This is a genomic window from Enterobacter cloacae complex sp. P1B (genome assembly GCF_014982345.1).
In the GTDB taxonomy this organism is placed as follows: Bacteria; Pseudomonadota; Gammaproteobacteria; order Enterobacterales; family Enterobacteriaceae; genus Enterobacter; species Enterobacter bugandensis.
The window spans coordinates 53,264-110,934 of record NZ_JADCLF010000010.1 but is presented as its reverse complement, the minus strand read 5'-3'; the positions used below and the strand labels follow the sequence as shown (position 1 = coordinate 110,934).

General features: G+C 55.6%; 53 protein-coding genes, 2 tRNA genes and 1 pseudogene (2 of these 56 running past the window's edge). 29 read left to right on the top strand and 27 right to left on the bottom strand.

Annotated elements, in window-relative coordinates:
* On the top strand, positions 1-783 hold the 3' portion of the coding sequence (gene ldtA / locus INF77_RS11705) for a L,D-transpeptidase (RefSeq protein WP_063437794.1). Its footprint begins 114 nt before the window's first position; 783 of the gene's 897 nt are visible here — the last part of the coding sequence; its start codon lies off the left edge, out of view; it ends in the stop codon at positions 781-783.
* Positions 784-928: 145 nt separating this feature from the next.
* Here ldtA and INF77_RS11700 read toward each other — a convergent pair.
* Positions 929-1,004, bottom strand: a tRNA-Asn gene (locus INF77_RS11700).
* A gap of 320 nt (positions 1,005-1,324) precedes the next feature.
* Between INF77_RS11700 and nac the strand changes: the two genes are divergently transcribed.
* From nac to INF77_RS11685, 3 genes are all read left to right on the top strand, one after another.
* Entirely contained in the window at positions 1,325-2,242 is a 918-nt protein-coding gene (gene nac, locus INF77_RS11695; RefSeq protein WP_028013742.1) for a nitrogen assimilation transcriptional regulator NAC, read from the top strand.
* Positions 2,243-2,338: 96 nt separating this feature from the next.
* Entirely contained in the window at positions 2,339-3,289 is a 951-nt protein-coding gene (gene cbl / locus INF77_RS11690) for an HTH-type transcriptional regulator Cbl (protein ID WP_045260381.1), read from the top strand.
* Between the two features lie 161 nt (positions 3,290-3,450).
* Positions 3,451-4,737 (top strand): hypothetical protein, encoded by a 1,287-nt coding sequence (locus INF77_RS11685; protein ID WP_047367869.1) that lies wholly within the window; start codon positions 3,451-3,453, stop codon positions 4,735-4,737.
* A gap of 160 nt (positions 4,738-4,897) precedes the next feature.
* On the opposite strand, the gene INF77_RS11680 is transcribed toward INF77_RS11685, so the two are convergent.
* On the bottom strand, positions 4,898-5,818 hold the full coding sequence (locus INF77_RS11680; protein ID WP_048998855.1) for a LysR family transcriptional regulator: 921 nt from the start codon (positions 5,816-5,818) through the stop codon (positions 4,898-4,900).
* A 141-nt stretch (positions 5,819-5,959) separates the two neighbouring features.
* Here INF77_RS11680 and INF77_RS11675 point away from each other — a divergent pair, with 141 nt between their 5' ends.
* The 5 genes from INF77_RS11675 (at position 5,960) to INF77_RS11660 (ending at position 8,211) form a co-directional block, all read left to right on the top strand.
* Positions 5,960-6,349, top strand: a complete 390-nt coding sequence (locus tag INF77_RS11675) for a RidA family protein (protein ID WP_041909204.1) — start codon at positions 5,960-5,962, stop codon at positions 6,347-6,349.
* Between the two features lie 48 nt (positions 6,350-6,397).
* On the top strand, positions 6,398-6,955 hold the full coding sequence (locus INF77_RS23230; RefSeq protein WP_227413986.1) for a zinc-binding alcohol dehydrogenase family protein: 558 nt from the start codon (positions 6,398-6,400) through the stop codon (positions 6,953-6,955).
* Positions 6,886-7,344, top strand: a complete 459-nt coding sequence (locus tag INF77_RS23225) for a zinc-binding alcohol dehydrogenase family protein (RefSeq protein WP_248176058.1) — start codon at positions 6,886-6,888, stop codon at positions 7,342-7,344. The genes INF77_RS23230 and INF77_RS23225 overlap by 70 nt, the downstream gene beginning before the upstream one ends.
* A 276-nt stretch (positions 7,345-7,620) precedes the next feature.
* Positions 7,621-7,878, top strand: coding sequence for an antitoxin (locus tag INF77_RS11665; RefSeq protein ID WP_045260376.1), 258 nt, complete (start codon positions 7,621-7,623; stop codon positions 7,876-7,878).
* Complete coding sequence (locus INF77_RS11660) at positions 7,879-8,211, top strand: type II toxin-antitoxin system PemK/MazF family toxin (protein WP_028013735.1); 333 nt, start codon at positions 7,879-7,881, stop codon at positions 8,209-8,211.
* A 54-nt stretch (positions 8,212-8,265) separates the two neighbouring features.
* On the opposite strand, the gene INF77_RS11655 is transcribed toward INF77_RS11660, so the two are convergent.
* The 6 genes from INF77_RS11655 to INF77_RS11630 form a co-directional block, all read right to left on the bottom strand.
* A tRNA-Asn gene (locus INF77_RS11655) sits at positions 8,266-8,341 on the bottom strand.
* Between the two features lie 164 nt (positions 8,342-8,505).
* Entirely contained in the window at positions 8,506-10,695 is a 2,190-nt protein-coding gene (locus INF77_RS11650; protein WP_028013734.1) for a TonB-dependent siderophore receptor, read from the bottom strand.
* A 26-nt stretch (positions 10,696-10,721) separates the two neighbouring features.
* The gene (locus INF77_RS11645) at positions 10,722-12,047 is read right to left on the bottom strand and encodes a lysine N(6)-hydroxylase/L-ornithine N(5)-oxygenase family protein (RefSeq protein WP_193532651.1); all 1,326 of its coding nucleotides are present in this window, start codon (positions 12,045-12,047) and stop codon (positions 10,722-10,724) included.
* Positions 12,044-13,786, bottom strand: a complete 1,743-nt coding sequence (gene iucC, locus INF77_RS11640) for an aerobactin synthase IucC (protein ID WP_346729587.1) — start codon at positions 13,784-13,786, stop codon at positions 12,044-12,046. The genes INF77_RS11645 and iucC overlap by 4 nt, the downstream gene beginning before the upstream one ends.
* Positions 13,783-14,730, bottom strand: coding sequence for a GNAT family N-acetyltransferase (locus INF77_RS11635; RefSeq protein ID WP_193532650.1), 948 nt, complete (start codon positions 14,728-14,730; stop codon positions 13,783-13,785). Before INF77_RS11635 ends, iucC begins: the two co-directional genes overlap by 4 nt.
* A complete protein-coding gene (locus INF77_RS11630; protein ID WP_045629795.1) occupies positions 14,730-16,472 on the bottom strand; it encodes an IucA/IucC family siderophore biosynthesis protein in 1,743 nt (580 codons plus the stop codon). Before INF77_RS11630 ends, INF77_RS11635 begins: the two co-directional genes overlap by 1 nt.
* 138 nt (positions 16,473-16,610) lie before the next feature.
* Between INF77_RS11630 and INF77_RS11625 the strand changes: the two genes are divergently transcribed.
* Positions 16,611-17,822, top strand: a complete 1,212-nt coding sequence (locus INF77_RS11625) for an MFS transporter (RefSeq protein ID WP_193532649.1) — start codon at positions 16,611-16,613, stop codon at positions 17,820-17,822.
* Here INF77_RS11625 and mtfA read toward each other — a convergent pair.
* On the bottom strand, positions 17,819-18,616 hold the full coding sequence (gene mtfA, locus INF77_RS11620) for a DgsA anti-repressor MtfA (RefSeq protein WP_045260370.1): 798 nt from the start codon (positions 18,614-18,616) through the stop codon (positions 17,819-17,821). The two genes, INF77_RS11625 and mtfA, sit on opposite strands and share 4 nt — an antisense overlap.
* A gap of 189 nt (positions 18,617-18,805) precedes the next feature.
* On the opposite strand from mtfA, the gene INF77_RS11615 reads away from it, so the two are divergent.
* The 3 genes from INF77_RS11615 (at position 18,806) to INF77_RS11605 (ending at position 21,468) form a co-directional block, all read left to right on the top strand.
* Complete coding sequence (locus tag INF77_RS11615; RefSeq protein ID WP_072001212.1) at positions 18,806-18,952, top strand: DUF2256 domain-containing protein; 147 nt, start codon at positions 18,806-18,808, stop codon at positions 18,950-18,952.
* On the top strand, positions 18,949-20,478 hold the full coding sequence (locus INF77_RS11610) for a cryptochrome/photolyase family protein (protein WP_193532648.1): 1,530 nt from the start codon (positions 18,949-18,951) through the stop codon (positions 20,476-20,478). Before INF77_RS11615 ends, INF77_RS11610 begins: the two co-directional genes overlap by 4 nt.
* Before the next feature lie 90 nt (positions 20,479-20,568).
* On the top strand, positions 20,569-21,468 hold the full coding sequence (locus INF77_RS11605) for a LysR family transcriptional regulator (RefSeq protein ID WP_028013727.1): 900 nt from the start codon (positions 20,569-20,571) through the stop codon (positions 21,466-21,468).
* On the opposite strand, the gene INF77_RS11600 is transcribed toward INF77_RS11605, so the two are convergent.
* The 3 genes from INF77_RS11600 to INF77_RS11590 form a co-directional block, all read right to left on the bottom strand.
* Positions 21,443-22,231, bottom strand: coding sequence for a substrate-binding domain-containing protein (locus tag INF77_RS11600; RefSeq protein WP_193532647.1), 789 nt, complete (start codon positions 22,229-22,231; stop codon positions 21,443-21,445). The two genes, INF77_RS11605 and INF77_RS11600, sit on opposite strands and share 26 nt — an antisense overlap.
* Positions 22,228-23,541: an MFS transporter gene (locus INF77_RS11595; protein ID WP_192971736.1), complete on the bottom strand. Its 1,314-nt coding sequence runs from the start codon at positions 23,539-23,541 to the stop codon at positions 22,228-22,230. The genes INF77_RS11600 and INF77_RS11595 overlap by 4 nt, the downstream gene beginning before the upstream one ends.
* A 209-nt stretch (positions 23,542-23,750) precedes the next feature.
* Positions 23,751-24,446 carry an EAL domain-containing protein gene (locus INF77_RS11590; RefSeq protein ID WP_227413984.1) on the bottom strand — a complete coding sequence of 232 codons (696 nt, stop codon included), beginning with the start codon at positions 24,444-24,446 and terminating at the stop codon, positions 23,751-23,753.
* 962 nt (positions 24,447-25,408) lie between these two features.
* Between INF77_RS11590 and INF77_RS11585 the strand changes: the two genes are divergently transcribed.
* From INF77_RS11585 to INF77_RS11560, 6 genes are all read left to right on the top strand, one after another.
* Positions 25,409-26,227: a winged helix-turn-helix domain-containing protein gene (locus INF77_RS11585; protein WP_157859378.1), complete on the top strand. Its 819-nt coding sequence runs from the start codon at positions 25,409-25,411 to the stop codon at positions 26,225-26,227.
* Positions 26,228-26,645: 418 nt separating this feature from the next.
* Positions 26,646-27,182, top strand: coding sequence for a fimbrial protein (locus INF77_RS11580; protein ID WP_047367856.1), 537 nt, complete (start codon positions 26,646-26,648; stop codon positions 27,180-27,182).
* Between the two features lie 120 nt (positions 27,183-27,302).
* Complete coding sequence (locus tag INF77_RS11575; protein ID WP_193532645.1) at positions 27,303-28,064, top strand: fimbria/pilus periplasmic chaperone; 762 nt, start codon at positions 27,303-27,305, stop codon at positions 28,062-28,064.
* Positions 28,048-30,603 carry a fimbrial outer membrane usher protein gene (locus tag INF77_RS11570; protein ID WP_370529646.1) on the top strand — a complete coding sequence of 852 codons (2,556 nt, stop codon included), beginning with the start codon at positions 28,048-28,050 and terminating at the stop codon, positions 30,601-30,603. Before INF77_RS11575 ends, INF77_RS11570 begins: the two co-directional genes overlap by 17 nt.
* Before the next feature lies 1 nt (position 30,604).
* Entirely contained in the window at positions 30,605-31,936 is a 1,332-nt protein-coding gene (gene stbD / locus INF77_RS11565; protein WP_136343493.1) for a fimbrial usher protein StbD, read from the top strand.
* Between the two features lie 22 nt (positions 31,937-31,958).
* Complete coding sequence (locus INF77_RS11560; protein ID WP_227413983.1) at positions 31,959-32,627, top strand: fimbria/pilus periplasmic chaperone; 669 nt, start codon at positions 31,959-31,961, stop codon at positions 32,625-32,627.
* 153 nt (positions 32,628-32,780) lie between these two features.
* Here INF77_RS11560 and fumA read toward each other — a convergent pair whose 3' ends face one another.
* Together fumA and INF77_RS11550 are read right to left on the bottom strand one after the other, a co-directional pair.
* On the bottom strand, positions 32,781-34,430 hold the full coding sequence (fumA, locus tag INF77_RS11555) for a class I fumarate hydratase FumA (RefSeq protein ID WP_193532642.1): 1,650 nt from the start codon (positions 34,428-34,430) through the stop codon (positions 32,781-32,783).
* A 53-nt stretch (positions 34,431-34,483) separates the two neighbouring features.
* Positions 34,484-35,992, bottom strand: a complete 1,509-nt coding sequence (locus INF77_RS11550; RefSeq protein WP_193532641.1) for an anion permease — start codon at positions 35,990-35,992, stop codon at positions 34,484-34,486.
* Between the two features lie 609 nt (positions 35,993-36,601).
* On the opposite strand from INF77_RS11550, the gene INF77_RS11545 reads away from it, so the two are divergent.
* Positions 36,602-39,382: a flavocytochrome c gene (locus tag INF77_RS11545; protein ID WP_193532691.1), complete on the top strand. Its 2,781-nt coding sequence runs from the start codon at positions 36,602-36,604 to the stop codon at positions 39,380-39,382.
* A 58-nt stretch (positions 39,383-39,440) separates the two neighbouring features.
* Positions 39,441-40,403: an FAD:protein FMN transferase gene (locus INF77_RS11540; protein WP_193532690.1), complete on the top strand. Its 963-nt coding sequence runs from the start codon at positions 39,441-39,443 to the stop codon at positions 40,401-40,403.
* Here INF77_RS11540 and dcuR read toward each other — a convergent pair.
* On the bottom strand, positions 40,384-41,103 hold the full coding sequence (gene dcuR, locus INF77_RS11535; RefSeq protein WP_028013719.1) for a two-component system response regulator DcuR: 720 nt from the start codon (positions 41,101-41,103) through the stop codon (positions 40,384-40,386). The two genes, INF77_RS11540 and dcuR, sit on opposite strands and share 20 nt — an antisense overlap.
* Positions 41,100-42,716, bottom strand: coding sequence for a sensor histidine kinase (locus tag INF77_RS11530; RefSeq protein WP_193532689.1), 1,617 nt, complete (start codon positions 42,714-42,716; stop codon positions 41,100-41,102). Before INF77_RS11530 ends, dcuR begins: the two co-directional genes overlap by 4 nt.
* A gap of 165 nt (positions 42,717-42,881) precedes the next feature.
* Between INF77_RS11530 and INF77_RS11525 the strand changes: the two genes are divergently transcribed.
* Entirely contained in the window at positions 42,882-43,745 is an 864-nt protein-coding gene (locus INF77_RS11525) for an N-acetylmuramic acid 6-phosphate etherase (protein WP_193532688.1), read from the top strand.
* Positions 43,746-43,802: 57 nt separating this feature from the next.
* On the opposite strand, the gene ompC is transcribed toward INF77_RS11525, so the two are convergent.
* Entirely contained in the window at positions 43,803-44,969 is a 1,167-nt protein-coding gene (gene ompC, locus INF77_RS11520; RefSeq protein ID WP_047367847.1) for a porin OmpC, read from the bottom strand.
* Between the two features lie 285 nt (positions 44,970-45,254).
* On the opposite strand from ompC, the gene INF77_RS11515 reads away from it, so the two are divergent.
* The 3 genes from INF77_RS11515 (at position 45,255) to INF77_RS11505 (ending at position 47,905) form a co-directional block, all read left to right on the top strand.
* Positions 45,255-45,956, top strand: a complete 702-nt coding sequence (locus INF77_RS11515; RefSeq protein ID WP_045260359.1) for a phosphohydrolase — start codon at positions 45,255-45,257, stop codon at positions 45,954-45,956.
* A 61-nt stretch (positions 45,957-46,017) separates the two neighbouring features.
* Positions 46,018-47,433, top strand: a complete 1,416-nt coding sequence (locus INF77_RS11510; RefSeq protein ID WP_041909349.1) for a DNA cytosine methyltransferase — start codon at positions 46,018-46,020, stop codon at positions 47,431-47,433.
* Positions 47,414-47,905 (top strand): very short patch repair endonuclease, encoded by a 492-nt coding sequence (locus INF77_RS11505; RefSeq protein WP_193532687.1) that lies wholly within the window; start codon positions 47,414-47,416, stop codon positions 47,903-47,905. Before INF77_RS11510 ends, INF77_RS11505 begins: the two co-directional genes overlap by 20 nt.
* Here the strand turns inward: INF77_RS11505 and yedA are convergent.
* A complete protein-coding gene (gene yedA, locus INF77_RS11500) occupies positions 47,877-48,791 on the bottom strand; it encodes a drug/metabolite exporter YedA (protein ID WP_028013712.1) in 915 nt (304 codons plus the stop codon). The two genes, INF77_RS11505 and yedA, sit on opposite strands and share 29 nt — an antisense overlap.
* Before the next feature lie 178 nt (positions 48,792-48,969).
* On the opposite strand from yedA, the gene INF77_RS11495 reads away from it, so the two are divergent.
* The 3 genes from INF77_RS11495 to dgcQ all read left to right on the top strand — a co-directional run bounded on the left by INF77_RS11495 (position 48,970) and on the right by dgcQ (position 51,916).
* Positions 48,970-49,881, top strand: a complete 912-nt coding sequence (locus INF77_RS11495; protein WP_049136358.1) for a DUF808 domain-containing protein — start codon at positions 48,970-48,972, stop codon at positions 49,879-49,881.
* Positions 49,882-49,959: 78 nt separating this feature from the next.
* Positions 49,960-50,142 carry a YodC family protein gene (locus tag INF77_RS11490; RefSeq protein WP_028013710.1) on the top strand — a complete coding sequence of 61 codons (183 nt, stop codon included), beginning with the start codon at positions 49,960-49,962 and terminating at the stop codon, positions 50,140-50,142.
* Positions 50,143-50,215: 73 nt separating this feature from the next.
* On the top strand, positions 50,216-51,916 hold the full coding sequence (gene dgcQ / locus INF77_RS11485) for a cellulose biosynthesis regulator diguanylate cyclase DgcQ (protein WP_063437729.1): 1,701 nt from the start codon (positions 50,216-50,218) through the stop codon (positions 51,914-51,916).
* On the opposite strand, the gene INF77_RS11480 is transcribed toward dgcQ, so the two are convergent.
* Positions 51,901-52,701 carry a mannosyl-3-phosphoglycerate phosphatase-related protein gene (locus tag INF77_RS11480; protein ID WP_063437728.1) on the bottom strand — a complete coding sequence of 267 codons (801 nt, stop codon included), beginning with the start codon at positions 52,699-52,701 and terminating at the stop codon, positions 51,901-51,903. The two genes, dgcQ and INF77_RS11480, sit on opposite strands and share 16 nt — an antisense overlap.
* Before the next feature lie 301 nt (positions 52,702-53,002).
* The gene (yodD, locus tag INF77_RS11475; protein WP_028013707.1) at positions 53,003-53,230 is read right to left on the bottom strand and encodes a YodD family peroxide/acid resistance protein; all 228 of its coding nucleotides are present in this window, start codon (positions 53,228-53,230) and stop codon (positions 53,003-53,005) included.
* A 128-nt stretch (positions 53,231-53,358) separates the two neighbouring features.
* Between yodD and dsrB the strand changes: the two genes are divergently transcribed.
* The gene (gene dsrB / locus INF77_RS11470; protein WP_013097741.1) at positions 53,359-53,547 is read left to right on the top strand and encodes a protein DsrB; all 189 of its coding nucleotides are present in this window, start codon (positions 53,359-53,361) and stop codon (positions 53,545-53,547) included.
* A gap of 102 nt (positions 53,548-53,649) precedes the next feature.
* Here dsrB and rcsA read toward each other — a convergent pair whose 3' ends face one another.
* From rcsA to fliM, 7 genes and pseudogenes are all read right to left on the bottom strand, one after another.
* Positions 53,650-54,273, bottom strand: a complete 624-nt coding sequence (gene rcsA / locus INF77_RS11465; protein ID WP_013097740.1) for a transcriptional regulator RcsA — start codon at positions 54,271-54,273, stop codon at positions 53,650-53,652.
* 287 nt (positions 54,274-54,560) lie between these two features.
* Positions 54,561-55,353: pseudogene (gene fliR / locus INF77_RS11460) on the bottom strand (flagellar biosynthetic protein FliR); the annotation flags it as partial.
* Between the two features lie 7 nt (positions 55,354-55,360).
* Complete coding sequence (gene fliQ, locus INF77_RS11455) at positions 55,361-55,630, bottom strand: flagellar biosynthesis protein FliQ (RefSeq protein WP_008500315.1); 270 nt, start codon at positions 55,628-55,630, stop codon at positions 55,361-55,363.
* Positions 55,631-55,639: 9 nt separating this feature from the next.
* Positions 55,640-56,377, bottom strand: a complete 738-nt coding sequence (fliP, locus tag INF77_RS11450; RefSeq protein ID WP_028013705.1) for a flagellar type III secretion system pore protein FliP — start codon at positions 56,375-56,377, stop codon at positions 55,640-55,642.
* Entirely contained in the window at positions 56,377-56,751 is a 375-nt protein-coding gene (gene fliO, locus INF77_RS11445) for a flagellar biosynthetic protein FliO (protein ID WP_045260352.1), read from the bottom strand. The genes fliP and fliO overlap by 1 nt, the downstream gene beginning before the upstream one ends.
* A 2-nt stretch (positions 56,752-56,753) precedes the next feature.
* The gene (gene fliN / locus INF77_RS11440) at positions 56,754-57,167 is read right to left on the bottom strand and encodes a flagellar motor switch protein FliN (RefSeq protein WP_003859592.1); all 414 of its coding nucleotides are present in this window, start codon (positions 57,165-57,167) and stop codon (positions 56,754-56,756) included.
* Positions 57,164-57,671 carry the 3' portion of a flagellar motor switch protein FliM gene (gene fliM, locus INF77_RS11435; RefSeq protein WP_028013703.1) on the bottom strand. It continues 497 nt past the right edge of the window, so the window shows 508 of its 1,005 coding nt (coding positions 498-1,005); its start codon lies off the right edge, out of view; it ends in the stop codon at positions 57,164-57,166. The genes fliN and fliM overlap by 4 nt, the downstream gene beginning before the upstream one ends.

Sequence of the window (57,671 nt, the reverse complement as noted above, 5' to 3'; positions counted from 1 at the left end):
ATCACCGTTCCCGAGCGCAATACGTTACCGCTTGAGGCCTTTGCTGCACAGCACGGGCTGGGGCTCAGCAATATGCTGGAAGCGAACCCGGGCGTGGATCCTTTTTTGCCCAAATCCGGCACCCGGCTGATCATTCCTCAGCAGCTGATTTTACCCGACACCGTGCGCGAGGGGATTGTCGTTAACGTGGCGGAAATGCGTCTTTACTATTACCCGCCGGGCAGCAATACCGTTGAAGTATTGCCCATCGGCATTGGTCAGGCCGGTCGCGAAACCCCGCGTAACTGGGTCACGGCGGTTGAGCGCAAGCAGGAGGGCCCCACCTGGTCACCTACGCCGAACACGCGTCGTGCCTATGCGGCAGAGGGGAAAACGCTGCCCGCCTTCGTGCCCGCCGGTCCGGATAACCCGATGGGGCTGTATGCGATATATATCGGCAGGCTATATGCCATACACGGCACAAACTCCAATTTCGGCATTGGGCTGCGGGTGAGCCAGGGTTGTATTCGTCTGCGTAACAACGACATCAAATACCTGTTTGATAATGTCCCCGTCGGTACCCGCGTACAGCTTATCGATCGGCCCGTTAAGGTGACCACGGAGCCGGACGGCAGCCGCTGGGTGGAGGTTCACGAACCGCTGTCGCGTAACCGGGCGGAATTTGAATCGAGCCGGAAAGTGCCTCTGCCCATCTCCGCCGCACAGCAGACACAGTTGATAAACGAGGGGGCGGGCGCTGAACTGGAACGGCGGTCGGGGATGCCGGTTAAAATCGGCATGTAAGGGCATAGTGCGGGCTGGTGCCCTCACCCCAACCCTCTCCCACGGGAGAGGGGGAACACACTAAAAACGGCAACCCAGTTGCCGTTTTGCATTTACCTTGCGCAGAAAAGCAAAAAGCCTGCTTTAAAAGCAGGCTTTTCAAATTTGGCTCCTCTGACTGGACTCGAACCAGTGACATACGGATTAACAGTCCGCCGTTCTACCGACTGAACTACAGAGGAATCGTGTGAACGGGGCGCATATTATCGACCTGCGTTCGCCTTGTCAAAGGGTGGATCAACGCCTTTTGATCGTTTGCTGACAAAATCGGCAAAATGATGTTTTTGACAGCGGAATGCACCGTAATGGTGCGGATATACCTCTAATGGGGCAGATCGTAAACTGCTGTTTCAGTAATAAATCACCCCTCCATAATTAGGTTTCCTTATTTTCAGGCGGTTAGCGAACAATTCAGACCGCACGGTAAAAGTGGCATTCATATTGCAAAACCTGTTCAACAACGACAGCCGGTTCCGGCAATGCATTTCGAACAGGGGGCAAAATGAACTTAAGACGACTGAAATACTTCGTAAAAATCGTCGATATCGGCAGCCTGACTCAAGCGGCAGAAGTGCTGCACATCGCGCAGCCTGCGCTGAGCCAGCAGGTGGCTACTCTGGAAGGCGAGATGGATCAGCAGTTACTGATCCGCACCAAGCGCGGCGTCACGCCAACGGAAGCAGGCAAGATCCTGTATACCCATGCCCGCACTATCCTGCGTCAGTGTGAACAGGCGCAGCTGGCGGTGAACAACGTGGGCCAGACCCTGAGCGGGCACGTTTCTATCGGGCTGGCGCCGGGAACGGCGGCGTCCTCTATCACCATGCCGCTTCTGCAGGCCGTGCGTGCCGAGCTGCCGGAAGTGCTGGTCTATCTGCATGAAAACAGTGGCTCTGTACTGAATGACAAGCTGCTCAACGGCCAGCTGGACATGGCGGTGCTTTACGATCGCTCCCCGGTTGCCGGGATCACCAGCCAGCCGCTGCTGAAAGAAGATCTCTACCTCGTGGGTACCCGCGACTGTCCGGGCCAGAGCGTCGATCTTACCGCCGTGGCAGAGATGAACCTCTATCTGCCGCGCGACTACAGCGCCGTGCGCGTGCGCGTGGACGAAGCGTTCTCCCTGCGCCGCCTGACGGCCAAAATCATCGGCGAAATCGACTCAATCTCCACGCTTACCGCGGCCATTGCCAGCGGAATGGGCGTCACCGTACTGCCGGAATCCGCCGCGCGCTCGCTGTGCGGTGCGGCAAACGGCTGGATGGCGCGGATCACCACGCCTTCGATGAGCCTGCCGCTGTCGCTGAATATGTCCGCTCGCGGCTCGCTTTCGCCGCAGGCGCAGGCGGTAAAAGAGATTTTAATGTCGCTGGTCAGCAAGCCGTCGCTTGAGAACCGTGAACTCCAGCTCGTGAGCTGATATTCCAGAAAAGCATAAGATGCTGGTTTTTATTATTTGTTCTGCAGCTCGGCTGACTCTAACAATAGAGCTATGTCAGATGCGCCGGAGTGAATCGTGAATTTCCAGCAACTTAAAATTATCCGTGAGGCGGCCAGGCGGGACTACAACCTGACCGAGGTCGCCAATATGCTTTATACCTCTCAGTCCGGCGTCAGCCGCCATATCCGCGAGCTGGAAGAGGAGCTGGGCATAGAGATTTTTATCCGCCGCGGCAAGCGGCTGCTCGGCATGACGGAGCCGGGTAAAGCATTGCTCACCATCGCGGAGCGGATCCTCAACGAGGCCAGCAACGTGCGTCGCCTGGCGGATCTCTTCACCAACGATGCCTCGGGCGTGCTCACCATCGCCACCACCCACACCCAGGCGCGCTACAGCCTGCCGCCGGTGATCAAAGCCTTCCGCGAACTTTTCCCTGACGTCCGTCTGGAGCTTATCCAGGGCACGCCGCAGGAAATTGAAGGGCTGCTGCAAAACGGTGGGGCAGATATCGGCATCGCCAGCGAGCGCCTGAGCAACGACCCGCTGCTGGTGGCCTTTCCCTGGTTCCGCTGGTACCACAGCCTGTTACTCCCGCTCGATCATCCGTTGAATCAGGTTTCACCGCTGACGCTGGAAGCGATCGCGAAATGGCCGCTGATTACGTATCGCCAGGGCATAACCGGACGCTCGCGCATAGACGAGGCCTTCAACCGTAAAGGATTAACGCCGGACATCGTGCTGAGCGCGCAGGATTCTGACGTGATTAAAACCTACGTCGAGCTGGGTCTGGGCATTGGCCTGGTGGCGGAACAGTCCAGCGGCGAACGCGAAGACGGGAACCTGGTGCGCCTGGATACGCGGCATCTCTTTGACGCCAATACAGTGTGGCTGGGCCTGAAGCGCGGGCAGCTGCAGCGCAACTATGTGTGGCGCTTTATCGAGCTGTGCAATGCCGGGCTGTCGGTGGACGAGATCAAACGCCAGGTAATGGAGCCGGAAGAAGTGGCGATTGATTATCAAATTTAATAATCCAACTTAGACAAGCAGTCTGTTATCGTTTATGCCCGGTGCGTTAGTATCGCGGCATAAATTTTATGAAGTATGCATGCAGGAATAAATACTGAATATTGATAGCAAAAGCTTAGGCGTGTTAAAAATGGAGGCTAGGTCGATGCCGGGAGGGCACAATGGCAAATGTTATTCATGATTTTATTTATGATATCTGCCACTCAGGAAATCTTGAGGCAGCTGTTCAACAATATGCACTCTATTACCACTATCTGGACGATTATACCTTCATTTTTGCAGCGGAGAAAGGTGCGACTCCGGGCTTATCGGTTAACAGGAACTTCAGCAGTGGTTCTGCTGTGCGTAGCTTATTCAAAACGCCGCATGTGTTTATTCTTACACCAGACATATTCAGAGAAATGTTTATCTCTGGTAACCGCGTTACATTTCCCATCGACTATTCTATCTCGCTCGATACGCAGGTATTAAGTTATCTTAAGCCTTTCTTTGAAGGGCAAAGATCGCGACTTCCCGATGATTTTGAAGAAATTTTTGACTTCATCGCCAGAGAGGAAGTCAATGTTGATCCTTTGCTGTATGAACTCGAAAATCTTTGTAATTTTAGCGATCTCAATAAACAGGAAAAAATCTTCGAACGCATTCGAGCTTATGAGATGTTACGCAACCTGGATGTTGCGGCTTGGCAGCAGCATAGGCAGTTAAAATTTAATGTGTCTGAACAGGAAATTATAGCTAAAACGCAGCAATATATGGCACGTAAAAATTATGAGTTTATAAATAAGTCGCTAATGGAAGAGCTGGCTCGTGACTATAATCGCTTATATGTATATGTGTTAAAAATGTGCGCGATTCACCTGCGGAACCCAAAAACAAGTGCTAAGCAGGTGCAGGAAAAATTACTCGAACTGCTAGAATTTACTCACAATGAAGCCCATTTCTTTGGCATTAGAGAGATTTTGCTCGCTAAGCGTTTTTTTGAAAATGGTTCTAAGGAAGCCTTTTTTCACAAAGTGAACCGTAATACGGCGGGATTTTGGGAGTACGTTAGAGGTATGGCCTGGGATCTACGCCATCAGCGCTTTCTCGAATTTGTTATTACCTTAAATATTGATAAAAACGCGGCATTCTTTTTTCCCGCAATCTTAACCTGTGATAAAAAATTCATTGAAGTTCTGGATGCTCATAGCGTCAAAGTCATCGTTTTTAATAACAAAACTAAAGAAATTCTTCCATTTTATGATATTGATTTTATTGAAGAGATAGCGTCATGCGGTGAGCGAGTCAAAGAACGATTAACTTTGCTCTCTACCGAAGAATACCAGTTACAACGTCGCCAGTATCAGGAAGGGCCAGACTACCTTCAATCGTTGGTTAAAACACTCGAAGCCGAACTTGAGGGCATTTGCGGTATTGCCTGTGAAAAGAATCCGCTTGGTAACTATTAGTGGATCACAGATGCAAAAAGCCGGCTTCAAAAGAAGGCTTTTCAAAAATGGCTCCTCTGAATGGGTTCGACTTTGCCAGTAACAGACAAATAAATATTTCCCTTTCTGTCAAAACCGCCTGAATGACCACCAATCGGCGGTGATGAGCGAATAGATATAGTCACTTAATGGTAGAAGTAGGGACATGCTGCTGCATCAACTCAACGATCCAGTCAATAAAAACGCGCAGTTTAGCGTTGACGTGGCGGTTAGGCGGGAATGCCAGGTACAGGGGCATTGGAGCAATACGCCAGCGTTCAAATAGCGGAATCAAGGCACCGCGAGCCTGATGTGCTGCCGCCATATAGACCGGCAGCGCAATCACGCCCAATCCCGCTAGCCCAGCTTCGAGGTAAGCATTGCCATCATCCACAGCAAGCACATAGTTGCCCGTAATTTCAATACGTTCACTCTCACCGTGCAGCACCAGAGGATCAATCTTACCGGTGCGTGAGGACAAGAATCCCACGATGCGATGGTCCGTGTTTTCCAGCTCTCGCGGATGCGCGGGGGCGCCGAGGCGTTCCACATAACTCGGTGCAACGTAAACACCGATTTGCAAATCGCCGACATGGCGTGCGATCAGGGACTGGTCGTTGATTTCGCCACCCCGCAGGACGCAATCCACGTTGTCGCCAATCAGATCCACCACCCGGTCACTTACGCCCATGTCAAACTGGATATCAGGGTAGCGCGCGTGAAAAGCCGGTAGCGCGGGCACCAGCACAAGGCGGGCGAGAGGAGTGGGCACATCCACCCTTAACCGTCCCCTGGGCGTCATCGCCGCACTGGACAGGCTGTTTTCTGCATCTTCCATGTCCGCCAGCAGGCGGATAACGCGCTCGTAGTAGACCGCGCCATCGGGAGTGACGCCGAGCCTGCGGGTGGTGCGATGGAGCAGCTTGACGCGCAGGCGCGCTTCCAGCTGCTGAATAAGCTGCGTCACCGTCGTTTTGCTCATATGGAGCGTTTGGGCAGCCTTTGTGAAGCTGCCTGCCTCCACCACGCGAGCAAAGGCGCGCATCGCATCAAAACGATCCATCCCTTGTCCTCTCTTTTCACCGATTGTTTGGATATTACAAACAATGATGAACAAAGTCGCCTGTTTATCCCTCTGCTTCAGCAGCTGTAAAGTCTCTTTACGTTCACCGGGCAGAGTTCGCCCCATTACAAAGGTACAAATATGACAACACGCGAAGCCGTTTTTCCCTTCGGACGCCAGGCGCTCTATGAGCGAAATCGCTATTCACCGGCCATCAAATCTAATGGCTTCTTGTTTGTTTCGGGGCAGGTGGGTAGCCGGGAAGATGGTTCGCCTGAAGAGGATATAAAAGCGCAGATCCGTCTGGCGTTTGATAACCTTAATGCTGTTCTCACGGCTGCGGGCTGCACGTTCGATGACGTGGTTGACGTTACCCTTTTTGTTGTCGATCCCGAGTCAAACCTCGACGCAATCTGGAGTGTCCTGCCAGAATACTGGGGGGAGGCACCTTACCCAACCTTGACCGGGATCGGCGTGACGTGGCTGTACGGATTCCAGTTTGAGATAAAGGTGATTGCCAGGCTACCCTGAGCGTTACGGATCTTTCCGACGGTCAAAAGGCAAGTCAGAGGAAAATTTATGAAGGCAGCGGTTTATGACGTGGAAGGCGCTCCCGGCGTCCTGCAGTATGTCGATGTTCCGGATCCGGTCGCAGGGCCTGACGATGTGCTGATTTCTGTCGAGGCTATCTCAATTGAAGGGGGAGATCTGATCAACCGTCGTTCAACTCCGCCGCCTTTTCCTTCATGGATTGTTGGCTACGCGGCCGCGGGGACGGTGGTTGCCGTCGGGTCGAAAGTCCGTAGCCGCAAGGTTGGAGACAGAGTGACTGCTTTTAGCATGCAGGGATCGCATGCGGAACGTTGGGCTGTGCCTGCGGAACGAACGTGGCTTATAGCAGACGGAGTGGATGCAGCAGAAGCGGCGGTGGTACCGATCTCCTTTGGAACCGCATATCACTGCCTCTTCACACGAGGCAAGCTCCGGCACGGAGAAACCGTTCTGATTCAGGCAGCAGCGGGTGGCGTGGGGCTTGCGGCCGTTCAGCTTGCGCGACGGTCATCGCCGTGGCAAGCGGAACGCAGCGAAAAAACCGGTTGCTGGAACTGGGGGCCGATCATGTTGTGGATCGTGTAGAGAATAACGTCGTGGAGAGTGTCCGACAGGTCACCCGCGGCACCGGTGTTAACCTCGTTATCGATCCGGTAGGGACGACGTTGCCTGCGTCGCTTTCTGCACTCGCGCCGGAAGGGCGTCTCGTCTTCGTCGGTAATGCGGGCGGCGGCGGCCTGACTGTCGACCTGTGGCCGCCCATGCAGGCTAACCAGACGCTCATGGGGGTATTCATGGGGCCTCTTTTTGAAAGGCCTGAGATTCGGGCAAGCGTGGACGAGATGTTGCAGGCCATAGCGGCAGGGCGCATCAGGGTTGTCATTGACCGCATCTTCCCCCTGGCTAACGCCGCCGCGGCCCATGAATACGCCGAGACAGCGAAACCGCTTGGCCGCATCGTTATGAAGCCATGAGGGGGTTGACCTTAGCCTGGCCCCCACAATGCTCCCGATGCGGAAGCCGCCTCGCATTTCGTTTATCCGATCCGCCATAATCCTTTGAACCGCAAAAACAGTTTTCTATTATCTGCCTTCTTAGTGACGCACTTTGTTCCCACCTGTACTGCCCTTTGATGGATAACAGCTCTCTGCCCACTTAATTACGAAAAGGAAATCCCCATTAATCTGATGAATAATTGCGCACCCTCTGCCATGAATGTTATATTAAAATATAATATTTGGAGGTGCGCTATGTATAAAACCCGTCTGAAAAAGGTCGGCGGATCCATCATGCTGGCGGTTCCTCCCGCCGTGCTGAAAACGCTGGAGCTGTCGACGGACAGCGAAGTCGGCATGACCATTAATAATGGCTGCCTGATTATTGAACCCCAGAAGCGGCCTCACTATTCGCTTGAGGAGCTGCTGGCGCAGTGCGATCCGCACGCTGAAATGAGCGAAGAGGATGGGGATTGGATTGATGCGCCTGCAGTAGGGAAGGAGCTCCTGTAAATGGACAGAGGGGAAATCTGGCTTGTTTCACTGGACCCGATTGCTGGCCATGAGCAAAGTGGAAAACGTCCGGTTCTCATCGTATCGAAGGCATCGTTTAACAAGCTGACCCGGCTACCGGTGGTGGTTCCCGTTACCAGCGGCGGAAACTTTGCACGTACAGCGGGTTTCACCGTTTCACTGGAAGGGGCGGGGACAAAAACAATGGGCGTTATTCGCTGCGACCAGCCCAGAACTATTGATATGGCGGCCCGGAACGGCATGCGGCTGGAACGCATACCTGATGCTGTTGTAAATGAAGTGCTTGCCAGGCTGGATGCAATTCTGAGTTAGCATCAGAGACGCAGAAAAGCAAAAAGCCTGCTTTAAAAGCAGGCTTTTCAAAATTGGCTCCTCTGACTGGACTCGAACCAGTGACATACGGATTAACAGTCCGCCGTTCTACCGACTGAACTACAGAGGAATCGTGTGAACGGGGCGAATATTATCGACCTGTGTTCACCTTGTCAAAGGGGGAAAGTAAACTTTTCGTTTGTTTGCCGACTATTTCAGCAAATCGCTGATTTTATAGCAAATTCGCGTTGAAATTACACAACGAAATGCGCCGCCCGCAGGCGGCGCGGAGGATCAGAACAGCACGGAGTAGTTCAGACCAAACGTACGTCCGCGGCCTTTATAGGTGTACAGGCCCGGTGCACCGTAGGTTGGGCTATACAGCCCCGGCGCGCGCTGGCCCCAGGCGGTGGTGTAGTCTTTGTCCAGCAGGTTTTCCACGCTGAAGCTGACTTTCCCCACCGGCAGGGCGTAGCTGCCCAGGAAATCGACCGTGTTATAGCCATCGATCTTCTTGCCGTCAGCGTCGGACACGTCAAAGGTCTGCGTGCTCTGCACGCGCAGGGTCCAGTCGCCCGGCGCCCAGTTCACCCATGCGCTCGCTTTCGACGGGCTGGCGCTGTCGACCGTCAGCTTCTCCCACTTCCCGTTTTCACGGGTTTCAGACTTGATGGCGTTAAAGTTCGCGCCGGTGCTCCAGTCGCTGTCGGTGAAGAAATAGTCCACCTGGCCTTCAATCCCGTAGATACGACGCTTATCGTCTTCCAGGTTGATGGTCATATCCGTCTTGTTGATGGTGATGGTTTTATCCGAGAGCGAGTAATACGCCGCGACCTGCGTGCGCAGGTTGTCACCGGTGAAGCGCCAGCCCAGCTCGTAGGCGTTGACCTTGATGCCGTCCAGCGTTGAGTCGTTGACGTTCACGCTGTTCAGCAGGCGATAGTGGCCGTTGCTGAGTTGGTAGGTGCCGGAGCCGTAGTACTTCGCCAGGTCAGGAATTTCAAAGCCCTGGGAGAAGTTAAACCACAGCTGCTGCTGTTCGGTCAGACGACCGAGGATCCCGGCGTTAAACAGGAAGTTGTTGTAATCGGTTTTCCCGCCCGGCACCGCGTCGGCGGAGGTGGCTTTCCCGGTGGCGATGGCTTGCTGCTGGGCGTAGCCAACAAAATCATCCACCTTGTTTTCGGTGTACTGGTAGCGCACGCCGCCGCTCAGGGTGATGGCGTCAATGTCATAGCTCGCCTGCAGGAACGGAGCGAGGTTGGTGATGCTGTAGCCCGGATAACGGCCCACGTTGTAGGCGTTGTCCAGTTCCATGCCGCCGCTCGCCGCCGCTTTGCTCAGGTCAAAGAACTGCTGGTTGGCATCGAACGTTTCGTGGTCGGCATCGACACCCCAGGTCAGCGTCAAATCGTCCACCGGCTTGCTGTTCAGTGTCAGCTTGCCGCCGTAAAAATCGGTTTTCTGCTGCGACGCGCCGATGCTGCTCACCACGCCTTTGGTCAGGGTCGGGAACGGGTAGTAGGTCAGGCTCTCGTCACGGTAGTAAATCTGCGCGACCAGATCCTGGCCCCAGAAATCAGTATTGGAGTACTGCAGGTTAATCAGATGGCGCTCGGTGCCCGGCACGCGGTCAGAGTCGAGATTATCCTTGTTGTACGCGGTGGCATCGCCCGTTACCGCCGAGAAGTTCTTCCCGAGATACAGCCCATGCTTGCCGTCGGACTCGCTCTTGTAGTACTGGGTAGTGAGCTGCAGCTGCTGGTGATCGTCGATGTTGAGGGTGCCTGTTCCCATCACATCAATACGGTCGGAATACTGGAGGCCGGTCTGGGTGTTATCGATGATCACCTCGTCGCCGTTGCCGTCATACCAGCCGCCGTAGCGCTGATACGACACCGACAGACGGCCGGAGGCGTTGTCGTTGCCGCCGCTGACCGCAGCCGACACGTTCTCATCGTGGTCGTTGTGGCTGTTAAACCCGCTTTTTGCTCCGGTCTGGAACTCAACTTCGGTCTCCGGCTGGCCCTTTTTGGTGACGATGTTCACCAGGCCGCCGGTGCTGCCGCCGCCGTACAGTGACGTGGCGCCGGAGATGACTTCTATGCGGTCAATGTTGAACGGGTCGATGGAGTCGAGCTGGCGGCTGTCGCTGCGGGACGAGTTCAGGCGCACGCCGTCCACCATCACCATCATGGAGCGGCCTCGCAGGTTCATGCCGTAGTTGGTACGCCCCTGGCTGCTGACATCCATACCCGGGATCAGCTGCGCCAGCACTTCTTTAATCTCTTTCCCGCCCTGAACCTGCTGCTCGATCTCAGAGCGTTCAATGACCCAGGTGGTCTGCGCCATCTCGGCCACGCTGCGGTGCGCGCGGCTGGCAGAGACCACGATATTTTCTTCCTTTTGTTCTTCCGCCCACGCAGAGGTAGAAAGCATTGCAAGCAAGCAAGGATTTAAAACCCAAAGATGAGAACGTTTCATTGTTATGTTGATCCTGATTGTGTGTGTCAGTACTCAGTGGTTTTTGCTAACGATTTAAAAACCTGGCTGCTCTCCGGGCTGGTGGTGCTCCGCCAGTGGATAACGCCAGGGGTGGTGGCCAGTTCAAACGGCTCGTCGGCATGTGCGCGATTCAGAATTCGCGCCGCGCGCCAGGCCATCAGGCTGAGCTGGGGTTCGGCAATGCCGAGACGGTGCATCCCGGCGTTCACGGCGAACAGGCGGTTGCTCTGCGGACCGTCCCATTCGAGGGTGAAATCGTTGTTAATGCAGAACGCTTCGTCCGCATCCAGATGCAGGCGGTGAGACAGCGGCGCGAGGAACGCGGGCTGCACGGCGCGGTAGCCGGTGGCAAAAATCACCACGTCGCTCTCCAGCTGCTCGTGGCCGCCGTCGAGGTGATGCTGAATGCTCAGGCGCTGACCGTTTTCCTGGCGCGTCAGGGTTGTCACCGAGCGGGACGGCATCAGGTGCGCCCAGGGTTTTTCACGCAGCACTTCGAAGCGGTGGTACATGGCGCGGTAAATCGCCAGCAGTGACTCGGTGGTGATGCCGTCGGAGGTCATCTTCTGCTCGTGCAGCATCTGACGACGCGCCTCTTCACCGAGCGTGGAGAAGCTGTCCACGTACTCCGGCGTGAAATACTCGTTAGCAAAGGCGGCTTCATCCAGTGCGTTGTAGTTATTGCGGCGCGAGACCCAATTCAGGCTCAGCGGCTGGCCCCATTCGCCGCGGAAAATATTCAGGAACAGGTCGGCGCCGCTCTGGCCGCCGCCGACAACGGTGACGCGCTTGCCGGCGAGATCCGGCGTGCGCAGCATCATCTCGCTGGCGTGGAAGCAGGTATCGTCCTGCGCCGTGACGCAGTCAGGCAGGTTGATCTGTTTGCCAATCCCCACACAGACGTGGCGCGCCAGGAAGCGGTCGCGCTGGGTCACCACCTCAAACAGGCCGTTTTTCTCATCAAAGCTCACCTGCTGCACCTGCTGGCTGAAGGCGAGATTGGTGAGGTTGTCCGCCGCCCAGCACAGGTAGTCGGCAAACTCTTCGCGGGAAACCGTGCGCTGCTCGGTGGTCAGGAAGCGGTAGAACTTTTTGCGCTGCACCAGGTAGTTCAGAAAGCTGTGGCGGTTGGTCGGCTCCACGGCGCTGACCAGATCCTTCAGGAAACTGGTCTGCATGTGGCAGTCCGGCACCATCATGCCCGGGTGCCATGAGAAGTGCGGTTTACGCTCAAGGAACAGCGAGCTAAAGCCGTCCAGACCTTCTGCGAGGGCGGCGACGCTGAGGTTAAACGGGCCAATACCAATGCCGATGAAATCATAGGTTTTCATTGCGCGGACTCCCGGGAGGCCAGAAAAAGAGGGTTATCAAGATCGGTGACGTAGTTCGGCAGCATGCGGCTGCCGCCGTCGTGTTCGGAGAAGGTCAGTTTGACCGGGTTAAGGATCACCCGAATAATCTGCGGCTTAAACAGATCGAATTTCGCAAAGCGCTCCGCAAGCTCCGGGTGCGCGGCCATATAGCGGTGCAGCACCCCGGCGAGGATCTGATAGAAGCGGTTTTCGCTCACGCCGCTTTGCAGGGTCAGGCGCGAAATAAAGCGCAGCACCGTCACAAAGTTGCCGGTTTGCAGGTCGTGGATGATGTAATCCGCGCTCAGGCGCGCCGTCACCGCTTTTACCTGCTCCGGCAGGCTCTGCGCCTGCGGGAAATCCTCGTCCACCAGGCGCATATCGCCCTGGAAATCCTTCAGCAGGATGCGCTGCGGGACGTAGTCCTTCATCACCAGCGTCACGTTCTGGCCGTGGGCAATCAGCGCCACGCCGTAGCGGCAGAGCAGGTGGTAGAACGGGATCACCGTTGCCTCGAACAGCTTTTCCAGCCACGCGTCGGCGCTTAACCCCGAGCGCGTGATCCACGCGTCGATCAGCGGGCGCCCGGCGTTGTCGGTTTCCATTAGCGCCGCCATCAGCACCGCCTGTTCGCCGTCCTGCAGATAGCAGGATGGGTTCTCGCGCCAGATCACGCCCAGCATCTCCTGGTAGCGGTAGGGCGCTTTCGGCAGCGCCGCGTAGCCCGGATGCGACAGATACCCGGCGGCGGGTTCGCCAAGCACCTGCGCGCCAGAGCGGATCAGCGTGGCGTCAGCGGCGAACTGCTGCTGCAGCCAGCGCGAGGCCAGAGGACCGGCGGCAATGTACTTGCCCGGAATGCCGCGATAGCAGGAGGTGTTGTAGATGGTCAGCGGCAGCTTGATGTCATACGGCGCGCGACGGCTGGCGTTGGTGAGCGTGCGCAGGGACTGCTGGGCCAGATACTCATCGCCAAACTCGCCCAGCTCTACCATTTCACCGCGCGCCAGCTGCGCAAGGAAATGAATGGCAATTTTTTGCTGCCACTGCCACGGGTGCAGCGGCACGGGCAGCCAGCCGTCGTCGAGACCCAGCGCTTGCCAGCAAGCGTCAAACCGGGCGCGCTCGGCATCATCCATGGTGCTGGCCAGCAGAGCGTGAATGTCGCAATCGGCGTCGCTGCTCCAGACCAGATGTTCACGCTGGACGGCGACCCAGTGCAGGCGGAAGCGCCCGCGGTATTCCGGCGCGTACTGGCGCAGCGCGTCCAGACCCCAGCCGCGGCGGCCTTTGTTGAAAATAAACTTCGGGTGGCCGCTCATCAGACACTGTAATTCGTCCGGGTCGAGGTGGATCAGCGCGTCCGCGTCCAGCGCTTCACGCGCCTGCAGCAGCTGCATGTCGCCGCGCAGCGTGGCGTAGAGGTCTTCCATGTGCTCCGCCGTTTGCGCGTCGCTCATCTCCAGCACCGTCGCCAGCTGCAGCAGCGCGCTTTCCGCTTCCACGGCGGCGCCGCTGGCGATGGTCAGGCTGTCCGGGTCGATGTGCAGCCAGCCCCAGATCCCGCGCGCGGCGCGAAACTGCCAGGACTCGGCGCCCATAGCGATGCGCCAGCCGTCCGATGAAACCGGCTCAGCGCGCAGGGTGCGTTCGTATTCCAGCTCCGCGAGGATCTTCGCCACCATCTCGCGGTTCACTTTCTGCCAGAGCGCGTTCACAGTCCCACCTCGCTGAAGAAGCGGTGACGCTGGCTCATGATGAGGCGCGAGCGCTTGTGCGGGAAGTCGAACTCTTTCACCGTGTCGAAACCGGCGGAGGCCAGATGGCGGAACAGGCGCTGGTTGTCGAAGCGCGGCTCGGCCACGATGCGCGCGGTGCGCGGTTCATCGAGATACAGATAGTGGCTCAGGCCGCGCAGCCAGCTGCGGATGTACTGCGCGCCGCGCCAGTTTTCTTCGCCCACCAGCATGTGCAGCCCGCGGTCAAACGGCTGCCAGCGGTAGTGGCGGCCAATGCGGTCTTCTGCCGCCCAGTAGAGTTCAAAATAGCCAAACGGCTGGTCGTCGAAGCAGCCGATAACCGGGTAGCAGTAGGTCGAGTCAAGCTGGCGGCGCAGGTAGTTTTCCTGCTCGGCCTGCGGGCCCGCCATCTCCCAGAAGGCGTTCACGCGCGGGTTATTCATCCATTGAGTGAAACGCTCGCCGTCCATCGCCACGTCCGCCACGCGGAAGCTCAAAGTGCGCTTGATTTGCGGATCGTAACGGCGATATACCTCGCCCTGCGGGCGACGAGGACGCAGCGGGAAGTACAGCTGGCGGCTCTCATCAAACTGCATCCCGCCGCTTGCCTGCGGACGTTCGCCTTTCAGCCACAGCGGCAGCTGCCAGAAGGTTTCTCGCGCCAGATAATCCCCGTGGGCCTGGCTAAACAGCGCCTGCGCCTGGGGTTCATCCTGCCAGTCCGCCCACGGCAGGGTAATGCCGGTCAGGGCCGGCGCGGCAACAAACAGCTGATCGAGGGCTTCCACCAGCCAGCCGGCCGGGATCCCGGTCAGACGCTCCAGCACCGCGCTGCCGTCAAGACCCAGCGTCAGCGGCAGGTTTTGTTCCGTTGCGGTGCAGCGAAAGCCGTAGCCGGAATGGACGATATTCGCGATGGCCATCACGCCTTCTCCTTGTAAAACGGGTTGCTAAAGTCGAAATAGATCACCGCCGGATCGACGATGGTGTTCTCATTGCGATCGTGCAGGTAGCAGAAGAAGTTGCCTTTGCAGTTCCAGGTCGGGCTGTCGAGCACGTAGTCGAGGCAGCGGGTCTGCTTCGCCGTCGTGCGCAGCCCGGCCAGCGCGTCACGCACGCGGGACATCAGGTGCTCTTCGCTGTCGAAACCGGCGGCGGCGAGAGCGGCGGTGACCGCAAGGGTGGAGTTCAGCAGCAGGTAATAAGGGAAGTAGCGCAGCAGCTGGCTTTCACCGAAGCGGTTTTCCACGTCGGTTTCGCCCGCCTCTTTCAGCCACGCGTCGGCCCCTTCGGTCCAGGCGCTGCCCTGGCAGTCGCGGTAGATCAGCCCGACGGGGAAATCCTGCTGCATCTCAACGAGGATATTTTGCTGGTGCGCCAGCAGCACCAGACCGTAGTCCGCCTCGGCGCTGAACAGCGGAAGCAACACGCGGTCGCAGTAGGCGTCCAGCCAGCAGCGGGCGGCCTGGGCGAGCGGTAAATCCAGACGCTGGCTAAGACGGCGTACCGCAGCGGCCAGCAGGCTGTCGCCGCCGTCAGGCGCGGCCTGCGTCAGGCTGACCAGCACGTTGGTCTGGGTGTCTGGCGTATCGAACAGCAGGTTAACGCGCAGGGCCATCAGGCTCTCTTCCTGAACGACGCCGCTTTCATCACGCAGTCCTGCCCAGCCGTCTTCCTGCATCACGCGCATGGTCGGGTAGCGGGCCTGTAAATCTTGCCAGCGTTCTGTTTTCGCCAGCCGCGCCAGGCGCATACCGCGCTTAACCTCTTTGACCGACAGCGTGCGCACGGAGTTGGTCAGGCGCACGCTGAGGGAGAATTTAATCATGTCGCTGTTGGTTTCGCTGTACAACGAGCGTGAGGAGCTGGTGGGCAGCCACTGTGCGCCCGCTTCACCCAGGTCCTGTAATGAACCGTTTGCCGCCAGACGCTGACACCAGTCCTGCTCCAGCAGATAGTCGGCCTGCCACGGATGCATCGGCAGCAGCCAGCGGGTGTCGGTGAAGTGGCCGAGCAGATCGGGCGCGCTCTGGGCGGCGAAGCGCAGCAGACGCTCGCGCAGGGAGACGTTCAGGCTGTCGCCGGCAACGAGCGTGCTCTCAACGGCAAACCAGCGCAGCGGGAAGCGGGAGCCGAAATCCGGCAGATACCGGCGCGCCTCGGTTTCGTTGAACGGCTCGTGGGATTTTGGCGCAGGGTGAAACGCGTGGCCCACCAGCAGCGCCTGTTCCGCTTCGGCAAACGTCAGGGGCTTGTCGCGCAACGTTGCCCAGCCGTGGCGCAAATCAATCGCCTGCCAGGTATGGGTATGGCTTTCCAGCGCGCGCTGTTTAAAACGCGTCAGCGTATCGGCATCCAGTGAGCCTTTTACTGAGGGTTTTTCGAGAATTAAATCAATCAGTTGAGTGAAAGTGACGGCGTCACCACTGTCGCTATCGCTCTGAATAAGCGTTGCCGGGAAACGGTACTGATGGTGCTGGGTTGGGGAAAAATAGCGTACCGGAACCCGAAGGGCCTGGGAGGAAGAGAGCGGAATATGAATGTGCGCTAACTCATCCGCTGCGGCTGCGGGGAGATAGCGCCAGTCCTTCGTTTCGCGTAACAGGGCGTTTAAAAAACACTGGGCTGCAACGTCTGTACCGGCAGAGCGGGGCAGAGCACGCATAGATGTACCTCATTCCATGACTGATAATAATTCTCGTTATGATATTCATTCTGTTTACAGTGGCAACTATTTTTGCAATATTTGTTTTCATTAACTTCATAATTTCCACACATTTATTGACACTATGTTCACATTCTCATGCGCGCTGATTCTGAAACGTTGACCGAAAACATCACCACCAAAGCCAACTGGCCCCTGGCGCTCTGCGCGGGCCTGCTGGGCATCGGGCAAAACGGGTTGCTGGTCATGCTTCCGCAGCTGGTGACCCTGACCGGACTTTCACTCTCGGTCTGGGCCGGGCTGCTGATGTTCGGCTCCATGCTTTTTTTACCCGCGTCCCCCTGGTGGGGACGCCAGAGCGAGCGCCGCGGCTGTAAGGTCGTTATGGTGGCCTCCCTCAGCGGCTATCTCGCCAGCTTTGGCGTCATGGCGCTGGTGGTGTGGGCGATGGCGGCAGGGAGGCTGGAAAGCACCTGGGGGCTGGCGGGGCTGATCCTCTCGCGTCTGCTGTATGGCCTGACGGTGTCGGGCATGGTGCCTGCCGCGCAGACGTGGGCCATTCAGCGTGCGGGCCTGGATAAACGCATGGCGGCGCTGGCAACCATCAGTTCCGGCCTCAGCTGCGGCCGCCTGCTGGGGCCTCCGCTGGCGGCGCTGATGCTCAGCGTTAACCCGGTCGCGCCGCTCTGGCTGATGGCGATCGCGCCGTTAATCGCTCTGCTGCTGGTGCTGCGCGAGGTGGCGGATCCGCCGTTGCCGCCGGTGGCACACCAGGCGACCCGTCTGCAGATGTCCATGCTGCCGTTCCTGCTGCTGGCGATGCTGCTGGCGGCGCTGGTGAGTCTGATGCAGCTCGGCCTGTCACCGCACCTCAGCCCCTTGCTGGACGGCAACGCCCGGGATATCAGCCATCATGTTGCGCTCCTGCTGAGCCTGGCCGCGCTGGCTACGCTCGCGGCGCAGTTCCTGGTGGTTCGTCCGCAGCATTTCAGCCCGCTGACCCTGCTTTGCATGGCGGCGGTGCTGATGGTGGCTGGGCTGGCGCTAATGTGTATCGCCGAACTGGCGCTGTTCTATGTGGGGATTGCTATCACTTCGCTCGGCGCGGCAATGGCAACGCCGGGCTATCAGCTGCTGCTGAACGATCGCCTGACCACGGGGAAGGGGGCGGGCGCTATTGCGACCAGCCACACGCTGGGCTATGGCGTCAGCGCGCTGCTGGTGCCCGTTGTGACGCGCTTTTTCGGCGAACACTATTTAACGACGGCGGCCTTTGGCGTGGCGGCGCTGTTTTTAGCGCTGAGCATCGGGGTACGGTTAACCGAGCGTACCCCTGTCGAAAAAAATTAATGGACGTGGTGGGATGAAGGGCCGCCAGCGCCCTCATTTTGCCGCAGGCGCTGGAGCGGATCCTGCTGATAAAACTGGCTGAAACGCTGCCACAGCGCCGGGAAACGGGGCGCGAAGAGTTCGGGGGCGCTGAAGAAGTACTCCGAGAGCACTGCAAAGCACTCGGCGGGGTCAGTTGCCGCATAGGCATCAATGCTGGCCGCGCTTTCGCCCACCAGGTCTATCTCATCCTGGATGTTATCCATTGCCGCATGCAGGTCGTGCTCCCATCCTGCGACTTCACGTAGCGGAATAAAAGGCACGCCGCTGGCGCGATCGCCGTTGCGGGTATCAAGCTTATGCGCCACCTCGTGAATAATCAGATTAAAGCCTGAGGCGTCGAACGAGTCCTGAATGTCGAGCCAGTTGAGGATAATTGGCCCCTGCTGCCAGCTTTGTCCGGACTGCACCACCCGCTGGTTGTGTACCAGCCCGATATCATCCTCCCACTCGTCATCGACGACGAACGGTGCAGGATAAATCAGCACTTCATGAAAACCGTCCAGCCACTCAATACCGAGCTCCAGCACCGGCAGGCAGAAAAGCAGGGCGATGCGGGCGTTTTTCAGCGGATCAAGCTCGAACCCCTGTAGCGGCACCAGGCGTTTTTGCTGCAAAAAACGATCCGCCATCTGAACCAGCTTCGATTGTTCATCCGGCTTAAGATTCGCCAGAACAGGGATCGCCAGCGCGTCATCCCACGGCAGCGCCATATCCCGGCCAGCCTCATTCGTTTTCCAGGGCCACTTAATCATCGCTTTGCTCGCAAACTCGTCACTTGAACACAAAGGGGAACGTTATCATTGCAACACTTACAGCCCGAATAAACTATCATTTCGTACGTAGCGGTGGGTAGCGCTTTGCAGGCATCACCTTCATTTTGTGACGTCTGTCGTAGCCTTTATCCTCAGGTGGGGTGAATAAATCAGTACGGTATTGAAAAGATGAGCGATTTCAAAGGCAACAAGCAGGACCTGCCCAGTCGGCTGTGTGTGCACTGCCAGCGGCCGATGACGTGGCGCAAAAAATGGGCGAAATGCTGGGATGAGGTCAAATACTGTTCCGAGCGTTGTCGCAGGAGCCATCGTTGACCGAGCTGCGTCTGATCCTGGGCGATCAGCTTAATCCGCATCACAGCTGGTTTGATACCTGCAGTCCGAACGTCATTTCCGTGATGCTGGAGCTGCGGGCGGAAACCGCATACGTGCTGCATCATGCCCAGAAAGTTATCGCTATCTTCGCGGCCATGCGCGCGTTTGCCTCTGCGTTGAAAGAGAAGGGGCATCGGGTAAGGTATGTCCGACTCTCTGACGGTTCAAACCGCGGCGCGCTGGAAGAGAATCTCAACGCGCTTGTTACGCATTACAGCGCCGGCAGGGTGTTGTGGCAGGAGCCCGACGAATGGCGTCTTGATGCGCAGCTGCAGGCGTGGGCGAAAACAGCGTCCTTCGAAACAGCCTGCGTCAGCAGCGAGCATTTTTTCACCCCCCGGGACGCGGTAAGCGCGTTTTTTGCGTCGCGTAAAAGCTGGCGAATGGAATACTTTTATCGGGAAATGCGCCGTCGGCACGGGATTCTCTTGACCTCTGAAGGCGAGCCGGAAGGGGGGAAGTGGAATTATGATGCTGAAAACCGCAGGCGCTGGTCCGGCGAGCCGCCCGCGCCGGGTGACTCGCGCCCCCGCCACGATCGTTCAGCCTTGTGGGCAGAGATCCAACGCTGCGGCGTAAAGACCTTCGGCGAACCGCAGGCCGACAATTTTCGCTGGCCGCTCAACCGTTCGGAAGCCAAAGCCAGTCTGGATGCGTTTATTTCTCACGTGCTCCCGCAGTTTGGAAACTGGCAGGATGCGATGCACGCGGAGGAACCTTTTCTTTTTCATTCGTTAATTTCTTTTGCGCTGAATACCAAAATGCTTAATCCCCGGGAAGTGGTGGCCGCCGCCCAGCAGGCATGGCGTTCTGGCCACGCGCCGCTGCCTGCCGTTGAAGGGTTTATCCGACAAATTCTCGGCTGGCGGGAGTACGTGCGCGGGATCTACTGGTCGCAAATGCCGGGCTATCGCGAGCTGAATGCCCTGGAGCAGCACGCCCCGCTGCCGGACTGGTTCTGGACGGGCAAAACGCAGATGCGCTGCCTGGCGCATGCCGTTGGGCAATCGCTTACCGAGGCTTACGCCCACCATATCCAGCGCCTGATGGTGATCGGGAACTTTAGTCTGCTCAGCGGCCTGTCGCCGCAGGCGGTTCATGAGTGGTATCTGGGGGTCTATATTGATGCGTTTGAATGGGTGGAGCTGCCCAATACTCTCGGCATGAGCCAGTTTGGCGATGGCGGGTTACTGGCCAGTAAGCCCTATGTCTCAAGCGCATCCTACATTCATAAGATGAGTAATTACTGCCAGGGGTGTCGGTATCAGCACAACCAGCGCACCGGAGAGCTGGCGTGCCCGTTCAATGCCCTCTACTGGGATTTCTTTGCGCGCAACCGGGCGCGCCTCGGTAACAATCCCCGCCTGGGCATTGTCTATAAACAGCTTGCGGATATGAAGGAAGAGGAACGGCAGGCGATTGCTGATCAGGCCGGGCGCATTCGCCTCAATCTCAACGACCTCTGACCTATTTCAACACCGCGTCGGTTGCGGAAGGTCAATAAGACGCTATTATTTTTGACTTTGTTGCTTTCCCTGACAGGACATCCAGACGCTATGCCCGTGAATTTCGACCTTAACGATCTCTATGCCTTCAGGGCGTTAGTGGAATACGGTAACTTCCGTGTCGCCGCTGAATCAATCTGCATATCCCAGTCGGCGCTGAGCCGCAGGATCGAAAAGCTGGAAGCCGCGCTGGGAACCAGGCTGTTTGACCGAACCACCCGCCGCGTCGCCCTGACGTTATACGGGCAAAACTTTGCTGAACGCTCAGCACAGCTGCTCGACAACGTAGAATCAATGCTGGCGGATGTCGATAAGGCCAGTGAAGAGCGGACGGGGCTGATTACGGTCGCCGCGGTACCTTCCGCCGCCTGTTATTTTATGCCTGATGTGATCCGTCGCTTTCAGTCCCGCTTTCCGCGCGTTCGCATTAAGCTCATCGACAGCAGCGCGGGGAATGTGATTGACGCCGTGGCCCGAAGCCAGGCGGATTTTGGCATCTGCTTTGCGGGAAACTTGCCGTCTGAAATTGAATTTTTCCCGCTGGTAGAGGATGTCTACGTTGTGGCGTGCAGAAAGGACCACCCGCTGGCGCAGAAGAGCCACCTGACCTGGCAGGCGTTTTACCAGCAGGACTATATCTCCCTTGATAAAACGTCGGGGAACCGCAACCTGCTGGATCGGATGCTGGGGGATATCATTCCCGAGCGCCCCAGCGTCTGCGAAACGCGCCACGTCACCACGATGCTCGGTATGGTAGAGGCGGGGATCGGCATTGCCGCCGTTCCCGCCATGTCGATGCCGACCTCAGAGTACACGCCGCTGACGCATCTGCCGCTGGTGGCGCCGGAAGTTAAACGTACCGTGGGGCTTATCCGGCGCCGGGGGCGCATCCAGTCTTATATCGCGGCTGAACTGGAAAAAGAGATCACCGAGCGGTATCGCCGGACGTAACGGGGATCATCCCCGTCTTCTCGATGACGGCGCGTGAGGGCGGTGAGGCGAGATAGGTCAGCAGCGCTTTCCCCTCGTCAGGATGTTCAGCGTGACGGGTGACCGCGCCTGCGAAGCGCGTGATGTACTGCAGATTATCCGGGATTTTACCGATAAAAGTGACGCCCTGAACCGGCAGCAGCTCGCTCACCTGCTGGAAGCCCACGGCGTATTTCCCTTTTGCCACTTCCGAAGCAACCGGAATGCGTTCGACCATCGTTGCTTTAGCCGCCGCCGCCTTTTCAATCCCTAGTTTCTTGAACAACGTCTGGCTGACATACCTGCCGCTGGCGCTGTCTGAGTAGGCGATGGAGCTGGCCTGAAGCAGCGCGTTACGTAGCGTCGCCTCGCTGCTGATATCAGGGACATCCGCCCCTTTTTTCACCACCATTCCGACGGGAGAGTCCGCAAGTTCCGTTCGCGAACCCGGCTGGGTCTGGCTGGTTTTTTCGAGCTTCGCCAGCGCATCGCCCACCATAATCACCACGTCGGCTTTCTCGCCGCGCGCGAGCCGGTTTGGGATCGCCTGCGGCGTAGCGCCCATTGACGGACCGGGAATAATCACGATGGTATCGCCGGTCTGGCGTTCATATTCCGGTGCCAGCTTTTCAAGGGCGGCTTTGAAACCGCCTGAAATCATCACTTTCACCTCCTGAGCGCAGGCATTGGCGCTCAGGAACGTCAGCATCAGCGCGGTAACGGTATAACGAGAAGTGCGAGTCATGCGGCCTCCTGCGACTTAACGGTGTTTTGCACCGAAACCGCGCGACGACGGTAAAGGTAGAGGGTTGCCAGCAGGGCACACACCGCGGCGAAGCTCATCCAGTAGCCCGGCGAGGCTTTGTCACCGGTGTATTCAATCAGCGCGGTGGACATCACCGGGGTAAAGCCGCCGAAGACCGCCGTTGCGAGGCTGTAAGCCAGAGAGAACCCTGCCACGCGGACTTCAGCGGGCATAATTTCCGTCAGCGCCGGGATCATCGCACCGTTATACAGCCCGTACAGGAAGGAGAGCCACAGCAGCACGCTCAGCATCATGGAGAAGCTTGGCGCATCAGCCAGCAGCGTCAGGGCCGGGTAGCTGCTGGCCAGCGCCAGCAGGGTCATGGCAATCAGCACCGGTTTACGCCCGAAGCGGTCCGACAGGGCGCCGCCCACCGGCAGCCAGATGAAGTTAGAGATCGCCACCAGCAGCGTGACCAGCAGGCTGTCCGAGGCGCTCAGCATCAGCACTTTTTTGCCGAAGGTTGGCGCGTAGACGGTGATCAGGTAGAACGCGGTGGTGGTCATCGCCACCATCAGCATGCCCGCGACCACCACCTGCCAGTTGCCAAGCAGCGTTTTAAAGACCTGACGCATCTCCAGATGATGGCGGCGCGCGCTGAACTCTTCCGTCTCCTCCAGCTTGCGGCGCAGGAAAAAGATAAACGGCACGATTAAACAGCCGAACAGGAACGGGATGCGCCAGCCCCATTCACGAATGGCGCTCTCTTCCATCAGCGCGTTCAGGGCAAAGCCCATCGCCGCGGCGACCATAATGGCAACCTGCTGACTGCCGGACTGCCAGCTGGTATAGAACCCTTTGCGGCCCGGCGTGGCGATTTCAGCGAGATAGACCGAGACGCCTCCAAGCTCCGCACCGGCGGAAAAGCCCTGCAGCAGACGGCCCGTCAGTACCAGCAATGGTGCCCAAAGCCCGATGCTTTGATAGGACGGGATCAGCACGATCAGGAAGGTGCCTGCCGCCATGATGGAAAGCGTCACGATCAGCCCTTTGCGGCGACCCACCTTGTCAATATAAGCCCCCAGCACAATGGCCCCGACTGGACGCATCAAGAAGCCCGCGCCGAAGACGGCAAAGGTCATCATCAGCGACGCAAATTCACTGCTCGCCGGGAAGAACGTGTGGGCGATGTAGGTGGCGTAGAAGCCGAAAAGAAAGAAATCGAATTGTTCAAGAAAGTTGCCGGACGTCACGCGAAGTATCGCGCCCGCCTTAGAGCGTACGGTTGCAGGTGAGGTTGAGGAAAACATGGTTATCTCCAGTTTATTGTTGACGTTTTACGCGTCTGTTTCTGAAAACTGGATCAGTGAGGGAAAATTAATAAGCGCAAATTACACATAAGCTGATGCGTGACATGCATCAATCCTTAATGGTGTAGCTGGATGACTATAATTTACAATAAGTTAACATCTATTTAATTATATGGTTACGATAGGAGGGCGGCATTTTGCTATTACGGTTATGTGACATTGCGCATTTGTCTCTGGACGGTTTGAACCGACGGGGCCTGCACCGCATGGATTTTTTTCTCCGGCCAGTAAAATCCCTGCGCCAGATCGGCCCCCGCCAGCAATGCCGCTCTGACGTCTCCCTGACTCTCAACCCCTTCCGCAAGGACGAACGTTCCGAAACGTCGTGCTTCAGCGATCAGGTGCGCTAAACCCGCGCTATCGTTGCGATACTGCTGGAATGCAGCGCAGTCGAGTTTCACCCCATCGAATTCCAGCCCGCTATCGGCAAGCGTACTGCCATAGTCGCTGAGATAATCATCGAGCCAGACCTCCATACCGGCATGCCGAAGCCGCCGGAGATTTTTATCCAGTAATGCGAGCCTGGTCGCATCAAGACGGGCGATTGCCATTGGGTCCTGAAGCTCAACGACCCCCGGTAAAGGGCCTTGCAGAAGCGCCGCGGTCCCCTCTTCGCTGGCGAGAATGGCTGTGGTGAGGTTAACAAAGAGCTTTACGGTGATTTTTTGACTTTCAAGCATCCTGAGCTGCCACGTTCTCAACTGCAGGAGTTGGGCGGATGAGCACTGTTCAAACCACTCTGTAATATTGACCTCAGTGGGAGGCTCAGACAGCACTTCATATCCACAGAGTTGCCTCGTAGTGAGTGACATTATGGGCTGCAGTCGAATAGTAAAACGTTTCATGACGACGTGAGTGTGCGATTTTATAGGTGATAAATTCTATATCCCTTCCTTTATTTAATGGTGTTAATCTTTGTGAACAGTGTAAAAATAGTTTTTTATACTGGTCTGGATGCCTTTTATCGGCCTGTTTAATGTTTTTCTGCGTCTGTTTATCCCTTGTTCATCATTTGTTGTTTTTGGGTTAAGTTAGTCAGTCTGCTCAGTAGTGTAATTAAAAAAGTCAGAAAGAATTGTAAATATTTAACCGGCCATCAAAGTACAATTGCGCTATTTTTAATCGCCTTAATCACAGGAGCCAAAACGTAAGAACGGAAGGTAATATTGTGGGTATACAGGCGATCTTTTCTTATATCCGGCTGATTTTTCGACAGGTTTGTTGAGGCGAATGAGCGATGTGAGGTCTGAGCTGTATTTGTGAACTGATTTTTAAGGATAAATCTCACCTAAATTTGATTTAGATCAATTTTAAACTGTATTTTCAGTTTTTTCTCACCTTAAAGATGATTCTTGCGATGTATCAAAATAACCACCGCAATGTTTAACTTGTTGAATATTAATGAATTTTACTTTCAGGGTTATAGTGTTGAGTACACGTTCAGCGTTCAGATATGCCCCTTTCTTAATTTAATAATTCTGATTATTCCTGAATATTCCTGATTGCTGAAATAGAGTCGGGTAAGGCGATTAAAATTTATTAATATTTTTCAAGATTAAAATATTAAATTTTTGTTGTTTTTAGTAAATGATGCGATAACTTGTCTATGATACAGTACAAAATTCTGACTATGGGGCCTGCACTGTGTAATGTATCCTGGACTTCGCAAAAAAAATAAACTTAACAAGATGAAAATATTAAAAATGATCTGCGTCACGTGCCCAAGCGAGGTAACGCGTCAGGAGCCATTTCGCGCATGCCCGGAGGAAAACTTACTTAATAAGAGTTTATGCATATGAAATTTATAATGAATAAGCAGATAATATTTGACTCAGATATGAGTACGCTGGGCCTCGAAGGTTCTCAGGATGAGTTGATTCAAATCTCGAACCCTACGAAGAGACTTTTATTGTTGCTTATTGCCCATAAGGGAGAGGCAATAAAAAGGGAAGTAATATTTAAGAAAGTCTGGGACGACTATGGCATGGTTTCCAGCAACAATAATCTTAACCAGTGCGTAAGTAAGTTACGTAAGATTATGAAGAATCTTGGCATGGACGAGGAGGTGATTGTCACCGTACCCAAAATAGGCTTTATGCTCCATCAGCACGTTGACATCGAAAAATGCTCAGAGCCGGTTGACGTCATCATGGGGGCCCCTTCAGAAACCGAAACCGCTTATATTGCCAACGGACGTTTACTAAAAGGCAAAACTGCCGAAAGCAGCGCGGGCGAAGTATCACGCTGGCGTACGATGAAAACAGGAATAGTAAATCAGCTGGTGCTTTTTTTCGCTGTTGTGGCGCTGGGCGGGGCTGCAGGATTCTGGGTTGCCAGTAAGCCCGTTGAACGTAATGAGATTTACATGGGAAATGCTGGCTCCTGTAAGGTCATGATGTCTGAACAGGCGCTGGACAGTATAACCAATCCTGACGTAAAGAAGGTTGTGATGGATTTAGCGGTAAAGCTTAACCCCGTCTGTAAGAGTAATGAGTATGTCCTGATCATCAAAAGCAGTACGTTCAAAACGTATTCTTCCAATCTCTCGCGTCTCTATTTTATGCGTTGCGGCATGTTGAGTGACGGCAAAGAAGAGATATGCTGGGGGTTATTGCCACCACGTTGAGTGCATTATCCTTTATTTTCCCGGTATTCGCCGGGAATTTAATCTTCCCTCCCGATCACCGGTTTAATTCTCCCAGAGAATCAACATCCTTTTCTCATTCAAAATCTTGAGAAAAGCATAATTTCTTTTTTTTCTCCCTCGCTGGCGCATAAGTAATCACTGCAATTATGACGCGACTGGCATAAAAAACTTAATCTCACATTAAATTACCTCATCTGTAGAGTTATAATCTTAAGATTTGCGATTTAATGGTTAATTATTTTTGTAATAGGGATTTTCGTATAGATTTGTTCCTGCAGCTCATCGGGCAGGGTTTACGCGTTCGCCTTTATTTGGCGTTCAATTTCATATGACCGGTTTGTCTGTAAAAAAGGAAGTTTTCATTATCGGTTCAATTGATAAAACAGGAATAAGCGTTATGAACAAGAAAAATATTATTGCGTTAGTTCTGGGGGCGTCACTGGTCTCTGGTGGGGCTTTTGCTGCGTCTGACAACACCATCACCTTCCAGGGGGAGGTGACGGATGAAACCTGTTCAGTTGCCGTAAACGGTAACAGCGCCTCTCCGGTGGTTTTATTGCCAACGGTCAGCGCCTCCGATCTTGCCGCCAGCGGTGATACCGTGGGATCGGTCACGTTTGATATCGGGGTAAGCGGCTGCACGGGCAACGCCAGTGGGGAAACGAAAATCTCGACGGTGTTTGTCGGTAATCAGGTGACGTCTAACGGCAACCTTGGCAACACCGGCACCGCGAAGAACGTTGAAGTCCAGATCCTGGATACCGCCAATGCCGTTGTGAACCTGAGCAATGGCTTTACCGGTAATGGCGACCTCAAGCTGGCCGCGAACCAGACGGACGCCTCCGCTACCTATACCGCGCAGTATTACGCCAACGCAGCGGCGACGGCGGGTACGGTAGAGGCCACGCTGCAATATGCCGTTTCCTATCAGTAACAGGCCGCACTGGAACTAACGTGTGCACGTTTTGCAGGATGCAAACGTGCACATTCCACTCAGCGCATTGCAGTCAGGGTCTCGCCACACCAGGTTCATTCGACCCGGGAGTTGTTAATAATGATAAGCGCACATCTTCAGCGTATCGCTCAGTACCTGACTTATTTGATATGTGTACTGATGCTGGCAAACACCGCATCCGCAAGCGTCACGATACTGGGCAGCCGGATTATTTATCCTGCCGGGGCCTCGTCCGTTGACGTCCAGCTCAAGAATAATGATGACATTCCTTACGTGATTCAAACCTGGTTTGACGAAGGTAATGTTAACGCGACTCCAGCTGAGGGCGCGAAAATCCCTTTTCTGACGACCCCTCCCGTGTTTCGAATCCAGGCGAAAGCGGGACAAGTTATCCGCGTGACCCATACCGGCGCGCGCGATTTACCGCAGGATCGGGAATCCCTGTACTGGTTCAATGCGCTCCAGGTCCCACCCTCGAATCTCGAGAGTGAAAAAGGGCAGAACAGAATGCTGGTCATGCTACGCACCCGGGTAAAAGTGATTTACCGGCCAGCCGGCATTGGCTCCCCAAAAAATCAGCTGAACGGGCTGCGGGTCAACACCACTTTCGATGCGCAAAAGGGATATGGGATTTCGATAGAGAACCCGCAGCCGTGGTATGCGTCATTAACCCTCATTGAGGCTGAGGCGGGGGGGGAAAAGCATACCCTCACTGCTGATACGGTAGCGCCTTTCGATCGTCAAACGTTTTGGTTTAACAACTGGAAAACCAAAACCGTGGGAAACGGTACGGTCAGGGTATGGCTTGTTAACGATCAGGGAGCACGGATCAATGGGCAATACCCTGTCTCGTACCCCTGAATTTCGTCGCAATCTGCTGGCGCTGTGTATCTCGTTGAACTGCACGGGGCTGGTGGAGGCGAAAGAATATGTTTTTGACTCTTCACTGCTGCAGGGTTCGTCCTGGGGCATGGATCTGGAGCAGTTTAACCGGCATCAGGTCGCACCTGGACGTTATCTGGTGGATGTATACGTCAACAATACGCTGGTGAAAAGCGAAGAAAAGATCGTCTTCCGCGCTAAAGCAGATGGCCGCGATCCTGAACCGTGTCTGGGCAAATCGCTCATGCAGGCCGCAAAACTGAAAGCAGCAGACCGCGATGAGGGGACAGCGTGTCGCCTTTTGAGTGAGTGGGCTGAACATGCAACCTGGCTGTTTGACCAGGCCTCACTGCGCCTTCAGCTGGCTATCCCGATGACGGAACTCCAGCGTACGCCTCGCGGCTATATTCCGCTAAGTGAATGGGACGCGGGTATGGCGGCGATCTTTTTGCGGCATAACACCCGCTACACGTTCACGGAAAATACAGACACTCGCTACCGCTATCACTATTTATGGAGCGGCATCAATGCCGGAACCAACCTTGGGCTGTGGCAGGTTCGACATCAGGGAAACCTGCGCTATGCGGACAGCAGCATAAGTGGAAGCGATTCGAGTTATAACGCCGTTCGAACCTGGGTACAGCGTCCCATCGAACCGATCGATAGCGTGCTGGCGCTGGGGGATAACTATACCGACAGCAGCCTCTTTGGCAGCCTCTCGTTCAATGGGGTGAAACTGGCAACCGATGAACGCATGTGGCCGCAGGGGAAGAGGGGCTATGCTCCGGAAGTCAGGGGCGTTGCATCCAGCAGCGCACACGTGGTGATTAAGCAGCTAAATAACGTCATTTATGAAACCAACGTTCCGCCTGGACCATTCGTTATCAATGACTTATACAACACCCGCAGTCAGGGGGATCTTGAGGTTGAGGTCATTGAGGCCAGCGGAAAAACATCCCGTTTTACCGTGCCTTATTCCGCTGTGCCTGATTCCGTGCGTCCGGGCAACTGGCAATACGGTCTCTCATTCGGACGCGTTCGTCAGTACTACAGTATTGAAAACACCTTCATGGAAGGCGTGTTACAGCGAGGACTGAGCAATGAAGTCACCAGCAACCTCGGCCTGCGCGTGGCAAAGGACTACACGGCTTTTCTGGCAGGGGGCGTACTGGCGACTGAAATTGGTGCAATTGGTCTGAATGCCACCTGGTCTGATGCCCTGGTTGAAAATGATGACCGGCAGCAGGGATGGCGTGCTGAAATCAGCTACAGCAAAACGTTTACGGCAGGCACTAACCTCGTGCTTGCCGCATACCGCTATTCGACGAGTGGTTATCGCGATCTGGAGGATGTGCTGGGCGTTCGCCGCCAGCAGAAAAGCGGTACGGAGTACTATTCAGACACCCTGCATCAGCGCAATCGACTGACGGCGACGGTCAGCCAGCCGATGGGAAGCTGGGGGGTACTTAATTTGAGTGCCAGCACGGCGGATTACTATAGCAATCAGTCGCGTATGACCCAGCTGCAGCTGGGCTACAGCAATCAGTGGCGACGAATTAGCTATGGGATGAACGTAGCCAGACAACGGACGAGCTGGGACTACGGACGCTTTTATACCAGTACCCGCGAGCCGGTTGATGACAGTTCAAAGGAGAAATACACCGAAAATACCGTCTCCTTCAACGTGTCGGTCCCCCTGGACTGGGGCAGCAACCTGGCGTCGGTGGCTTACAACTACAACCAGTCGCGCGCCAGCCGCTCCTCGACCGTATCGCTAACCGGCACGGCAGGGGACGGTCGTGACAGATCGTACTCCGTGTACGGCGGATATGAACGTTATCGGGATGGGAGCAGCGGTAACGCCACGACGTTTGGTGGAAACGTCCAGGAAAATACCCGCGTGGGGTCCATACAGGCCAGCTATGACCAGGGGGATAACTACCGGCAGGCAGGGCTTGGTGCATCCGGAACACTGGTGCTACATCCGGGAGGATTAACGCTCGGGCCGTATACCAGCGACACGTTCGCACTGGTACACGCCGATGGTGCCCAGGGTGCGCGCGTGCAGAACGGACAGGGGGCGACTATTGACGCGTTTGGCTACGCCATTCTGCCGTCGCTTTCCCCTTACCGTAGCAACAACGTCAGCCTCGACTCGCGCACTATGATGGCGGATGCCGAACTGAAAGGTGGAAGTCAGCGCGTCGTGCCCTATGCGGGGGCAGTGGTCCGGGTGGACTTTGCCACGCTGAAAGGCAAAGCCGTTCTCATTACTCTCAGTACCCGTGACGGAGAACTACCGCCAATGGGGGCGGAGGTGCGGGATACCGAGGGAACATTGATTGGCATGGTGGGGCAGGGGGGCCAAATTTATGCCCGCGTCCCGGAAGCCTCCGGTGTGTTGCGCGTGAAATGGGGCAAAGAGCGCGACCAGCGCTGCCGTGTGCCGTATCAAATTACCGGGCGAAACGCAGAGCCGTTGGTTTACCTGAGCCAGATATGTGAAAAGGAAAATTAAAATGCAGGACAGGTTAAAACATTTTCTGGTGCTGGGGCTGTTTTTGCTGATAAGCCAGCCCGGGTGGGCAAACTGCATCAGGGTGACCAGCACGTCATCACTCTCCAGCATGGCCATCGCGGCTGGGTATACTGCCGCCGACTGGTCGGGTGCATGTGATACCTGCCATGGCAATATTGGGCTGCCGGCGGTAATCAGTATCAACAGCGGCACTAACTTTCAGCCGTCGGGAACGTTGCTTGCCAGCGCGGTGGGCAATTTTTTAACGGCAGCGACTAATAAAACCTATGCCAGTAATCAAATTCTGTTCCGCTGCGCCCTGTCTGACGCCGGAAGTTTATATGAAATGTATGCCACCAACGGCGATAACGCCTATACCGGCATGTATGCCTCCGCTGAAATTGAGGGTGCGTATTATGATGTCGCAAAAAACGTCGCGGTAAGAATGACCAATCTCAGCACCGGGGAATATTACAGCCGCTACTGGAAGCAAAGACAAATCACCTCGGCAGACTGGTATCAGGATGGAACCTATATTTACATTCCAGCCAGCGCATTCAGCAATGTGCTGTATGAAATGTATAAGATTTCATCCACCACCTATTATCTTAACGCCAGCAATTACTATAAAGATGCCTATACCCAACCGCGAGGCTATATAGCCTTTAAAGGCCCCGGGCTGGCATCAAATTCAATCGTGGTGGGCCAGGATAGCGCGATTTATTATTATGGCTGGTATACAAACTGGCCCGGCGCATGGAGTACCTACAATGCCGTGACCTACGTCCGTGGTGCACTATGTCAGGTTAAAGACTATCCCGCCGTTGTGCTTTTACCCACCGTCAGCTCCGCCGCGTTGCAGGCCGGAGGTACCAGTCAGGCTCCGTTCTCGGTCAGCCTCGAGTGCGAGTCAGGCGCGGTTTCCGGTACCGCCACGTCCACGGCAAGCAAGGCAAACGTGGCCATGGGCTTTTTAGTCAACCAGCCCGTTGCTGTCAGTGCTGCACAAGGGCTGGGGCTGGTGACCAGTGGTGGGGGTCTAACCTGGCTACTGGATTCGCATTACGGTAACAGCGGCGTGGCTTCTGGCGTGGGTATAAAAATCCTTAACCGGAGTGGGACGGCAATCAATTTGTTACCCGACAGAAGCATAACCGGCACGGGAAACTCGCGCGGCTGGTATGCGTATCAGGATCTTACCAGCCTGACGTCGACGGGGGCGGTAAACACCTATACCGGTGATTTTACCGCATCATTAGAGGCCCTCAGTGGGCAAACTGTGACGCCAGGTACGGTTAATGCGCAATTACAAGTCGTTGTTAATTTCCAGTAGGCTTGCTCTGGCAGGCTTGCTGATGACGTGCCTCATCGCTGAGGCCTATGCCGTGGTTAACGTCGATCGGACTCGTGTGATTTTCAGCGCAGGTGAAATGGCTCAGTCGCTGAATCTCTCTAACGATGGTGAAACGCCAGCCATAATTCAGGTCTGGACGGACACGGGCGATCCGCTGGTGCCGCCGGACAAAGTCAGCACGCCGATTGTGTCTACTCCTCCGGTTTTCAAAATGTTGCCGAAGGAGATTCGTTCCTTGCGTTTGCTGCTTACGGCACGTCAGGGGCTGCCGAACGATCGGGAAAGCGTCTTTTGGCTGAATATTTTCCAGATCCAGCCTGAGAGTGAGCGGACCCGGCAGAACGCGCAAAAGTTAATTCTGCCGTTACGCTTAAGGATGAAGGTCTTTATTCGTCCTGCCGACATCGGCGATCCTGATGCTCTTCAGTATCAGACGCTTCAGTTCAGCGCTCAGGATACGCGGTTAATCATTACTAACCCGACGCCCTGGAATATCAGCCTCAACGTGGAAATACCCGGGCACAGGCCGCTGACCAATATTATGGTTTCGCCACGGGCGGAAAAGGTGATTTTGCCTGATAAGCCACTCTTGCCGGGAGAAACGGTAGCCTATCGTGTGATTACCGACGACGGTAATTATCTCAATTATCAGGCCGTTGTTCGACAATAGCATGCGGCGTTAGCATATATTGAAAAACTAAAATGAAGAAAAAGCGTTTGTATGGTGTGTATGGAGAATAAGAAAACTATTCTCCATACAGGGCAGCGACAGCAGGAGTTAATTAACGAGTTGCTGTCGCTGCTGCTGGCGATATGGAAAATCTCAGCGCTGTGAACAGCCTTTGCACTGCTTGTTCTGGATCTGCTGGAAGAAGTCGTTGCCTTTGTCATCCACCAGAATAAACGCCGGGAAGTTCTCCACCTCAATTTTCCAGATCGCTTCCATACCCAACTCAGGATAGGCCACACACTCCAGGCTCTTGATGCTGTTTTGCGCCAGCACCGCCGCCGGGCCGCCGATGCTGCCCAGGTAGAAGCCGCCGTGCTTATGGCAGGCGTCGGTCACCTGCTGGCTGCGGTTGCCTTTCGCGAGCATGATCATGCTCGCGCCGTGGGATTGAAGCAGGTCGACATACGAGTCCATGCGCCCCGCCGTGGTCGGGCCGAGTGAGCCAGACGCGTAGCCTTCCGGGGTTTTTGCCGGACCCGCATAGTAAATCGGATGATCTTTGACGTACTGCGGCAGCGCTTCGCCGTTATCCAGCAGCTCTTTAAGCTTCGCATGGGCAATGTCGCGCGCCACGATAATGGTGCCGTTCAGCGACAGGCGGGTAGAGACCGGGTGCGCGGAAAGCTGCGCCAGGATCTCGTTCATCGGCTTGTTCAGGTTGATGCTCACCACATCGCCTTCGCCCTGCTGACGCAGGGATTCAGGAATATACTGACCCGGGTTGTGCTCAAGCTTCTCAATCCAGATCCCGTCGCGGTTGATCTTCGCCTTGATGTTGCGGTCAGCGGAGCAGGAGACCCCCATGCCGATTGGGCAGGAGGCACCGTGGCGTGGCAGGCGGATCACGCGGATATCGTGGGCGAAGTATTTCCCGCCAAACTGCGCGCCTAGGCCGAGATTCTGTGCTTCCTGGAGCAGTTCCTGTTCGAGCTGAACGTCGCGGAACGCCTGGCCGTGCTCGTTGCCTTCGGTTGGCAGCGCGTCGTAGTAGCGGGTGGAGGCGAGCTTCACGGTTTTCAGCGTGGCTTCCGCTGAGGTGCCGCCGATAACAAACGCGATATGGTACGGCGGGCAGGCTGCGGTCCCCAGGGTATGCATCTTCTCAACCAGGTAGTTTTTCAGCTTCGCCGGGGTAATCAGCGCTTTGGTTTCCTGGTAGAGATAGGTTTTGTTGGCAGAGCCGCCGCCCTTCGCCATGCACAGGAATTTATACTCGTCACCGTCGACGCTGTAGAGGTCAATCTGTGCGGGCAGGTTAGTGCCGGTATTCACCTCTTTATACATATCCAGCGCCGCATTTTGCGAGTAGCGCAGGTTGTCTTCAATATAGGTGTTATACACGCCCTGGCTCAGGGCCGCTTCGTCACCGCCGCCGGTCCAGACGCGCTGGCCTTTCTTACCCATAATGATTACCGTGCCGGTATCCTGGCAGGTTGGCAGCACGCCCTTGGCGGCGATTTCCGAGTTGCGCAGGAACTGCAGGGCCACGTACTTATCGTTCTCGCTGGCTTCCGGGTCGTTAAGAATGGCGGCAACCTGCTTCTGGTGGGAAGGACGCAGCATAAATGCGGCGTCGTGGAAGGCCTGCTGCGCCAGCAGGGTCAGGGCTTCGGGCTCCACCTTCAGCACTTCCTGGCCGTCGAATTCGGCAACGGAGACATGCTCGTTGGTCAGCAGGTAGTATTCGGTGTCGTCATGCGAAAGAGGGAAGGGGTTCTGATAAAAAAACGGTTTATTCGACATAGTATTGCTCCACAAAAATAAAACCGCCGAAGGAGAAGTCCGGCGGTCAGGAATCAGAACATCATGGACATCCACGGATAGCCAATCAGCAGCAGGGCCGCCAGGAAGATGGCACCAAAGATGGTGCCGAGGCGCCAGTAGTCTTTGGTTGGCAGGTAGCCGCTACCGTAGTAAATCGGGCTTGGGCCAGTACCGTACGGGGTGATGATCCCCATCACGCCCAGCGAGGTCACCATCAGCAGAACGAACACTTCCATATTCATGCCCGGAATGGTGGAGGCGATGGTCAGCATCGCTGGCAGCAGCGCCGTGGTGTGCGCGGTGGTGCTGGCAAACAGGTAGTGCAGCAGGTAGAACGCCAGCAGCAGGACGATGGTCGCCACGCCCGGAGAGATACCGCTCATCAGCAGGCCGCCTTCTTTACCTAACCAGCTGATAAAGCCGGTAGAGGAGAGGCCATCCGCCAGCGCCACCAGGGTGGCGAACCAGACGAAGGTGTTCCACGCCGCTTTGTTGCCGGTGATATCGTTCCACTCCAGCACGCCGGCCCACAGCATCAGGCCGACGATGAGCAGGGCCGCCATCGCGGGTTCAATCCACGCGGCGGCGAAGATCCACATCAGCAGCGCGCAGCATACGAACACCAACAGAAGGATCTCATTGCGCGACAGTTTGCCCAGTTTTTCCAGTTCACGGGTCGCCCACAGCGGCACTTCGTTGTTCACCTTCACTTCTGGCGGGTAGAACCAGTAGGCCAGCAGCGGCATGGTCAGGATCAGCAGGATGCCCAGCGGCAGGAAGGCCAGGAACCAGGTCCCCCAGGAGATGTCGATCCCAACCGTACTTTTCACCAGCGCCAGGGCCAGCAGGTTCGGCGCAAGGGCGGAGAGGAACATTGAGCTGGTGATACAGGCCGCGGTGATCGCCACCCACATCAGGTACGAACCTATCTTACGCGCGCTTGGGTCGTTGGGTTTTGAACCGTACAGCGGCGGCAGGTTAGCGATGATCGGGTAGATGGTCCCACCGCTGCGCGCGGTGTTGGACGGTGTGAACGGTGCCAGCAGCAGGTCCGCAAACGTAATCGCGTAACCGAGCGTCAGGCTGCGACGGCCAAGGTACTTCACCAGAATCAGCGCCAGACGGCGGCCGAAGCGGGTTTTGTCATAGCCTGCGGCGAACATAAAGGCACCGAAAATCAGCCAGACGGTGGAGTTACCAAACCCGCTCACTGCCCACTTAAAGGAGGCGCCCGCCAGCTTGAATTTCGGGTCAGCCAGCTGTTCAGGGCTGAACAGCACCCATCGGCTGCACAGGGCAATGGCGACCACGCCGGTCAGGCCGATCACCGCGCCCGGCAGGGGTTCGAAGATAAGACCGACGATCACGCCGACGAAGATGGCGAAGTAGTGCCACGCGTAAGGAGGCAGTCCTTCCGGTACCGGAACAAACAGCAGCAGTACGGCGACGATGACGGGCAGTGCCATCATCAGCAGACGTTTTGCGTTTCCATTTGATGCCTGGTTCGCCACAGGGGGCGTTACAGCAGTTTTTGTATTCATAGTTTCACGTCTTAAGTTGTCAAAAATTCGGTCGCACTGAAAATTCAAAATTGCTTTCTTAAGTTTCTTTGCTTTTTTTAGTTATTAAAGGTGCGTTTTTGTATTTTCAGTAATAGCGATTTAACGCTTTTTTGTGTGCGTTAAATTAAAAAATGATGATGTTTTTATATTGCGCTTTTAAATGCCATGACTATTGATCGAGATCAAAAAAACAGAATTGCAGCGTTATTTTTATGCTTTTATTAATAACACTCTGGCGTATGTGGTTATTATCTTTGTTGCGGGTTTATTTTATCATTTCTGTAACAATTTGAATTTTTTATAATTCCTATTTAGTTGATTTTAAAGGGTGTTTTTGGTTTTTGGTGTAATGGTTTTACCATTTTTTATTTAACGTATTTTAAAATATTGTGAATGCCAGAATGACAATCGCTAACACCAATGTATTATTAGTGTTATCACAGGGATTAAATAGTTTTTTAACTAACGTAATAACTTTAGAAACTAAAAAAATCATTATATTAATATCATGACATCGGCAAAAAACGACGAAATAAAAAATCAATCCGATAACGAATTCTCAATTTTTAAAAGTTTGGAGTTTCTATTATGAGCACTAACGAACGCATTCTTAGCCCCTTCACATTACCGAATGGCACTGAACTGAAAAACCGTTTGTTAATGGCCCCTATGACCACCTGTACCGGCTATTATGACGGCACCGTTACCAGCGAGCTGGTGGAGTACTATCGGGCCCGTTCCGGCAGCATTGGCACCATTATCGTGGAGTGCTGCTTCGTCGACGATCTCGGCCTCGCCTTCCCGGGCGCAATTGGTATTGATAACGACGAGAAAATCGCCGGGCTGGCGAAAATCGCCGAGGCCATTAAATCCAAAGGATCTAAGGCCCTGCTGCAGATCTACCACGGTGGTCGCATGGTCGACCCGAAACTGATCGGTGGCCGTACCCCGGTTGGCCCAAGCGCCGTGGCCGCGCCGCGTGATGGTGCCGCAACGCCGGTTGCCCTGACCGCCGAAGAAGTGGAAGGCATGATCGGCAAGTTTGGTGAAGCCGTGCGCCGCGCCATCCAGGCCGGTTTTGACGGTGTGGAAATCCACGGGGCGAACACCTACCTGATTCAGCAGTTCTACTCTCCAAACTCTAACCAGCGCGACGACGAGTGGGGCGGCAGCCGCGACAACCGCGCGAAGTTCCCGCTGGCGGTGCTGGACATCACCCACAAAATGGTGCGCCAGTACGCGGACGACGCGTTTATTATTGGCTACCGCTTCTCCCCTGAAGAGCTGGAAGTGCCGGGCATCCGCTTTGAAGACACCATGTACCTGCTGGAAAAACTGGCGGCGCGCGGCGTGGATTACCTGCACTTCTCCGTCGGCGCGACCCTGCGTCCGTCCATTGTCGACACCCAGGACCCGACGCCGCTGATCGAAAAATACTGCGCGATGCGCTCTGAAACGCTGGCGCAGGTTCCGGTGATGGGCGTGGGCGGCGTGGTGAATGCGTCAGACGTTAATGAAGCGCTGGACCACGGTTACGACCTGATTGCCGTTGGCCGCGCCACCATTGCCTACCCGGACTGGACCGACCGCATCGCGGCGGGTGAAAGCCTTGAGCTGTTTATGGACAGCACCAAACGCGAGGAACTGAGCATTCCTGAACCTCTGTGGCGCTTCTCGCTGGTGGAAGCGATGATCCGCGACATGAGCATGGGCGAATCGAAATTCAAACCGGGCATGTTCACCGAGAAGGTGCAGGACGACGCGAACGAGCTGGTGATTAACGTCAGTCTGGAAACCGACCGCATTGCGGACATCGAGCTGGCCTCTGGCCCGAGCGATGACGTTGAGTTCGTCACCAGCTTTGAAGAGATCCGTACCCGCATTCTGGACGCCAATACCCCGCACGTGGATGCCATCACCGGTGCAACCAGCCAGAGTGAATCGGTGAAGAAAGCGGTCTCTAAAGCGATGCTGAAATCCAGCAAAGCGCTGGCAGCGGAAGAGGGCGTTGACCCGAACGAAACCCGCAGCGTGGACGTGGTGGTGGTCGGTAGCGGTGGCGCCGGTCTGGCGGCGGCGATTCAGGCTCACGACGAAGGCGCGAGCGTGCTGATTGTTGAGAAGATGCCGACCATCGGCGGGAACACCATTAAAGCCTCTGCCGGTATGAATGCCGCCGAAACCCGCTTCCAGCGCGTGAAGGGCATTCAGGACAGCAAAGAGCTGTTCTACCAGGAAAGCCTGAAAGGCGGCGGCAACAAGAACAACCCTGAACTGCTGCGCCGCTTTGTCGAGAACGCGCCGCAGGCGATTGAGTGGCTGGCAACGCGCGGCATCATGCTGAACGACATCACCACCACCGGTGGGATGAGCATCGACCGTACTCACCGTCCAAAAGACGGCTCTGCGGTGGGGGGCTACCTGATCAGCGGCCTGGTGCGTAACGTCAACAAACGCAACATCGAGGTGATGCTGGATACCTCCGTCAGCGACATCATCTTCGAGAACGGTGAAGTGACCGGGGTTCGCCTGACCACTGAAGAGAACGAAACCGTCACCGTGGCAGCGAAAAGCGTGATCGTGGCGACGGGCGGCTTCAGCGCCAACAGCCAGATGGTCGTCAAATACCGTCCGGATCTGGAAGGGTTCGTCACCACCAACCACAAAGGGGCAACCGGCGGCGGCATCGCGCTGCTGGAGCGCATCGGGGCGGGCACCGTGGATATGGGCGAAATCCAAATTCACCCAACCGTTGAGCAGAACACCTCGTACCTGATTTCCGAATCCATCCGCGGGGGCGGGGCGATTCTGGTCAACCAGAAAGGGGAGCGCTTCTACAACGAAATGTCGACCCGCGATAAAGTCTCGGCGTCAATCATCGCGCTGCCGGAGAAATACGCGTACATCGTCTTTGACGAGCACGTACGTGCCAAAAACAAAGCCGCGGATGAGTATATTGCGAAAGGCTTCGTGACCAGCGCCAGCTCGCCAAAAGCGCTGGCGGAAGCGCTCGGTATGGATCACCACGCTTTTCTCGCGACCCTGGAACGTTACAACGGTTTCGTTGAAAAACAGCACGATGACGACTTTGGTCGTACCACCGCGCTGCGTGCGCCAATCAATGAAGGGCCGTTCTACGCTATTCAGATTGCGCCAGGCGTGCATCACACCATGGGCGGCGTGACCATCAACACCGAAACCTGCGTGCTGGACAGCAACCACAACGTACTGCCGGGGGCGTTTGCGGCGGGTGAAGTGGTCGGGGGGATCCACGGCGGCAACCGTATCGGCGGTAACGCGGTGGCGGATATCATTATTTTTGGTACCCTTGCAGGACATCAGGCGGCGATGCGCTCAAAAAGAACGTAAGGCTCCTGTCTCCCCGGCGGCGCGGTGCCTGCCGGGGCTACATCTGAGGACACATGCAATGCCTGATAGCCATCGCGTTTACAGCTACTCCGCCGTTCTGATGGGCTCGCCCATTCTCCTGAAGCTCTTCTCCCATGACGAAGCCCTCGCGTCCCGCGTTTTCCGCCTGATCAAACAGTACGAAGATCTCCTCACCGTTAACCGGGCGCATTCCCAGGTGATGGACATCAACCATGCAGCGGGCCAGCATCCGGTTGCCGTCAGTCGTCCGGTGTTTGAACTGATCCGCTGTGCCAAAGCGGCAAGCATGCTAAAAGATAGCGCGTTTAACCTGGCGATCGGCCCGCTGGTGAAGCGCTGGAAGATTGGCTTTCAGGGAGACAGCGTTCCGCCTGCCGATGACATTGCGTCCCTGCTGGCGATAACCCGGCCCGAGGAGGTCATCCTTGATGAGGCGCAGACCAGCGTGTTTCTGACCAGAGCGGGGATGGAGATTGATCTGGGTGCCATCGCCAAAGGCTATATCGCCGACCGGGTGCGGGACTACCTGCGCAAAGAGGGCGCTGAGCTGGGGCTGATCAACCTCGGCGGAAACATCCAGACGTTAGGCTCGCCGGAAGGGGGCTGGAGCGTGGGGCTAAAAAAACCGTTCGCCGGTGACGCGCTGATCGGTGCGATGACGGTGGAGAACCTCTCCGTGGTGACCTCGGGAACGTACGAGCGCTACTTCGAGCAGAACGGCAAGCGCTATCACCATATTCTCGATCCGCGCACCGGGTATCCGCTCGACAACGAGCTGGAGAGCGTCACTATCATTTCAAAAGACTCCATTGACGGCGACATCTGGACCACGCTGATGTACGGCTTGGGGGTAGAAAAGGGCTGTGCCGCCCTGCGCGCGCGCCCCGATATTGAAGCTATCTTTGTGACCAAAACAAAAGAAGTGGTCATCTCCTCGATGCACCACTTCCGTTTTACCCTTCTGGACGAGAGCTACCGCGTTATTGGCAGTACTGTTTGAGCAGCCCGATCTGTTCCGGCTGTAAGCGGTAGCGATACACCGGACGCCCGGTGGCGCCGTAGTGAATGCTGGTGAACAGAATGTTGATCTGCGCAAGCCAAATCAGGTACTTACGGCAGGAGACGCGGGAAATATTGACTGCGTTAGCCAGATCGTCGGTGGAAAATTCCGTCTCCGGGTGGCCGTCAATCCACTGGCAAATCGTGCGCAGCGTTTGCGGCGTTAACCCCTTCGGCAATTTTTTAGTGTCCGCCAGCTCCGGCGCGCCGCCGTGGATCAGCCTGTCGACGTCCGCCTGCTCGTAATACTGGTGCGAGCCCATCAGACTGTGCTTTGCCTTCCAGCCGTTCAGCGCCTCTTCAAAGCGTGGGAACTGGAACGGCTTTATCAGATAATCCACCACGCCGTAGTGGATGGAGGTCTGGATCGTGGCGGCATCGGCGGCCGAGGAGATCATAATCACATCAATCGGGCGGCCTGACGCGCGAATATCGGGCAGCAGATCCAGCCCGTTATCCTGCTGCATGTAGACGTCCAGCAGCACCAGATCGACAGGCTGGCTGGGGTTATTGATAAAGGCCCTGGCCTGATTGAGCGTGGAGGCGACGCCGCAGCAGCTAAAGCCTTCAACACGGTTGACGTACAGACGGTTGAGGTCGGCTACCATGGCGTCATCATCGACAATTAATACATTTATCACGCGATATTCCTCTCGCTATCCCAGGGGATGTGAACAAAAAATTGGGTAAATACGCCAGGCTCAGACTCGACGGTGATATCGCCGCCCAGGTTCTGGATCTGCTGGCGAGCAAGGAACAGCCCAACGCCGCGGTTTTCACCTTTTGTTGAGAACCCCTTAGTAAAAATAGCCTCCAGCTGAGTGGGATCAATGCCGGGGCCGTCGTCGCTGACTTCGCAGCTGAGCCAGCCATTCTGATAATGCAGCAGCAGGCCAATCTCGCCTTCCTGCTGTCCTGCCATCGCGTCGAGCGCGTTTTCGATTAAGTTACCCAGCGCGGTGATCAGCACCGCAACCTGCTCTTCACTGCCGTTATCCGGTATCAGGCTTTCATCCGCCAGGGTCAGGGTGACGCCGGCCTCTTTCGCCCGGTTGATTTTACCCAGCAGGAACCCGGCAACGACCGGGGACTTTACCTTGCTCTGGATCGTGCCAATGTCCGTCTGGTAATTATGCGCCGTCTGGATGATGTACTCCTCCAGCTTGTCGTAGCGCTTCATGTGCAGCAGGCCGAGGATCACATGCAGTTTATTCATAAACTCGTGCGTATGGCTGCGCAGGGCGTCGACGTAGTTGACCATGCCATCGATACGCTGCATCAGCTGGCTGATTTCCGTTTTATCGCGGAAGGTGCTGATAGCCCCGATCACCCGATTCTGGCTTTTGACCGGCACCATGTTGCAGAGCAGCAGTCGTCCGTTGCAGCTGATCTCCTGATCCTGACGCGCAATCCCGGTTTTCGATACCTCACGCAGGCTTGCCAGCAGCGGCTCGCTGGTGTTTTCGGTCTGCTTGCCGGAGGGAAGAAGTAATATCTCTCTGGCAGCGTGGTTAATCATCGTCACGCGGCCGTGAATATCGACGGCCAGCACCCCTTCGCGAAGCGACTGCAGCATCGCCTGGCGCTGTTCGAACAGGGCGGAGATTTCATAGGGTTCGAGCCCGAAAAGAATGCGCTTCAGCACCCGTACCAGACCCCAAATCGCCATCGAACTCATAAAGATGCTGAACAAAATCGTCCAGAGCGCGTTGAGCCGCCCGCGGGCTATCTGGTCTTCCACCTTTTTGAGGGAGATCCCGACCACGACGACCCCGATCTGATCGTGCTGGCTGTCATAGACCGGCGTGAAAACGCGAAGCGCCTCGGCGAGGGCGCCGCGGTTAACCGAGACATTCTCTTTGCCTTCCAGCGCGGGTTCCAGATCGTTGCCGATAAAATGCAGGCCGATGAGCGCCTCGTTCGGGTGCGAGTAGCGAATCCCCCGCATGTCGGTCACCACGGTAAGCAGCAGATCGTTGCGTTGGGTGACGGCTTTAGCGATGGGCTGAATGATGTCGGCCTGAGGCGACTGCATCAGGCCACGCTGGATCTCCGGGCTGTCGGCCAGCGTGCGGGCGATGCCCAGAGCGGTATCTTTTACATCATCGCGGGTCGCCCGGGTGATCTGCACGGAATAGAGCGCAAAAACTACCAGCAACACCGAGGCGATAATCGCGGACACCATCAACGTGACCAGCGTGTACAGTTTCATGGGGCGCTTGCGCGTCAGAGGGAAAGGCTGCAGATCGCTCATCAACACTCCGCGATGATTAAGAAAGGGAGTGATTATCGCTGATGATGGGCTTTTCTTAAAGCCATGTAAAAGCGTCGATTTACTCTTCTTTTCGTGACCCCACTCGCAGGTCATCTATATAAAACACTTTATAGTGTGTGGGTACTCATAATAAGGAGGCTGTTTATGAGCATTACGCTTACCGGTTCAGTCAAGGAAAGACGGCACGCCAGCACGATGAATATAGATAGATTGTCCACGCTGGACATGCTGAAGGTTATCCACGAGGAAGATGCACGCATTTCTGCTGCAATAACCCCCTGCTTAACGACAATCGCCCGCGCGGTGGATAACGCCGCCTCGGCGCTCAACCACGGCGGCCGTCTGGTGATTGTCGGCGCGGGCCCGTCAGGCTGCATCGCACAACAGGCTGCAGATGAGTATGCGCCGGGTAAAACGCCGGTAATTGCCGTGACGGCAGAAGAGGGGGATGGGAGCTACGAGCGCGGGGTGGCTGACCTGCAGGCCATTAAATTTGATGAGCACGATATGATGCTTGCCGTGACCGTCAGCGGAAAAACGCCGTGGGTCTGGGGGGCAATGCGGCATGCGTGGTCGTTGGGAGCGCCGGTTGCGGTCATCACCGGTGATGCACAAAGTGAAGCAGCACAGCTGGCAAGCATGGTAATTGCCCCAGAGCTTGGGGCTGATGTGGTTGCCGGGTATCGCAATACCAGGGCGGGGATCGCGCAAAAAATGATCCTCTCGATGATTACCACCGCGCTGGCCGTTCGCACCGGGCGCGTTTACAGCAACCTGCGCGTGGATCTTGAGGGAAGCAGTACCAAATGGGCCGAACGGCAGATCGCCATCGTGATGGAGGCGGGAGGATGCACCCGGGCGCAGGCAAAGGCCGCGCTGGAGAGCTGTAATCATCACTGTAAAACGGCGGTGTTGATGGTGCTGACAGGCCTTGATGCGTGGAAAGCCCATGAGCTGCTGGTGCAGAATAACGGGTTTATCCGCGTGGCGCTGCAGGAAGCGCCGTAAAATAGTGTCCCTTGAAACAAAAAAGCCCGCAAATGCGGGCTTTAGTATTTTCAGGGATCAGAACTGGTAGATCATGCCGATGCCAACAATGTCATCGGTTGCAATACCGTTGTCATTGTAGAAGGCGTCATCTTCGTCCAGCAGGTTGATTTTATAATCAACGTAGGTGGAGAAGTTCTTGTTGAAGTTGTAGGTCATGCCCAGGTCGATGTAGTTAACCAGATCCTGGTCTACATAGTCATAGCCATTGCGTGGGTGATAATCGTTACCGCCCAGATCGATGCCTTTGGAATAGACCCACGCCAGGGATGGACGCAGACCGAAGTCAAACTGGTATTGCGCTACGGCTTCAAAGTTCTGCGTTTTGTTGGCGATGCCGTCGCTGCCGTACGGCGTCATGTTGCGGGTTTCCGCGTACATCATCGCCAGGTAGACGCCTTGAGCATCATATTTTGCGCCAACGGTCCATGCGTCTGCACGGTCACCGCCTGCGTATTTGCTGAAGCGGTTATAGTTGCCCGCGCCATAAGCAACCTGATCGTTGGTACGGTCAGAGGAAGAATACGCCGCACCCAGGGTCAGGCCGAAGTCGAAGTCATAGGTGGTAGACATACCGAAGCCGTCGCCGTTCTGGAAGCGTACGTCGTCGTGACCGTTTTTGGTGCCTTCCTGATCTTCGTTAGCGTTTGCGCCTTCGTTAGCACCCTGATACTGCAGCGCGAAGTTCAGGCCATCAACCAGCCCGAAGAAATCATTATTACGGTAGGTCGCAACACCGTTGGTACGGCCAACCATATAGTTGTCAGTCCAGGTGTAGGAATCGCCACCAAATACCGGCAGCATATCGGTCCAGGCTTCAACGTCATACACGACGCCGTAATTACGGCCATAATCAAATGAACCGTATTCGCCATATTTCAGGCCCGCATAGGCCAGACGGTTGAAAGAGGTATCCCCGGCGTCTTCGGTATCATTTGCGTAGGTTTTATATTCCCACTGACCGTAACCGACCAGATCGCGGGTAATCTGTGTTTCGCCTTTGAAACCAATCTGCACGTAGGTTTCGTCGCCGTCGTCGCCCGCGTTGTCGGAGAAGGTATGACGCGCGTCAACCTTGCCGTACAGGTCAACTTTATTGCCGTCTTTGTTATACATTTCAGCCGCGTTTGCCGCGCCAGCCATTAATAAAGCGGGTACAAGAATTGCCAGAACTTTTCTTTTCATTATATATTCCCTTTAAAGATAATTTATATGAATATATGTAATCACCCTCCGTAATTACGAGTTTGATACTATTCTATGGCTCGTGAATTTGGTTCAAAAATAAATGTAACTAAACCAGTGAAAATATTACAAAATATTTCCAAAAATCTCTTTATTTTTCAAATGAATTAATCGCTTGAAAGTATTGTGGGTAATTATTATTAAGTATTTCGGGGTTCTATTTTTTAATTTATTTTATTTGGCTATGTTATAATTCAGTGCCCATTTTCGTAACAGGAAAGGATGATGGAACTCATACAGTGGCAGCAGCGCTTTGAATCCTGGCTTGATGAACATCACGCGACCGACGACACCGCGCACGATATTTCACACTTCCGTCGCGTCTGGCTGACGGCGCAGAAAATCATGGTTCATCACCACGTCGACCCGCTGACGATCCTGACCGCCTGCTATTTTCACGACATCGTTAGCCTGCCGAAAAATCATCCTGAACGCAGCCAGTCGTCGCGTCTGGCTGCGCGCAGAACGCGGGACATTCTGCACCGCGATTTCCCTGACTTCCCGTCCGATCGCTATGCCGCCGTGGAGCACGCCATCGAGGCGCACAGTTTCAGCGCCGGCCTGACGCCGTACACGATTGAGGCCAAAATTGTCCAGGATGCAGATCGTCTGGAGGCGCTGGGGGCGATTGGCCTGGCGCGCGTGTTTGCCGTGTCAGGCGCGCTGGGCGTACCGCTTTTTGACGCGGACGATCCGTTTGCCGACGCGCGCCCGCTTGATGACCGGGCGTTTGCGCTCGATCATTTTCAGACCAAGCTGCTGCGCTTGCCTGATACAATGCAAACCGACGTCGGGCGCGAGCTCGCGCAGCACAACGCCGATTTTCTGATTCAGTTTATGGCGAAACTCAGTGCCGAATTACAGGGCGACTGCATCGGGCTGGATAGCCAGATTCAACACCGCTTCCGTCGCAGTTTGCGAAAGTGAACTGTGGTAATCTGTTTCCAGTCTTTATTGCCCGGTTAAAAGAATGCAGGAAAATCGATCAGTGACAGAGCCCGCGCCAGAGCAGGCTGAGAAGTCAACGGCAACGGTGCAGGCATTACTGCGCCAGCTGCTGGATATTTATGACGCTAAAACGCTGGCAAACCAGCTGGTGGCGCACGGCGAAAGCCACTGGAGCCCGGCCATCCTTAAGCGACTGCTGACCAGCGATCGGGCAGGGCGCCGCCTGAGCGAAAGCGAGTTTCGTTATCTGCAAGACCTGCTTCCGCGTCCGTCTGCCGCGCACCCGAACTATGCCTTCCGCTTTATCGATCTGTTTGCCGGCATCGGTGGCATCCGGCACGGCTTTGAAGCTATCGGCGGTCAGTGCGTGTTTACCAGCGAGTGGAACAAACATGCGGTACGCACTTATAAAGCGAACTGGTACTGCGATCCGCATGAACATCATTTCAACGCCGATATCCGCGACGTTACCCTGAGCCATAAAAGCGGCGTCACGGATGAACAAGCCGCCGAGCACATTCGCCAGACGATTCCGGCGCATGACGTGCTGCTGGCGGGCTTCCCGTGTCAGCCTTTCTCGCTGGCCGGCGTCTCCAAAAAGAATGCCCTCGGGCGTGCCCACGGTTTTGCCTGCGATACGCAGGGAACGCTGTTTTTCGATGTGGCCCGAATCATTGACGCCCGTCGCCCGGCCATATTCGTGCTGGAAAACGTCAAGAACTTAAAGAGCCACGACGGTGGAAAGACCTTCCGCATTATCATGCAAACGCTGGACGAGCTGGGCTATGACGTGGCTGATTCCGAGGACATGGGCGCGGATGACCCGAAAATTATCGACGGGAAACATTTCCTGCCCCAGCATCGCGAACGCATTGTGCTCGTCGGTTTCCGCCGCGATCTCAATCTGAAAGGGGATTTCACCCTGCGGGATATTCCCTCCTTATACCCCGAGCGTCGTCCAACCATTGCCGACCTGCTGGAGCCGGTGGTCGACGCGAAATTTATCCTTACCCCAATCCTGTGGAAATACCTCTACCGCTATGCCAAAAAGCATCAGGCCAAAGGCAACGGATTTGGGTTTGGCATGGTGAACCCAAACGATCCGCACAGCGTGACCCGCACGCTGTCCGCTCGCTACTACAAAGACGGCGCGGAAATCCTGATCGACAGAGGCTGGGATAAAGCGCTGGGCGAGAAAGATTTCGACGATCCGCAAAACCAGCGTCACCGTCCGCGGCGCCTCACGCCGCGGGAGTGCGCCAGGCTGATGGGCTTTGAAACGCCGCAGGGCTACCGCTTCCGCATTCCGGTTTCGGACACCCAGGCTTACCGTCAGTTTGGCAACTCGGTGGTGGTGCCCGCGTTCGCGGCGGTGGCAAAACTGCTGGCCCCGCGCATCAGACAGGCGGTGGCGCTCCGCCAGGGTGAGGCCGTCAATGACGGACGTTCACGATAAGGCCACGCGGAGCAAAAACATGCGTGCCATCGGCACGCGTGACACCGCGATTGAAAAGCGTCTGGCCGGGCTACTGACACAGGCGGGCTTCGACTTTCGCGTGCAGGATCCCGCGCTTGCGGGTCGCCCGGATTTCGTCATTGACGCGTATCGGTGCATTATCTTCACCCACGGCTGCTTCTGGCATCATCACGACTGCTACCTGTTTAAAGTCCCGGCGACGCGCACCGATTTCTGGCTGGAGAAGATTGGCAAGAACGTTGAGCGCGACGCGCGGGATCTCGCCACGCTTGTCGCGCAGGGCTGGCGAGTGCTGATCGTCTGGGAATGTGCGCTGAGAGGGCGGTTAAAGCTGAACGATGCCGATCTGAGCGAACGGCTGGAAGAGTGGATCTGCGGCGGCGGCCAGGCCGCGCAGATCGACACCCAGGGGATCCACACGCTTACGGTTTCTCCACCTCGCAAGGCGTAACCACGGGCTTTGCCGGCAGCAAATATTTGCCTAAGGTCACCAGCACGACGGCAAAAACAATCACCCCTAAAGCTAACCACTCAACCGGAGAGAGCGTTTCACCGCCAAGCCCGGTGCCAAGCAGCACGGCCACGACCGGGTTGACGTAGGCATAGCTGGTGGCGACCGCCGGTGAGACGTTACGGATCAGGAACATATAGGCGTTGATGGCGATGATGGAGCCGAACAGCGCCAGATAGCCTACCGCCAGGAAGCCCGACAACGGCGGCAGGGTAGTCAGCTCCTCTCCCGTCAGGGCTGAGGCCAGCAGCAGCACAATCCCAGCCGCAAGCATCTCTATTGCCCCCGCCATCATGCCGGTCGGCAGTTCGATACGCGAACCGTATACGGAACCGAACGCCCAGCTCATCGAGCCGATAAGGATAATCACTGCGCCCCACGGATTCCCGCTCAGGTTACCGCCGCTGTTAAGCAGAATAATGCCGGCAAGGCCGATGCCAATCCCCAGCCACTCCAGCTTGCGGGTGCGGATGCCGAAAAGGCGGCTGAAGCAGAGGGTAAACAGCGGTACGGTGGCAACGACCACGGCGGCGATCCCTGACGGTACGTTCTGGTGCTCGGCAATGGTCACAAAGCCATTACCGACCGCCAGCAGCAGCAGGCCTATCAGGGCAGCGTTCAGCATTGGGCGGAGCGGTGGAAGCTTATGCCCGCGCAGCAGCAGGAAGGCCAGTAGCAGCACACCCGCCGAGAGGAAGCGAATGCCCGCCATCATCAGCGGCGGCCAGCTTTCCACGCCGATGCGAATGACAAAATAGGTTGAACCCCAGATGATATACAGCGAAAAAAGTGCCCCGATAAGCGGAAGCAGTTGCCGGAAACGCATAATCCCTCACGACGAAATAAAAAGGTCGCTGATAGTAAACGCGAAAACTATCGCGCTGGCGAGCCCTTTAATTGTGTAGTTGATGTGAATTTTTTGTTGACGAAAGCTGCCTGTTTCCGCGATTGCGCTTTTGCTCCATACTATTCACTTAATTACCAAAAAAAGAAGGATCACCATTTTGGCAGGAAGTAGCTTATTAACATTGCTGGATGATATTGCCACCTTACTGGATGATATTTCCGTGATGGGGAAACTGGCGGCGAAGAAAACCGCAGGGGTGCTGGGGGACGATCTCTCGCTTAACGCCCAACAGGTGAGCGGGGTACGGGCTAACCGTGAGCTGCCTGTGGTGTGGGGTGTGGCAAAAGGCTCGTTTCTGAACAAAGTGATCCTGGTGCCGCTGGCGCTGCTGATTAGCGCATTCATCCCCTGGGCCATCACGCCGCTGCTGATGATTGGCGGGGCATTCTTGTGCTTCGAAGGCGTGGAGAAGGTCCTGCACTCTTTGAGCTCTCGCAAGCAGAAGGATACCCCGGAGGCGCGCCAGCAGCGCCTTGAAGCGCTTGCCGCGCAGGATCCGAAAGTTTTCGAGCGCGATAAAATCAAAGGCGCGATTCGCACCGACTTCATTCTGTCGGCTGAAATTGTCGCCATTACGCTGGGCATTGTCTCCGATGCGCCGCTGCTGAATCAGGTGTTGATCCTCTCCGGGATCGCCATTCTGGTCACGGTGGGCGTTTACGGCCTGGTCGGGCTGATCGTGAAACTGGATGATATCGGTTACTGGCTGGAGGAGAAATCCAGCGCGGTGGCTAAAGGCATCGGCAAAGGCTTACTGACGCTGGCGCCGTGGCTGATGAAGAGCTTGTCCGTGGTGGGGACCCTGGCGATGTTCCTCGTGGGCGGCGGCATTGTGGTCCACGGCATTGCGCCGCTGCACCATGCCATCGAACATTTCGCCTCGGCGCAGGGGAGCGTGGTGGCAGCGATTCTGCCCACGCTGCTTAATCTGGTGCTGGGCTTTATCGTTGGCGCTATCGTGGTGGCGGTGGTGAAACTGATCGAAAAAATGCGCGGTACGGCGCACTAATTGTTACCCGTCGCAGGGTGCAAAAAGACCATTCCTCGTCTAAATTGAAACAGTTTCACCCTGATACAGGAGGCAGGTATGGTCTTTTTGGTCAGTGATGAAGTTAAGCCTAAGAAGGGCGGCCCGCGCATGATTGTCACCGGGTATTCCAGCGGAATGGTGGAATGTCGGTGGCATGATGGCTACAGCATTAAGCAGGAAGCCTTTCGTGAAGATGAGCTTCAGCCGGGTGACGGCCAGCGCAAGCACGATCAGGCTTAATCACATAACGCCCGGCTTTGCCGGGCGTTTTTACCTGAAGTACCGGGTGTAAGGCAGTAATCAGGGAGTGTGTGTGCAGCGCGATACCTTTGTTGTAAGACGAACTTTTCTGCAATGGCTGCATAAGCGTAGCAATCCGGGTTTGATTGTTAACCTCTGTTTTATCACTGTCCTGGTGTTTTCAACCCTCCTGACCTGGCGTGAAGTGGTGGTCCTCGAAGAGGCGTATATCTCCAGCCAGCGCAACCACCTGGAAACCGTGGCCAGCTCGCTGGACAGGCAGTTACAGAACAGCGTCGACAGGATGCTGTTATTTCGCCAGGGCATGCGTGATGCGATCGAGACGCCGCTGGCCTTTGATGTCTTACAGGACGCGGTGTCACGCTTTAATGCCGTCCGCATGCTTCCCACCTGGCAGCTTGCCGTTGATAAAAAGCGCACGCTTCCCATTAACGGGGTCTCGGACGCGTTCGTGGATAAAACCACGCTTCTGAATCGGGACGCCGATCGCATCAGTCATGAAATTTCTGCCGCGCTTGAAGTGGGGTATCTGCTCAGGCTGGCGTCATCGAGAGCGCAAACGGAAACGCGGGTGCTCTACGTCTCTCGCGCCGGGTTTTACCTTTCCACGGATACGCCGGATCGGGAGGATGATATTACCGCCCGCTATTATCATCTGGTCACGCAGTCCTGGTTTACCCAGCAGTCAGAGCGTAACAATCGCGCGCGCGCCGTGCGCTGGTTTATCTCCACAGCCTCATTCTGGACCGGGGATAAACGAACGATCACCGCCAGCGTCCCCATCTACTTCGATCATTACTGGTATGGCGTCGTGGCGATGGATTTTACCTTAGACACGATGCAGCGTCTGCTGACCGACGCGACGGAAGAGCGGACGGAGGGGGAGTATCAGCTGTACGATACCCGGCTCAATATGATTGCCACCTCAGCCCATGCGGGTAGCCCGGTTAACCAGTTTGACGAACGCGAAACGGCGCAGATTGCCCACGCGATTGAGCACGATACCGGCGGCGGTATCCGCCTCGGGAGCCGGTTTATTACCTGGGAGCGGCTCGATCACTTCGATGGCGTCGTCTTGCGGATCCACACGCTGCATGAAGGGGTACAGGACGATTTCGGCAGTATCAGCATCGTGCTGGCGCTGCTGTGGGCGCTCTTTACCGCCATGCTGTTGATCTCGTGGCTGGTGATCCGTCGGATGGTGAGTAACATGTATACGCTTCAGCACTCGCTCCAGTGGCAGGCCTGGCACGATCCGCTGACCCGGCTCAATAACCGCGGCGCGCTGTTCGACCGCGCAAAACTGCTGGCGGAAACCTGTCGTCAGCAGTCGCTGCCGTTCTCGGTGATTCAGATCGATCTCGACCATTTTAAAAACATCAACGACCGTTTCGGCCATCAGGCCGGTGATAAGGTGCTTTCCCATACGGCAGGCGTGATTGCCAGCGCGTTACGCAAGAATGATGTGGCCGGGCGCGTCGGTGGAGAAGAGTTCTGTGTCGTCCTGCCGGGGATCGGTCTGGAGGAGGCGAAAGGCGTCGCCGACCGTATACGCTGCCGGATCAACAGTAAGGAGATCCTGGTGAAGAAAAGCACCACCCTGCGCATCAGCGCGTCACTGGGCGTCAGCAGCGCGGATGAAACGGGTAACTACGATTTTGAACAGCTGCAGTCCGTGGCGGACGCCCGGCTTTATCAGGCCAAGCAGGGCGGGCGTAACCGGGTCGAGTGGCGGGATCAGGACAGGAAGTGATCCAGCCCCTCCTGCCAGCCGAGCGGTCCCGCCTGCCGGGTGTGATAAACCCGGCGGGGGTTATCGTCCCGTAACGTAATACCCTGCCGGTTTATCCCCTTAATCACCACCGCGAAGTCCACGCTGTCCAGCAGCGGCGCGTCGTTCGGCCCATCGCCGAGCCCCAGGGTCGTGGGTTCAATATTTTCCCGTTCACGGTACTGCGCGATTAGCCAGTTAGCCGCAACGTCCTTACCGCAGCCGGCATCGAGAATATGCCAGAAACGGGCTCCCTGCAGGCATTTCAGCCCGTGTTGCGCCAGCGCCGATTCAAACCGGGCCATGGCTTCGTCGGAATCACGCCAGATGAGCGTGACGGAGGCGTCATGCTTGCGGGCAAGCACCGCACGGTAGCGGGTCATCCCCGTCCATTCGCTAATGACGCGGTCGTCCACGTCGTCAAAGGTGGTGAATTTGAAGCCCGCCTGCTGGCGGATTTGCTCAATAAGCGGACGAATCTCCCGGTGCGTCATACCGTTGATGTGGCGCTGACCCATTTCCCAGCGCACGTCAGGCTGAATCACCGCGCCGTTCTCAGCGATAAACGGTAACCCTTCCAGACCCAGATCCTGCTGAATATCCAGCATCTCTGCCGCGCTCTTGCTGCTGCAAAGAATCACCGGCACCTGGTTGTCCTGCAGTTTATCCAGCCACGGCATTGCGGGCTGCCACTCATAGGTATGAATATCCAGCAGCGACCCATCCAGATCGGAAAAAATCAGCAGGGGACCCCGGAGTGAAAGCATAGTAACTCCCGAAAACGAATGAGTCTTAATCTAAGAATATTCCTAAAAAAATATCTGGGCTTAAACCGGATTGAGAAGAACCGATCCAGCCAAACCCGCATTCGGCGTATGTTGTTGCTCATAACCAAAACGATTATGTTAAAAATATTATATTCGCCGTAAGAATATATGCTTGTCATGCAAAATCGTTGGGGATAGTGTTGTTTGTACATCAGATTTCCTGGTGTAACGAATTTTCAAGTGCTTCTTGCATAAGCAAGTTTTGATCCCGGCCATCCCCATGACCGGGATTTTTTTCGTGCTAACGATTTGCTTCAGACACGCTAAAGTCATGAATATCCAGCTCGAAGGCCTCCGCCAGCTCGCGGTAGGTGTGATAATCCCTCCCGTTAACAATGACGTGGTCCGAACCATCGTTCGTGCGGCGGACTTCTGACTCACTGATCTCATTGATGGCGGCCAGCAGGGCATCGACATCCACCTCGACCTCGCGTTTGATGGTGTCGCTGTACTCTTTATCGGTCTTCATTACGGGGCTCCTCATTAAACCGTGTCCACGGTAAGTATAGACTGTGTATAAAAACGCCATTCACGCCGTGCGGCGATGTGTGTTTTTGCGTTTTGTTCTACACTGGCTCAAAACCAGAGGAGGAATGTATGAAGGTCAACGATCGGGTAACCGTTAAAACGGACGGTGGGCCGCGCCGCCCGGGGGTGGTGCTGGCAATTGAAGAGTTTAGTGAAGGCACAATGTACCTGGTCTCACTGGAAGACTACCCGCTCGGCATCTGGTTTTTTAACGAACTGGGGCATCCGGACGGCATTTTTGTTGAGAAAGCGGAATAGTACGGCGTCGGGTGGCATTGCGCGTGCCCGACCACGTCCGCAAAAGCAAAAATCTCTGGCCAGGCCAGAGATCAAAGGTAGGGTGCAAAGGGGTTTAAGCCACTAACGCATGTTGACGAAAATCCCGTTCGTCACATTATCGGTCAGACGTACCACGTGATAGATCACTTGCTTATTATGCGTTTTAATTTTCCTTTTAATATTTCCTTTGTGTGACGAAACGGTTTTCGCTTTAATATTCATCTGGTCAGAGATCTGAATAGTTCCTTGTCCAGCCATCCACATTCGCAGCATACTTGATTCAGTCCTGCTTAATGAAAGGGTGGGTAAGTTAACCGCTCCTACATTTTTAACTTCTTTATTCAAATAATCACCCAGAATGTCATCCAGCGACTCGGGTTTAATCGACTTAGAACTGATCAATAAATTTTTACGGACCAACAAATACTCATCGAAATGGATATTCGCGATCGCCATAAAAACAATAAACAGGGTTTTTGGATGCTGATTAATGATTTGCTTAATGTGCTGACTGTTGGCTGGATCGTGAATGAAACAGTCCTCATTAATAAACACCACGCCTGGTTTGAGTTCGTCACAAGCGGCTGCGAGTTCTTCAACGGTGTGTGCATCGTTGATGTCTCTCTTTCTTACCCCTCTGCTTGCCAGGTACCCGGTTAACCCTAGCCGGGTGTAGCTGCATAAATCCATAATGATCGTTGACATGGCATACCCTCACTCAATGCGTAACGATAATTCACCATCTGCCTGAGAGCTCAAAACAGCCATACGGGATGGAAAAAAATAATAAACCTGTGAGCATGACAAAGACTTTCAGGCGGACTCACTATCCCGTAAAGTTACGTATAATTTGCCAGGAATCTTCTTAAAGTAAAGTAAATATTAAGTATTGTGAGGTGGTTAGAAACATTTAAACCGCGTCAGATATATCCTGGAAGATGTTTTTCGCGTTTTATTTTAGGAATATCCTCAGAAAGACAATAGCGATCGTGAGGACTATTATTTACGTGGCAATTCGCTGACAATATCCGCTAACAGATTGAATATCTCGCCGAATAAATGTTCACAGAAGGGGGCGATAAGTGGCATCAGTAATGACATTAATAAAATTCCGACCGTCAACGTTAGCGGAAAACCAATCACAAACACCGAGAGCTGTGGTGCCATTCTGTTCAGCAAGCCTAATGCCAGGTTGACGGTGAGCAGCAGCGTGATGATCGGCAGAGCCAGCATCAGACCGTTGAGGAAGATCAGCCCCGCCGCGCGGGTCAGCGCGAGGAAGGCATTGCTGTTGACCGGGTTATCACCGATCGGCAGCGTATGGAAAGTATCCACCAGCATGGAGATGAGCCACAGATGACCGTTGAGCGACAAAAACAGCAGCATGGCGAGCAGATCGATTATGCGCGCCAGCACCGGCATGTTGAGATGGCTGCCGGGATCGACAAACGTGGCGAACGATAGCCCCATCTGCAGGCCAATCAACTCGCCGGCCGTGCGCACGGCGGCGAAGGCGAGCTGCATGGTAAAGCCCACGGCGACGCCAATCATCACCTGCTGTAAAGCGACCCATACCGCGTTAGCCGAGAAGATGGGAATATCCACGGGTGGCAGGGAAGGGGCGACGATAATGGTGATGATAATGCCCAGCCCCACCTTAACGCGCTTGGGGATCGATTTCTCGCTGAGAATGGGGGCGGTGGAGATCAGCGCCAGAATGCGCAGCATCGGCCAAAAATAGACGCCGAGCCACTGAACCCACTGGTCGCTTGTGAAGTGCAGCATCGTCAGGTCAGCCGATGATGTACGGCAGATTGGTAAACAGGTTGCGCATATAGTCCAGCAGCAGGTTCAGCATCCACGGTCCGGCCACGATAATCGCCACAAATACGGCGATGATTTTCGGGATGAACGACAGCGTCATTTCGTTAATCTGCGTGGCGGCCTGAAGAATACTGATAATCAGGCCGGTAACCAGCGCGACAAGCAGCAGCGGCGCGGCAACGGCAATGGCGATTTTCATCGCTTCCGTGCCCATCATCATGACCGATTCGGGTGTCATTGCCGTTCCTTAACTGTAAAAACTTTGCGCCAGCGAGCTGACCAGCAGCTGCCAGCCGTCGACCAGCACAAAAAGCATGATCTTAAAGGGCAGGGCAATGGTGGCGGGCGGTACCATCATCATCCCGAGCGCCATCAGGACGCTGGCGATCACCAGGTCGATAATCAGGAACGGGATAAAGATGGTAAAGCCAATCTGGAACGCGGTTTTCAGCTCGCTGGTGACATAGGCCGGCAGCAGAATGCGCATCGGTACCGCTTCCGGGCCCTGCAGCTCGCCGGTGTTAGACAGGCGGGCGAAGAGGGCCAGGTCCGCCTCGCGCGTCTGGCGCAGCATAAATTCCCGCAGCGGCTGCGCGCCTTTTTCCAGCGCCTCCTGCATCGAAATTTTGTCTTCGCTGAACGGCTGGTAGGCGTCGGTATAAATCTTATCGATCACCGGCGACATGATGAAAAAGGTCAAAAACAGCGCCAGCCCCAGAAGCACCTGGTTTGGCGGCGCCGAAGGGGTGCCCAGTGCGTTTCGCAGCAGACCAAAAACGATGATGATGCGGGTAAAGCTGGTCATCATCAGCAGAATGGCCGGAATAAAGGTCAGCGAGGTGATGAAGACCAGCGTCTGAACCGGGAGCGACCAGCTCTGGCCGCCACCCGCAATCGGCGTGGAAACCAGACCGGGCAGCTGCGCATAAACTGCAGGAGCAAACAGGCCAACGCCCGCAAGCGTCAGGGATAACAAACGGCGCATCAGGTTCTCCCGGAACGCTTAAGCAAACTCTTCATGACGGACTGAAAATCCGCAGGGGCTTGTGCGCGCTCGTCCACCGTGACCGGGGCGGGCGGCAGTTTATGTAATACGTTAATGTTTGAGCCGGTTACGCCCAGAACCAGACGCGCATCTTCCACATCGACGATGACCACGCGTTCGCGCGGCCCAAGCGTCGTGCTGGCGCTGACCTTCAGGCCGCGGGTGCCGGCAGTTTTACCCGCCAGGCCAAAACGCTTTGCCAGCCAGGCGGCGATAAGAATAAAGGCAATAATACCGAACAGCGCCCCGCTCACCTGGAGCAGCGGGGAGCCGGGAACGGCGGAAGGCTGTGATATTGTTGCCTGGGTTTTCATGCTTAACGGCTCAGACGACGCATGCGTTCAGACGGGGTGATGATGTCGGTGATGCGCACGCCGTATTTATCAGCAACCACCACCACTTCACCCTGGGCAATCAGATAACCGTTGATCAGAATATCCAGCGGCTCGCCGGCCAGGCCGTCAAGGGCCACAACTGAACCCTGCGTGAGGCGCAGCAACTCTTTAATGGTCATCCGGGTGCGTCCCAGTTCAACGGTCAGCTTAACCGGGATGTCCATAATCAGGTCGATGTCCTGCAGCGTGCCGCTGACGTCGCCGCCGCCTAACTGCTGGAATACCGCGTCCGCCGCGCTTTTTGTCGGAGTCGTTTTTTGCTCGTTTAACGCGTCAGCCCACAGATCGTCCAGTGCTCCGCTGTTTTCATCGGACGGATTGTTCATGTCACTCATTTGGGCTGTTCCTCATTCAGCGAATTCAAAATCGGGTTGATCAAGTGCTCAACGCGTAACGCATACTGACCGTTAATCGTGCCGTACTGGCTTGTAAGTACGGGGACACCATCTACGTGGGCAATAATGCGGTCGGGTTTGTCTATCGGCAAAACGTCGCCGGGTTGTAATTTCAGGATCTGGGATAACCGCATCGAAATGTCGGCAAAGTTCGCCACCAGCTCCAGCTGCGAGTGCTGCACCTGGCGCACCAGGTTTTCACGCCAGTTCTGATCTTCGTTGCGTGAGTTCTCCAGCGGCGGGTTAACCAGCAGCTCGCGCAGCGGTTCAATCATGCTGAACGGCAGGCAGATGTTGAACTCACCGGTCAGGTTACCGATCTCCACGTGGAACGGCGTATTGACGACGATATCGTTCGGGGAGGTGGTGATATTGGTAAATTTCACCTGCATCTCAGAACGGACGTACTCCACTTCCAGCGGGTTAATCGCTTTCCACGCGTCG

Excerpts from the sequence above, each read along its gene's own strand:
- INF77_RS11685 (WP_047367869.1), top strand. The coding sequence starts at position 3,451 with ATGGCAAATGTTATTCATGATTTTATTTATGATATCTGCCACTCAGGA.
- fliQ (WP_008500315.1), bottom strand. The coding sequence starts at position 55,630 with ATGACACCCGAATCGGTCATGATGATGGGCACGGAAGCGATGAAAATC.
- INF77_RS11530 (WP_193532689.1), bottom strand. The coding sequence starts at position 42,716 with ATGAGCGATCTGCAGCCTTTCCCTCTGACGCGCAAGCGCCCCATGAAA.
- INF77_RS11660 (WP_028013735.1), top strand. The coding sequence starts at position 7,879 with ATGGACAGAGGGGAAATCTGGCTTGTTTCACTGGACCCGATTGCTGGC.
- INF77_RS11680 (WP_048998855.1), bottom strand. The coding sequence starts at position 5,818 with ATGGATCGTTTTGATGCGATGCGCGCCTTTGCTCGCGTGGTGGAGGCA.
- INF77_RS11665 (WP_045260376.1), top strand. The coding sequence starts at position 7,621 with ATGTATAAAACCCGTCTGAAAAAGGTCGGCGGATCCATCATGCTGGCG.
- nac (WP_028013742.1), top strand. The coding sequence starts at position 1,325 with ATGAACTTAAGACGACTGAAATACTTCGTAAAAATCGTCGATATCGGC.
- INF77_RS11525 (WP_193532688.1), top strand. The coding sequence starts at position 42,882 with ATGAGCATTACGCTTACCGGTTCAGTCAAGGAAAGACGGCACGCCAGC.
- INF77_RS11480 (WP_063437728.1), bottom strand. The coding sequence starts at position 52,701 with ATGCTTTCACTCCGGGGTCCCCTGCTGATTTTTTCCGATCTGGATGGG.
- INF77_RS11580 (WP_047367856.1), top strand. The coding sequence starts at position 26,646 with ATGAACAAGAAAAATATTATTGCGTTAGTTCTGGGGGCGTCACTGGTC.
- INF77_RS11590 (WP_227413984.1), bottom strand. The coding sequence starts at position 24,446 with ATGAAACGTTTTACTATTCGACTGCAGCCCATAATGTCACTCACTACG.
- mtfA (WP_045260370.1), bottom strand. The coding sequence starts at position 18,616 with ATGATTAAGTGGCCCTGGAAAACGAATGAGGCTGGCCGGGATATGGCG.
- INF77_RS11675 (WP_041909204.1), top strand. The coding sequence starts at position 5,960 with ATGACAACACGCGAAGCCGTTTTTCCCTTCGGACGCCAGGCGCTCTAT.
- INF77_RS11595 (WP_192971736.1), bottom strand. The coding sequence starts at position 23,541 with ATGTTTTCCTCAACCTCACCTGCAACCGTACGCTCTAAGGCGGGCGCG.
- INF77_RS11600 (WP_193532647.1), bottom strand. The coding sequence starts at position 22,231 with ATGACTCGCACTTCTCGTTATACCGTTACCGCGCTGATGCTGACGTTC.
- INF77_RS11585 (WP_157859378.1), top strand. The coding sequence starts at position 25,409 with ATGAATAAGCAGATAATATTTGACTCAGATATGAGTACGCTGGGCCTC.
- INF77_RS11615 (WP_072001212.1), top strand. The coding sequence starts at position 18,806 with ATGAGCGATTTCAAAGGCAACAAGCAGGACCTGCCCAGTCGGCTGTGT.
- INF77_RS23230 (WP_227413986.1), top strand. The coding sequence starts at position 6,398 with ATGAAGGCAGCGGTTTATGACGTGGAAGGCGCTCCCGGCGTCCTGCAG.
- INF77_RS11625 (WP_193532649.1), top strand. The coding sequence starts at position 16,611 with ATGCGCGCTGATTCTGAAACGTTGACCGAAAACATCACCACCAAAGCC.
- INF77_RS11605 (WP_028013727.1), top strand. The coding sequence starts at position 20,569 with ATGCCCGTGAATTTCGACCTTAACGATCTCTATGCCTTCAGGGCGTTA.
- fliP (WP_028013705.1), bottom strand. The coding sequence starts at position 56,377 with ATGCGCCGTTTGTTATCCCTGACGCTTGCGGGCGTTGGCCTGTTTGCT.
- rcsA (WP_013097740.1), bottom strand. The coding sequence starts at position 54,273 with ATGTCAACGATCATTATGGATTTATGCAGCTACACCCGGCTAGGGTTA.
- yedA (WP_028013712.1), bottom strand. The coding sequence starts at position 48,791 with ATGCGTTTCCGGCAACTGCTTCCGCTTATCGGGGCACTTTTTTCGCTG.
- INF77_RS11545 (WP_193532691.1), top strand. The coding sequence starts at position 36,602 with ATGAGCACTAACGAACGCATTCTTAGCCCCTTCACATTACCGAATGGC.
- INF77_RS11650 (WP_028013734.1), bottom strand. The coding sequence starts at position 10,695 with ATGAAACGTTCTCATCTTTGGGTTTTAAATCCTTGCTTGCTTGCAATG.
- INF77_RS11635 (WP_193532650.1), bottom strand. The coding sequence starts at position 14,730 with ATGGCCATCGCGAATATCGTCCATTCCGGCTACGGCTTTCGCTGCACC.
- INF77_RS11550 (WP_193532641.1), bottom strand. The coding sequence starts at position 35,992 with ATGAATACAAAAACTGCTGTAACGCCCCCTGTGGCGAACCAGGCATCA.
- INF77_RS11515 (WP_045260359.1), top strand. The coding sequence starts at position 45,255 with ATGGAACTCATACAGTGGCAGCAGCGCTTTGAATCCTGGCTTGATGAA.
- INF77_RS11490 (WP_028013710.1), top strand. The coding sequence starts at position 49,960 with ATGGTCTTTTTGGTCAGTGATGAAGTTAAGCCTAAGAAGGGCGGCCCG.
- stbD (WP_136343493.1), top strand. The coding sequence starts at position 30,605 with ATGCAGGACAGGTTAAAACATTTTCTGGTGCTGGGGCTGTTTTTGCTG.
- INF77_RS11560 (WP_227413983.1), top strand. The coding sequence starts at position 31,959 with ATGACGTGCCTCATCGCTGAGGCCTATGCCGTGGTTAACGTCGATCGG.
- INF77_RS11645 (WP_193532651.1), bottom strand. The coding sequence starts at position 12,047 with ATGAAAACCTATGATTTCATCGGCATTGGTATTGGCCCGTTTAACCTC.
- fliO (WP_045260352.1), bottom strand. The coding sequence starts at position 56,751 with ATGAAAACCCAGGCAACAATATCACAGCCTTCCGCCGTTCCCGGCTCC.
- INF77_RS11505 (WP_193532687.1), top strand. The coding sequence starts at position 47,414 with ATGACGGACGTTCACGATAAGGCCACGCGGAGCAAAAACATGCGTGCC.
- ompC (WP_047367847.1), bottom strand. The coding sequence starts at position 44,969 with ATGAAAAGAAAAGTTCTGGCAATTCTTGTACCCGCTTTATTAATGGCT.
- fliN (WP_003859592.1), bottom strand. The coding sequence starts at position 57,167 with ATGAGTGACATGAACAATCCGTCCGATGAAAACAGCGGAGCACTGGAC.
- INF77_RS11575 (WP_193532645.1), top strand. The coding sequence starts at position 27,303 with ATGATAAGCGCACATCTTCAGCGTATCGCTCAGTACCTGACTTATTTG.
- fumA (WP_193532642.1), bottom strand. The coding sequence starts at position 34,430 with ATGTCGAATAAACCGTTTTTTTATCAGAACCCCTTCCCTCTTTCGCAT.
- INF77_RS11630 (WP_045629795.1), bottom strand. The coding sequence starts at position 16,472 with ATGCGTGCTCTGCCCCGCTCTGCCGGTACAGACGTTGCAGCCCAGTGT.
- yodD (WP_028013707.1), bottom strand. The coding sequence starts at position 53,230 with ATGAAGACCGATAAAGAGTACAGCGACACCATCAAACGCGAGGTCGAG.
- INF77_RS11540 (WP_193532690.1), top strand. The coding sequence starts at position 39,441 with ATGCCTGATAGCCATCGCGTTTACAGCTACTCCGCCGTTCTGATGGGC.
- dsrB (WP_013097741.1), top strand. The coding sequence starts at position 53,359 with ATGAAGGTCAACGATCGGGTAACCGTTAAAACGGACGGTGGGCCGCGC.